The sequence below is a fragment of the Stieleria varia genome (genome assembly GCF_038443385.1).
Lineage (GTDB): Bacteria > Planctomycetota > Planctomycetia > Pirellulales > Pirellulaceae > Stieleria > Stieleria varia.
Map to the genome: position 1 here is coordinate 6,920,269 of NZ_CP151726.1, position 57,671 is coordinate 6,977,939.

The following is a 57,671-nucleotide window of genomic DNA, read 5'->3' on the forward strand; positions in this document are numbered from 1 at the left end:
TGCCGTTGATCGCTGCCGGGCTGGTGGTTGGTTTTGCGACAGTCTATGGAATGTGGCATCGCACCCGCGTCGAATGGGCGGGGATTCTCAGTGAAGGTGTTTCGCCGTACCTGCTGGCAGTTGCAGGTTCCTTTGTGGTTATCGGGTTGATCGGTTCATTGTGGGTCGCCACGCCGATGGAGTTTTTGCGTGCGATCCCAGAGGTCCACTTGGTGGGCGACGGAACTCGAACGGAGACGCTCAGGATTCCACCGGCCAGCGAGTCGGCCGACGGTACTTTCTTCAAGCAAGACGTTCAGTACGACCTGACGCAGTTGGCCGAAGTCACCTTGCTGTCGGACCGTACGATCACGATCGGCGACGCGGCCGACCCCGCGGATTTCACCCGCCCGCCGACCAAAGTCCAAGCAGACGAGAAGCTGAGCTATCGATACGAAGATCGTGACACGCCTCCGCTGCCAGCCGATTCATCGAAGCTGTTCATCCAGAACCAGGAAGTCGACGAAGCCTTGGTGACGATGACCTTCCAGACCGTCCCACGCATCCCGCAAGCGGTCGCGTTTGTCTCGATTGCGGTCGGTTTCTTTTTGATGATCGCCGCTCTCGTTTCGTTTCGCCAAGCGGCGCCGCGGGTTTGGGCACTCGCCCTGTCGACGGCAAAGAACGAGATGGCTCAGATGCTTTACCTGATCCTGATGATCTTGGGCGTCGTCGGAGTGGTCGTGTTCTCGATCTATCCCTTCAATACGCTGGGCGATGACATTCGCATGTTCAAGGACAGCAGCGTGACCTTGATCATGGTGCTCGGCATGGGCTTGGCCGTTTGGAGCGCCGGGACATCGGTCAGCGACGAAATCGAGGGGCGAACGGCGCTGACGGTGTTGAGCAAACCGGTCAGCCGACGCTCATTCCTATTGGGCAAGTATGCCGGGATCATGATGTCGGTCTTGGTGCTCTTTGCCGTGATCTCCACGTTCATGTTGATCCTGATGTCGTACAAGCCGATCTATGACGCTCGTGAGAGTTCGCTCGGTACCCCGATGTGGCAACAGGGGTTTGAGGAAATCATGGCGACGCTGCCCATCTTGGGGCTGTACTTCATGCAGACGATGGTCATCGCAGCGATTGCCGTCGCTCTGGCCACCAGGGTGCCGCTGCTGGCCAATTTCATCACCTGCCTAGTGATTTACGTCATCGGCAACCTGACTCAGCCATTGGTCGCATCCAGCCAAGGCAACAACGAACTGGTGGCATTCGTCGGAAATTTGATCGCCGTCGTGGTGCCCAATTTGAACGTTTTCAACGTTCAAAGCGCCATGGATGCAGGAAATCAGGTGCCTATCATCTACGTCGCGGGAGCTTTCAACTATCTTGTATACTTTGCGATCGCTATCTGGATGCTAGCGATGCTCCTTTTCGAAGACCGAGACTTGGCGTAAGCCGGCTCTCGGCGTCCGGTGAACCGTCGGGACTCGGGGAATCGTGCGGTAACGGGGATTGAAGTAGCTTGAACCCACTCCGAATGTTGACGGCACCACGCAGAGAACCCGAAGCCTCGGGGGGGCTGCTTTTTTATGTCTGGGCGATGCTGGCCGGCTTGCTGGTCCCCGTCCTCGTCGTGATGGTCGGCCTGATCGCGTTGCAGTTAGAAAAAGGCGGCCTCAGCGAACCGCTCGCGCGACTGGGAACCCACCTTTGGATTCCCCTGCCGGTGTCCTTGACCGGCTCGCCGGCGATGGTCCAGTTGACGATGCTGGTTGGCGTGTCCCTCGCAATAGCGGTGCTCTTCTCTTTCGCCGTTTGGCAACATCGACGCACGGCAGACCGGCGGTCGCTACGGATCGTCAAATCGCTCCACAAACAGGTCCTGCGTCAGAGCCTGCGGAAAGCGGAAGTCGAAGGCGCCGCGGCGCAACGTTTTCACGCCGCGCACCTGATCGGTGAACACTTGCCCGAACTGCAACAAGGCTTGTCGTTCTGGTTCCGCGCCGTTCCTCGCAGCCTGCTGATGCTCATCGGATGCGTCGCACTCGCACTGATGGTCAACATTTGGCTCGCCGTCCTGGCCGTGATCAGCGCCGTGTTTCTGTGGCGGCTGTATCAGTGGGCTCACGGAGGTGACGAGCACGAACTCAATCAATGGGAAGTCCCCCGGGCACGTGACCGGATGGCGGAATTGGTCGGGCAAGCCCCCATGCTGGCTCGACTGCAAGCTCAAGGAGTCGCGGACCGCGCATTCGAGTCCGAGTTGGAGGCGTTGCATCGGCGCCTCGACGCGGAGGACGCGTGGCAGGGCCGAACTTGGCCTCTGCTATTCTTGGCGACATCGGTTGCCACCGCGATCCTCGTCTTAGGACTCGGAATCAATTTGCTCGATACCGATCAAGGCCTCAGTGTGCCGTCGGCGCTCGTGCTCGGTCTGGCTCTGACCGGTGCCGCAGTCGCCGCCGGTCGCTTGCTAGAACTGAGACGCAATCGCGGTGCCTATGCACAAGCCACCGACGCAGTTTACGCGTACCTGCAACGCAGCGATCAAATCTCACCCAGCGAGCAACGAGTGGGTTTTGCGGGAGTTCGCGAAGGCGTTGAGATCCATGACGTGACACTGGGCGATTCCCACGGCAGGCCCATCCTCAGCCACCTCACGCTGGATTTTACCAAACGCACCATGGTGTCGTTAGTCGGTACCGATGCGATCTCCACCCAAGCCCTGATGGAATTGCTGATGGGCTTTGGGCATCCGTCGGCAGGCCAAGTCTTGATTGACGGCATCAAGTTGCTGGAGATCCACCCGACCGCGTTGGCTAAGAACGTTATGTGGATCGAACCGTCGGGGCCGCTCTGGGACGCGACCGTGGATGAAAATCTGCGTGGCGGCGACGACCAGATCAACAACTCCGACCTCGTGGAAGCACTTGAATCCGTCGGGATTTACGAGCGGATTCAACGCTTGCCCGAGGGACTGAGCACCTACGTCACCGCGGGTGATTCCGCGCTTAGCGAAGAAACCACCTACGGGATCGGCATCGCCCGTGCGTTGCTACACAAACCACCGATCTTGCTGGTCAAAGAACCTCAGCCTCCGGCGGAGCACATCGCGAACGACGCATGCTTGGCCGCACTTCGAAAACTGGTCGATTCGGGAACCTTGGTCGTGATCCTGCCACGTCGATTGCAAACGTTGCGAGAATCCGATCGCGTGGTCTTGCTCAACGGAGCCAACGTGGTCGGCGAAGGCAAACACGCGCAGTTACTCAGCGATAGCGACCTTTATCGACACTTGAATTACCTGCTATTTAATCCCTATCGCCCCAAACGCACCCGCGGCATACCCTGACACCGCCCAGCGTTTACTAACACGACCATGCCACCCGTGACGCTCGCCAGCAGTTTCAGGTTGCCTCACTCAGCCGCATGAAGGCTCGGTGATACTTGGCCGCGCGAGTCAGATCATGTTCCGACAGCACGGGCATCTCCAACAGATTGGAGTTGTCACGAAGGTCGGCTAACTTGACCGCACGAGCGATCGGATTGGGTCTGATCCTGTCAATGTAGTCCTCGTAGCTGCTGCCATCGTCGTGCGTCAGCAACGCAAGTGCGGCGAGAATCTCGTCAGTGAATCCTTCCGATTTCAGTTGGTCCATCGACACAGAAGTATCCTCAACAACATCGTGCAGCACCGCCACGATTCTCTCGTTGTCGGATTCAACCGAAAACATCAACCTCAACGGATGCAGGACGTAAGGAGTTCCATCTCGACGCGTTTGACCACGGTGAGCCGTCACAGCGATTTCGATGGCACGTTGAAGATCACTCATTTGTTCTTCTCAGGGTTAAAGGGGGTAATGGTGGACTTCTCAAAAGTTGGGATTGACATGCAACTTCAACTGCCGGTTTTGTTCCTCCCTTCGGCGTAGGGAGAAACAGCAGTGAAGTCAATGAATCGATTCGGAGCGGAGCGATGACTCGGATTAAGATTAAGAATATGATTAGGATTAAGAATGTCGTGTTTAGCAAGCCGCTGAGCGGTATCCCTAGCCCGGATTATTCAGGTGACTCGCTACAGTCTTCGCAATACGTTTGCACGAAACGGTTTACGCGGATTGGCACGAAAACAGGCTGCGAATATCAGCCGCCACGCGATAGCGTCCGGTTCTCACGCCTGTAATCGGGAACCGGACGCTATCGCGTGCCGGCTAATGAATAATCCGGGCTAGCGCCTCGAAATATACGATCAATCGATGAACCCACTGCCATTGGACTGTGAAGCGTTCTTCCAGGATGACTTTCTGTCTACTGAGCAGGCGGATGCTCTTTTTGATGAGATCGTTTCCGGTTTTGACGTCACCAACAAACGGATTCCGATGCACGATGGAACAGAGTTCATCAACGAAACGGGTTCCTACCTTTTTGCCGATCGCGAACTGACGTCCTTTGACACGCTGCCGGCGGTATGGGGAGCCAGATCGCAGTGGACTCCATCACTTGAACAAGTGCGGGATCGAATCTTCAGTGAGACAAGGACATGCTTTCAAGTCGCTCGATGTGTTTACTACAGGGACGGCTCCGAAGGAATGGAGTTCCACTCTGATCCTCCTGCCTATGGATCCACTGCAAGAATTGCGTCGTTGAGCCTTGGTGCTGAGCGAGAATTTGTGTTCCGAAAGACAGCGGCTCCGGAAGAACAGTTTTCGGTTCGCCTTACCTCGGGCAGCCTGCTGTTGATGGGGGCGGGATGCCAGGAAACCTACGAGCACGGGCTGCCTCGTGACGACCGATGCCGAGAACCCCGACTGAACATCACTTTCAGGATGTACGGATTCGATGGATGATGTATCGGACAAAACCGACCGCCAACTGATGCGCCCTAGAATCACCTTTAAATCAAGATGACCAACGCAGAGCCGACACGCGAGATGATCGCGTTCTATGAACGACGCACCCGCGAACACATCGAACGGGTGCGGCGGTGTTTACGGGTGATGGCGTCAGTCACTGATTTTTCCGACGACCTCGAGGAGCGTGCGAGAACGCACGACGCGTCAAAGTTTGGCCCCGATGAACGAGACGCTTACATCTGGCTCACCGAGTTTCATCGATGTCGCGTCAGTGGGGAACCGTTTGAGTATCCCGAAGGAATGGAACAGCGTGTTCGGGCGGCGGTGGATCACCATGTTTCAACCAACCGCCATCACCCAGAGTTCCACTCGGACCCCAACAACATGACCGATGTCGACTTGATCGAAATGGTGTGCGACTGGACCGCGATGTCTCAAGAATTCGGTCAAGATGGAGGCAGCGCTCGAGGATGGGCAGATAAGACCATTGGTCAAAAATTCATGTTCTGCGATGAACGTCGCGATTTCATCTATCGCACGATTGACCAACTCGATGCCAACCTACCCCACTCACTGGATTGAGAATTGCGACGCACTGCAATCGACACAACACGTTCGCGCAAAACGGTTTCGCGTACTGGCACGTAAACAGTCTGCGTAGATCAGCCGCAACGCGATAGCGTCCGGTTCTCACACCTATAATGGGGAAACCGGACGCTATCGACGTGGGGAACATGAGGTTTATTGCTGACGTCTTTGATCACCCATCTGTATGGGGACTGAGTCGGGAAAGCGAAATTGGATCCCGCGAGGGATCGCAGAAGAACGAACCGGCGATGATCGCTGCGTTCTATCGCCGGCTACCGTCTGAGACCGCTTCACGGTCATATGCGGCAACAATTCTTTTCACGTTCCGAACGTCGAGCGACATTGTCGTTCGACTCTCCGATTCGAAAACGCGAATAACGTTTGCACTCTGGTGCAGAGATCGGTTCAGCTAAAAAAATCGCTCAGCCGCGAAAAGAATCCGGCGCGGACCTCTTCGGCTTCCGAAGTCGTCTTCTCAAAGAAAACCTCGAGCGCCTCGATCTCGCCACCATCCAACCAAGTTCCTCGGCATGTGGGGCAGGTGTCGACTAGGACTTGCGAACAGAAACCATGTTCACGCCGCTCCATCTCTCGACCACATTTTGGACACTGGATCGCAGGTTTGGAACGTGCAAACGCCATTTCGTAGGCGCTGCCGACAACATCGGGGAGCTGTTTGATTTCAGCGGAGTAGTCCTTTTCCCGCGCGTCTTCAATGCGTTGCAGTTCTTGCCAGTCAAGCCACATTCCGCTGCACTGGCTGCACTGATCGACTTCGATGTCGCCTTCGTATTTGGTAGCCGTCAATTCGGTTCCGTCATGTGGGCATTTCATCAGGCACTTGTCCAAAGAAGAGGTTAAAACGAATGATTGCGGCGGCATTCTACACTATCGAGTACTGATATTTGAAGCATCACGCATCGACGAAAAGCTTTTGCAAGTCACCCTGAAACACCGATGCCCTGAAAGGGCCCGGACATGAAAGCCCAGGGCACAGCGAAGCGACGCCCTGGGTTAAACAGTTGCATTCCCCCCCCTTCACCCTGAAACGGTGAGACAAGCACTACGCCAATAATTGGCCAGCTCAAACCTAAGCGAGTAGTTTCTCAATGACGTGACCATGGATATCGGTCAGGCGGAAGGGGCGACCGGCAAAGGTGAATGTCAGTTGTTCATGGTCGATGCCCAGCAGGTGCAGGATCGTGGCTTGAATGTCATGCACATGCACGCCGTCCTCCACCACGTGGAAACCAAGCTCATCCGTTTGGCCTAAGGTTTGTCCGCTGCGAATCCCGCCGCCCGCCATCCACATCGTGAACGCTTGCGGGTGATGGTCACGACCAAGCGAACGCCCCAACGCGGCACTGGATTCGACCATCGGTGTACGCCCGAACTCGCCACCCCAGACGACCAAGGTGTCGTCCAACATTCCCCGGCGTTTCAAGTCTTGGATCAGCGCCGCGCTGGCTTGATCGGTTTGACGGCACTGCCCCTGGACTCCCTTCTCCACTTGACTGTGGTGATCCCAGCCACTGTGATAGAGCTGAATGAAACGCACGCCACGCTCCGCCATGCGGCGAGCCAGCACGCAATTCTTTGCGAACGATCCTGCATCTTCGCGGTTGGTTCCGTACATCGCCAACGTCGCGTCGTCCTCGCCGGAGAAATCCATCAGCTCCGGCGCACGACTTTGCATCCGATAAGCCATCTCATACGACTCGATCCGCGACTGGACATCGGCCACGCCCAAGCGTTCTTGACGCCGTTGGTTCAAATCGGCGAGCAAGTCCAGCGTGCCGCGTTGCATCTGGTTGTCGATCCCGTTGGGATTAGCGACGTGCAAGATCGGATCGCCGCTGCTGCGAAAAGGCACACCCTGGTGTTGCCCCGGCAGGAACCCGGCCGACCACATCGCGGCACCACCGGAAAGGTTACCACCGCTGGAAAGAACGACGAATCCGGGCAGATCATCGGCTTCGCTGCCAATTCCGTAGCTCAACCACGCTCCCATCGCAGGTCGACCGGGAATGGGGCTGCCGGTATTGACGAAGATCTGCGCCGGAGCATGGTTGAACTGGTCGGTGTGTACGCCTCGGATGATCGCCAAGTCATCAACGACTTTGGCGAGGTGAGGCAGGACACTGGAAAGCTCCGCACCACATTGGCCGTGTTTTTCAAACCGGAACCTTGGCCCCAACACCGCCGCATCGGGTTGAATGAACGCGTAACGTTGGCCAGCGATGACCGACGGCGGAATCGGCTTTCCCTCCAACTCCGCCAGTTTGGGTTTGTGATCAAACAAGTCCAGCTGGCTGGGTGCACCGGCCATGAACAGATAAATCACGCGTTTGATTTTGGGCGGATGATGTAGCGCCGGGAGCTGCGCCCCAAGAATCATTTCGCCTGCGGTTGCGCGATGTCCTGTGAATCCCGATGCGGCGCCGCCGGCCAACAAAGTGGCCAGTGAAATCTTGCCCAGTCCGATCCCGCAGGTTTGAAACAACTGCCGTCGTGTGGTGGTTTGCAAATTCATGGTGTCGTGATCGCCTCGTCGGTGTTCATCAACGCCCGGGCCACGAGCGTCCAAGCGTTTTGGTGTTGCTGTTGCTGTTGGTAGAACTGAACGATGCGTTCGATCTCCCAGGGTTCGGGAGATCGTGTCATCAAACGCCGAAACATTCTTTCGACGATTTGTTCAGGAATCGGATTGGCGTTTTCGGATTTCAATTCTCGCTGAACCTTTTCGGCCAGCGCTGCGGCGATCTCGACGTACATTTCATCGTTGAGCAACGTCAAGGCTTGCAGGGGAGTCGTGCTGCGGTCGCGTCTCGCAACACAGTTTTCACCTGACGGGCCATCGAATGTGGAGAAGGCGGCAAACGGCGCGGTGCGTTTGCTGAACGTGTACAGCGACCGACGGTAACGATCGCCTCCTTTGCTGGTCGGCCAATTGGGATTGCCGTAAGCGATTTGCTGAACCGCAGCGGGCTGTGGCGGATAAACACTCGGCCCGCCCACTCGATGCGTCAACAAACCGGACGCGGCCAACATCGCGTCGCGAATCCGTTCGGCATCGTAACGCCGGTGGCTGAAAGTCGACAGCAATCGATTGTCGGGATCAGACGGAGGCGGCGTTCCAATTCGCTGTTGGTAGGTCGCCGACGTGACAATCATGCGGTGCAGACGCTTCAGTGACCATCCGCTGTCACGCAAATCGCGGTCGAGCCAATCAAGTAGTTCTTGATGCGAGGGCGATTCACTTTGGGTGCCAAAATCGCCAGCGGTGCGGACGATCCCGACGCCAAAGAACTCTCGCCATTGTCGATTGACAACGACACGACCGACCAACGGGTTGTCTTCGCTGACCAACCAGCGTGCGAGGTCCAACCGATCCTCGCATGCCGAATTTGACTCTTCATCGTCCGCGGTAAACATGACAGGCACTGCACCCGAGACGACTTCTTTCTCACTGAGATATTCGCCTCGGTGACGTCGACGTGTTTCGCGTTGATCTGCCGGTGATCGTTCTCGCATCACCAGCGTTCGCACCTCCGCGGGCAGTTGCTTCCGAAGCCTGTCCAGGGGCTCGCGAACGGATTTGGCGGCCTCGTTGTTGCGCAAGAAATGCAGCTGAAGTCTTTGTTCGGCATTGGAATCAGGTTGAGCGTTCGTCGCGAGTGACGATTCCAGCTCACTGGAGATCGGCAACGCCTGGCGTTGCCCCGATGCATCGGTCACGTCGACACGAAAGTGCCCCAGGGCGGCTACGAAATGGCGTTCAAAGAGAAGCTTCAGCGTCCAAGGTTTCGACGCGTCCAGTGGCTCGGCGAAATGAACCACCAGTCGATTCGCTTCGCCCGCTTTGCCAGCCGTCGACCATCCGGTGGAGTTGTCCGTGTCCAGTACATTTGCCGCGTCGGCTTTACCGCTGCCCACGCTGATGTTTCCGTAGCTGCTGCTGGCGAGATCCAAGGCGACTTCGTTGCCACTTTGCTCGATTGTCAATTTGCTGAGAAAGAAATCACCGCGCCGGCCTTCGTAATACGCCATGCCTGGGCCGCTGGCGGGCAGCGATTCATGCGGCAGGACTTCGATGCGAACAGCCGTCAACGGTTTGGCTTGATCCGAACCCGCGAAAGTCAGCTCGTATTCATCGCGTTTGGTGGCGTCGCCGGATGCGAGAATGGAACCCTGCGGCGTGACTCGCAGGTGAGGCATGGTGGATTTCATGTCGGTCGGCCGGACCGTTTGCCAATCGGTCGCGGACTCGATTTGAGTGGCTCGCCATGCGGCGTAATGATCACGGAGCGTTTGATGTTGCCGTGTGTCGCTTGCAAAAATTTCCGCCAGCAGCAATTGTTCTTGCGATGCGATTTGCGACTGAACCTGTTTTCGTTTTGCCGTGATCTCCGCTGAATCCGCGTCCAGCTCCGGTTCGTCCGCGTTGTCCATCAACGCCATCAACGCGTAATAGTCGGTGTGGGTGATCGGATCGTATTTGTGCGTGTGGCACTGGGCACAACCGGTGGTCAATCCCATCCAAACGGTTCCCGTGGTCGCGACTCGATCCACCATGGCATAGAAACGATACTCCAGCGGATCGATCCCGCCTTCTTCGTTCAGCATCGTGTTGCGGTGAAAACCGGTGGCGATGATTTGCTGTGTCGTTGCATCGCTGAGCATGTCACCGGCGAGTTGCTCAATGGAGAACTGATCGAATGGCATGTCTTGGTTGATCGCCGAGATCACCCAGTCACGGTAGGGCCACATCGTGCGCTCGCGGTCTTTCTCGTAGCCGTTGGTGTCGCTGTATCGCGCCAAGTCTAACCAAGGGCGAGTGAAACGCTCTGCGTATTCTTGGGTGGCCAGCAGGCGATCGACCAAACGCTCGTATGCATCCGGTGATTCGTCGCCTAGCAACCGGTCGACTTCATCGATCGACGGAGGCCGACCGATCAAGTCCATGCTGACGCGACGAATCAAAGCTTCCCTGGTCGCTGGCGCGGATGGCTGCAGACCGGAACGTTCAAGTTTCGCGAGCACAAATCGGTCAATCGGATTGCGACACCATGCTGCGTCGTCGACCTGCGGAACCGCCGGTTTGGTCGGTGCAACGAATGACCAATGTTGCTCGTACCGACCGCCTGCGGCAATCCAGCGTGTCAGGATGGCGACCTCGTCTTGAGTCAGCGGCGCGTGCGAGTCCGCCGGTGGCATCCGCAAGTCCTCGTCATCGGTTGTGATCCGAACGATCATCTCGCTCTGGGATGCATCGCCCGGCACGACCGCTTGATAACCACCCAAGTCAGCTCGCGAACCCGACTCGATGTCGAGCCTCAAGTCCGCTTCGCGTGCGTCCGCGTCCGGGCCGTGACAAGTGATGCAACGTTTGGCCAAGATGGGACGCACGTCGCGGTTGAAATTGACATCGGCATCCGACGAGACCGCGGTGCCGTCCGAGGCATTGACAGGACGCACCGTGATCAACCAAATGAAAAGTAGAGCCAGGGCGGGTAGTTGGCGAGGGGGGAATCCCATGTGCGGCAAATCTCCTTGTGGGGCGGGACTCCCATTCTAACCGATTTGGAGAAGTTTTCCCTTCACAAGTTGTCGCAGCGAGACAGCCCCCCACTCAGCACGCTTTTCATCGGCTAAAAACGTTACCGCGTCGAACCAGGGCGGCCGCTCTCGTCGCTGTCGTCAAGTTCACTGGCGCTGGGGTTACTGTCCTTGGGTAGGACACCTTGGTCCTCGTCAGCCGACGGGAACGTTTGGGACGTGAACGTTTGGGACGTGAACGTTTGGGACGTGAACGTTTGGGACGGGGGCGCTTGATAGGGGTTCCCGCTTTCGGTCACCCGTTTCTCGTCCGCAGATTTTTCGGGATCGTCATCAAACTCCAGCAGCGTCTCTCGGTGCTCCTTGGCGTGCATTGCTTCAATCGCACCGCCGTAGATTTCGTGGCTGACCAGAGCAATCATCCCGCCCAACAGGGGCAGCACGTAATAAAGACATCGAAAGATCAGCACGGAGGCGAGCGCCGAATCGCCAACGGAGCCTTTGAGCAGCGTCAACAGGACCAACTCCAGCACGCCCAGGCCGCCGGGGACCTGTGTCATCATCGAGACTCCGATGCCGAGCAAGTAAGCCGCAAACACGAGCGAAAACGGAGCGGTCGCGTCGGCCGGTAACACCAAATACAACGCCGTCGCAGAAATCAGCAGATCGACCGCAGCAACCGAAGCTTGAGCGGCCATCAATCCCGGTTCGGGCAACCTCAAATGCAGTTCGCCGATCGGCCACGGCTTTCGCCACACAAAACACAGCACGGTGTAAGTGATCGCGAGTCCCAGCAGCACAAAGCCGATCGTCTGCGAACCGAATGGCAGGGTCAAATTGGGTGGCAAAGGAACGGGAACCCACACTAAGACCATCGCGCCCAGAAAAATCCATCCGCTCCAAAAGGTCAGACCGACCACGGCGATCAGTTGGATGATTTGTGCAGGCGACAGCCCCCAACTCGAATAGAGTCGAAACCGGATCGGGGCCCCCGCCAAGAAGGTTCCCAGGTTATTGCCGAGTGAAAAACCGGCAAATGACACCAACGCAACTCGCCCCAAAGCCAACGAACGGGCCATGTAACGCAACGCCAACAAGTCGTACGCGATCAGGAGCCCATAGTTCAGGGCGATCAGAAACGCCGCGATCAGGATTTGAGTGATCGGCACACCGGTGATTCCGGCGACAAAATCATCCCATGTGATCGAGTTCGCTTCTCGGATCAGTAGTCGGATCGCCAACACGAACAGCACAATGGCCAATGCCGGACCGGCGAGCTTGCGGAGACGCTTTTTTGCCAAGGAAACTCGCCACTGGATCGGGGATTCAACATCGTGTGGAACCCAAAGCGGTTCCACGGTCATTGGCTCGTCATTGTCGATCGACCACGCTCAATAACAAGCCCTAACAGCGGGGAGCCCACTTATCGTCAGGGGCGCTCAGCAAGGAATCCGCCTACCACCTGCCAAAACCGGCGTTTGGACAATATCATCTCCCTGACAATTTCTTTCGATACGCTCCGAGCGAAAAAGACGACCGATGAAAACTGTGCGACACGAATTGGTGGTATTGGGTGGTGGACCGGCGGGATACGTGGCCGCGATCCGAGCAGGGCAACTGGGCATCGACGTCGCCTGCATCGACGAAAATCCCCGTTTCGGCGGCACTTGCCTGCGAGTCGGCTGCATCCCCAGCAAAGCACTGCTGGAATCGAGCCATCTGTACGAGGAAGCCAACCATCGGCTCGCCGAGCACGGCGTCAACGTTTCCGGAGTCAAGCTCGACTTGGCCAAAATGATGGATCGCAAGAATGAGATCGTCAGCACGCTCACCGGCGGCATCGACATGCTTTTCAAAAAGAAAAACGTGACGGCGTATCGAGGCCGTGGCAAGCTGCGAGACGTGGAATCGATCATCGTCGATGGCGACGAACCCATGCTGGTGCAAGCCGACCGGATTTTGATCTGCTCGGGCAGCGTCCCCGCGAGCTTGCCCACGGTCGAGGAAGACAACGATCGCATCGGCAACAGCACCACGGCCCTGTCATTTCCCGATGTGCCCGAGCGGTTGGTGGTCATCGGCGGCGGCTACATCGGCTTGGAATTGGGCAGCGTCTGGAACCGCTTGGGCAGCCAAGTCATTGTGCTGGAGGCCTTTGATCGTATCCTGCCAGGCATCGACCACGAGATCGGACAGCTCGCCCACCGCGCCCTGAAAAAACAAGGCCTTGAGTTTCACACCAACACATTCGTCGCATCGGCCAAACGCGATGGCGATCAATGCGTGGTCGAAATCAAAGACGGTGATCCGATCCGCTGCGACCGCGTCCTGCTGGCCACCGGTCGTCGCCCGGCAACGGAGAACCTGGGGCTTGAAGCCATCGGGCTGGAAACCAACCGCCAAGGATTCATTCCCGTCAACGAAGACTTTGAGACGTCCGTTGAAAACGTCTACGCGATCGGCGACTGCATCGGCGGGGCAATGCTGGCTCACAAAGCGATGGAGGAAGGCATCGTGTGCGTCGAGCGGATGGCCGGCATGGGCAGCCACATCAACTACGACGTCATCCCCGCGGTTGTCTACACACACCCCGAAATCGCCATGGTCGGCAAAACCGAGGACCAGCTCAAAGAAGCCGGGGTGGACTACAAAAAGGGCACCTGCCCCTACGGAGCAAACGGTCGTGCTCGCACGTTGGGCGAACCCGATGGCCGAGTCAAAATCCTCGCGGACGCCAAAACGGACCGCGTCTTGGGAGTTCACATCATCGGCGCCCGCGCGGGTGATTTGATCGCCGAAGCCGCGGCGGCGATGGAGTTCGGTGCCAGCAGCGAAGACATCGCGAGAACCTGTCACGCTCACCCCACGCTGTCGGAAGCCCTTCACGAAGCAGCCTTGGACGTCGAAAAACGGGCGATTCACACCGTCTGAATCGGCGTGGGAAAGCGTTCGGGCATCAGCCGTATCGCATGCAGGAAAGTTTCCAGCGGGTTAGACTGATTTCGCGGGAATGCATTGAGATTGCTTGAAAATGTCGTGGGCTGATCACTCCCTGCCCGACAATTCCCTGAAATGTTCGGCCAGCAGCGGCCGTTTCAAGCAACGCGTTGATTCGTTCCCAAAACACTCGCCCGGCTCCTCTCCTCCCAAGGCATACCGATGGTTGTTCGCCCCGCTTCGCTAGCCATGATCTTTCTCGTAGCCCTTTCGTGGCTCAGTTCTGTGACTCATTCGGCAGCGGATGAACCCGCTGCTGACGCAACACCGCAATCCAGCATTCGCCACTCGTTCTTCGTCGCCGGTCCAGATTTTACGGGCATCATCGGCGAAGACGGCTCCAAGGAATGGGACTCCGGTCGCGGCGGCGCACGTGACGGTTGGGTCTTGCCCACAGGCAACGTCCTGATCGCCTGGAGCGATGTGGTCAAAGAATTCACGCCCGGCAAGACCGTGGTTTGGGAATACAAGCTAGATCCGACCAACAAAGAAATCGGAACCGTGCAGCGACTCAAATCCGGCATGACGCTCGTCACCGAACTCGGCTCCAACCCGCGACTGATGGAGATTGATTCCGACGGCAAAATCCAAGTCGAATTCCCGCTCCAACCAGAGACCGATAACGCGCACATGCAAACGCGTATGGCCAGGAAACTTGACAACGGTAACTACCTCGTACCACACCTGCTGGCCTTCAAAGTCAAGGAGTACACGCCAGAGGGCAAGGTCGTCAAGGAATTCGCGACCGATGCCGAAGACTTGGGCGGCCGCGAAGCAAAGAATTGGCCCTTCACCGCCATCCGATTGGAAAACGGTAACACCCTGATTTGCTTGACCAACGGCAACAAGGTCATCGAAGTCGACGCGGAAGGTAACGTGGTTTGGAAAGTTTCCAACGAAGACCTGCCGGGCAACCCGATCGACGACGCCTGCGGCGGTCAACGCTTGCCCAATGGCAACACCGTCATCACCGCCTATCACGCAAAGAAAGGCGTCAAGCTGATGGAGGTCACCCCGGAGAAAGAACTCGTGTGGACTTACGAAGGCCCCAACCGAGTTCACCACTTCCAAATCCTGACCACCAACGGCCTACCCCTGATCGGCGATCCGCTGAAGTGATGACGCACCGCTCTGCGTGACCCGCAGCCGAAGGAGAACGCTGCGGGGCAATCACTCAGGTTCGAGAACCGTGTACTCAAACGTCTTCGTCGACGCGGTACATTTCTCGCCAGGGAAGCTGGATGCCGCCGTCGATCGTTACCGTGCTGCCAGTGATGTATTCGTTCTCGGGATTACACAAAAAGACGACGCCGCGACCGATCTCTTCGGGCTTGCCCAGTCGGCCCCAAGGCAACTTGGCACCTTCGCGTTGCAGCGTTTCCTCGGTAAAGAACTTTCGTTCGCCGGGGGTGTCCGTCCAACCGGGATGGATCAGGTTGCAGCGGATGCGATACTGCGCCAGCTCGCAAGCGGCTGTCTTGGCCATCTGATCGTTCGCCGCCTTGGCCATGTTGTACGCCATCGCGCCCGGGATCGCCATGTGAGCGTGCGGGCTGCTGATCACCACGATGTTTCCGCCATTGCCAGCGTCCACCATCTTCTGTGCACCCGCACGCACCAAATGAAACGCGCCCCACATGCTGACATCGATCGTCTTGCGAAACTCGTCCAAATCCGATTCTAGCATCAAGTGGCGATCACTGTACGCCGCATTGCTGACCACGATATCGAGACCGCCAAGCAACGATACGGACTCATTGATCAATCGTTCCACATCGGCTTGCACCGCCATGTCGGCGGCGACCTTGAATGCCTTGACGCCGAACTTCTCGCATTCGCCGATCACCTCGTCAGCCTGCCCCGCATGGCTTCGATAATTGATCACGACATCCGCGCCGGCCTTTGCCAACTCGATCGCGATCCCTCGTCCAATTCCCAGCGATGAACCACTGATCACCGCGCGTTTGCCTTGCAAGCTACTCATCGAAACTCTTTCTCTCCATCATCATGGGGTGCCAACTCACTCCGCCGGCGTCCGTTGGTGTCGTCAGCGTGGCAGAAGCCTAACCGCTGGGGGGAAAAAAATGTAGAAGCCGTAGCGGGTGCCCGGCGAACTTCTTTCGTTTCCGTCGCAAAACGCCATCGCCCTGGCCGCTTGCCGCGAAACACGGTGATTCCGCCGTGCCGGGGCCGTTTGACCCGTAGCCGAAGGCGTAGGAGACGCCACCAACCGGATTGCCCCGCAGAATTGATCGCCGATTCCGCCTGCGCCTTCGGTTGGACTGCTCAAAGTTTGGTGTTGTTTCTTTTTGGGTTTGCGCAAGCTTATGTCCCTACTGCCGGCGCAGCTGGTGGCCCCCAGTGAGCCTCAGGCGCTAGCCGTGGGCCTGAGGCGGATTGTGGTGCCAGCCCAGGCTAGCGCCTGAGGCTCACTTTGATCGCGATGCATGGAACAAAAACATGGACTGAAAAAACAATGTCAACACCAAACTTTGAGCAGTCCAGTGTATGTCCCTACTGCCGGCGCAGCTGGTGGCCCCCAGTGAGCCTCAGGCGCTAGCCGTGGGCCTGAGGCGGATTGTGGTGCCGGCCCACGGCTAGCGCCTGAGGCTCACTTTGATCGCGATGCATGGAACAAAAACATGGACTGAAAAACAATGTCAACACCAAACTTTGAGCAGTCCAGTGTATGTCCCTTCTGCCGGCGCAGCTGGTGGCCCCCAGTGAGCCTCAGGCGCTAGCCGTGGGCCTGAGGCGGATTGTGGTGCCGGCCCACGGCTAGCGTCTGAGGCTCACTTTGATCGCGATGCATGGAACAAAAACATGGACTGAAAAAACAATGTCAACACCAAACTTTGAGCAGTCCAGTGTATGTCCCTACTGCCGGCGCAGCTGGTGGCCCCCAGTGAGCCTCAGGCGCTAGCCGTGGGCCTGAGGCGGATTGTGGTGCCGGCCCACGGCTAGCGCCTGAGGCTCACTTTGATCGCGATGCATGGAACAAAAACATGGACTGAAAAAACAATGTCAACAACAAACTTTGAGCAGTCCAGTGTATGTCCCTACTGCCGGCGCAGCTGGTGGCCCCCAGTGAGCCTCAGGCGCTAGCCGTGGGCCTGAGGCGGATTGTGGTGCCGGCCCACGGCTAGCGCCTGAGGCTCACTTTGATCGCGATGCATGGAACAAAAACATGGACTGAAAAAACAATGTCAACAACAAACTTTGAGCAGTCCAGTCTTCGGCTGCGGGTCAAACAGGCAGCAGAGCCACGAAACTCGGCAATCCCGTGCTACCCATGTCTCAAAAAGCAACGAAACCACCACATGTTGCAAGATATTGCCCAGTCTTTGCAAGAATTTCACTATCAGGTGATTGATTTCTGTCACATCGTGAGAGAAGATTGTCGGCGAGGTTCAGTTTAGGAAGAATGAGTAAAGTTTGTTGAGCATCCCCATCTCGACCGACGTTCGACGTGACCGGCTACGTCAAATGGTTCAAACCCAAGGATTTGCGTCCCTGGGAGAACTTGCTGCGTCGCTGGGTGTCAGCGATTCGACGATCCGCCGCGACCTGGAGCAGTTGGAGTCGGCTGGAGAAGCGAAGCGGACGCACGGCGGGGTATTTTGGACAGGCGACACCTCCACGATTCGGGCTTTTGAGAACCGAACGGACGAAATGTGGCCGGCCAAAGCGGCGATCGGAGTCGCCGCAGCAAACTTGATCGACGACCGAGACACGATCCTTTTGGATGGCGGCAGCACGACTTACGAGCTGGCGAGGAATCTCGTCGGACGGCCCCTACAAGTCGTCACCAACAGTCTGCCGATCGCGCACTTGCTCAGCAACAGCGCATCGATCGACTTGGTGATGATCGGTGGATGCGTCCACGGTCGAACCGCGGTGACGATCGGCCCGCTCGCCGATTCGATGTTGCGGAGCCTGAATGTCGGCAAAGCGTTCTTGTCGGTCGCCGGCATCACATCGCGTGGTTACTTCAACAGCGACTTGATGCTCGTGGAAAGCGAGAAGGCGATGTTGGCGTCGGCAGACCAAACCTTTGTGGTCACCGACCACTCCAAATTCGGCAAGGTCAGCTTGTCACGATTGTGCGGACTGGATCAGGTCAGCACCGTCATCACCGACTCGGACTTGGATTCGTGTTGGAAAACAAAGTTGGAGCAAGCAGGGGTCAACCTAGTATTGGCTGCTGTCGCGGCGACGCAGCAGGGGGACTCCGATTCGGCAATGGAAGATTGAAACAAGGCGTAGCCTGACCACAACAGCCAAGTCTGAAACGGCTGTTTCCTCATCACAAAACCATGTCAGTATTTTCTGACCACTGAAAAACATAGAACATGAGCACAGCATCGATCGATCGACAGACCATAGAAGCAATGGTCCGCAATGCGTTGCGACAATCGGCATCACCGGCACCAAGAACACGCTCGGGAAATCCGCCCGGCTGGGTGAACGGGAAACCCAATCTACGTGTCAGCATCTCTGCTCGCCACGTGCACTTGACCGATGAGCATGTCGAGATCCTGTTCGGACCGGGCGCAAAACTGGAACCCGAGAAAGATCTCTACCAAGACGGCTTTTACGCAGCCAAACAAACGGTGATGGTCGTCGGTCCGCGTCGACGAATGCTGCCCAGTGTTCGCGTCCTCGGCCCCACCCGGCCTGCCAGCCAAGTCGAACTGGCGTTCACGGACTCCATCTCGCTCGGGATCGACGCCCCTGTGCGACACAGCGGCAAGATCGACGGCACGCCCGGTTGCGTATTGGTCGGGCCCGTCGGCAGCGTGCAGCTTCACCAAGGTGTGATTCGCGCCGCCCGACACGTGCACTTGAACGATGCCGACGCAGAATTCTACGGCGTCCAAAACGGCGACATGATGCAACTCAAGATCGTCAGTCACGAATGCACAACAATCTTTGACGACGTTTTGGTTCGTCAAGATTCCGCGGCAAAGCTGGAAGTGCACATCGACACCGACGAAGGCAACGCGTGCCATTTGGATGCGGCAAGCGAAGTTCAGTTGCTGAAGATTTCCAGCGGATGTGCTTGCAAGCACTGAGCGATTCCATCCAATTCGCACAATTGTTTCCGATGGCACTCGATCCCGTTCTCGTTACTCAAACCAATCTTACTCTCCCCCCTGTTTCTATTGAGGCAAGTTTCTAATGGCAAAGATAAGTGAAGCACTCGGCATGATCGAGACCAAAGGGTTTGTCTCCTTGGTCGAAGCCTGTGATGCAATGATGAAGGCAGCCAATGTTCAATTCATCGGCTGGGACAACATCGGTGGCGGCTTGGTCAGCGCGTTCGTCAGCGGCGATGTCGCTGCAGTGAAAGCGGCTACGGACGCAGGCGCTGCGGCAGCCGGACGCGTCGGTGAAGTCGTCAGCGTGCAAGTGATCCCACGTCCGCACGACGACTTGGCCAAGATCCTCAAGGCCGGCGCGCCAGCGAAGAAGTAATTCGCTTCGTTCCCAACACTTTTTGAACAACAACACACAACTTTAGAAGAGCACTCCCATGAATGATGCAATCGGTTTGATTGAAACCAAAGGCCTGCTGGCGTTGATCGAAGCAACCGACGCGATGGCAAAATCCGCCAACGTCGAAATCACCAAACGCGTAGACATCGGTGGCGGTTTGGTCACGACCATTGTCAGCGGTGACGTCGGCAGCGTTCGCGCAGCGGTCGAAGCCGGAGCCAACGCAGCCGCAGCAGCCGGTGAATTGGTCAGCAGCCACGTGATCCCACGTCCCGCAGAGGGTTTGGCAAAGGCTTTTTTGTCCTAAGCCGTCAAGAACTTGCTGACGCAGATCTTGCCGCCGCGACCGCATCGGCGCTCACGCCCTCGGCGGTCTCACACGGCAAAGCTGCCCCCCCAGCAAGTCTTGACCAAACGATTCGTTCTCGACGCTTGCCGTTGTTTCCATCCTTTGAGGTTCCCGTGCTGATCCTTGTCGCCAATTTGGGCTCGACCAGCTTCAAATATCGCCTGTTCGAAATCTCCGACGATTGCAAAGTCGGCGACATTCACAACGCCCGGTGCTTGGCACGCGGTGGAGTGGAGCGAATCGGCGATGCACAGAGTCCTTGCAAGGTAGAGATCGGCGACTGGAAAGACGAGCGAACGCTCACGGTGCCCGATCACGGTGTTGCCGTCCAAGCTTGCTTGGACCAACTGACCGATCCGGATCACGGCGTTCTAAAAAGTGCAAGCGAAGTCGCGGCGATCGGTTTCAAAGCCGTTCACGGCGGACGAATCTCGGGCGTCTTCCGCGTGGACGATACCGTGCTCGATGCGATGGCGGAAATGAACGCCGCTGCACCGGCACACAACCCGCCGTACATCGCAGCGATGAAAACGTTGCAACAACGGTTTCCCGATCTACCGCTCGTCGCAGCCTTTGAAACGGACTTTCACCAGACCGTTCCTGCGGCTCGACGAGAATACGCGATCCCACGCCAGTGGGCAGACGAGTTTCATGTTCGCAAATGGGGATTTCATGGTGCCAGCCACCGCTACATCTCCGTTCGCAGCGCAGAACTCTTGCAACGTGACGACGCACGCGTGATCTCTTGTCACCTCGGTGGCAGCAGTTCTCTCACCGCGATCGACTCAGGCAAGAGCGTGATGACAACGATGGGCATGACGCCACAAACCGGTTTGCCGCAAAACAATCGGGTCGGCGATTTTGATCCGTTTGCCTTGCCGTTGATCATGCAACGAACCGGTTTGAGCCTGGAGGAGACGCTCGCGCAGTTGGCCAGCAAAGGTGGACTGTTGGGACTGAGCCAATCCAGTGGTGACATTCGCGACTTGCACGAGGGTGCCGCCCAGGGGAATGAAAGCTGCCAACTGGCACTGGACGTTTACGTTCAAGAAATCCGACGTCACATGGGCGGCATGATGGTCGCCCTGGGACGCGTCGACGCGATCGTGTTCACCGGTGGAATCGGCGAAAACGACGATGCAATCCGCTCGGCCGTTTGCAGCGGCTTGGAAGGATTTGGCATTGATGTCGACACGGCAGCCAACGGTTCGGGCAAAGGTGAGTTTGCTTTTCATTCGCCAGAGTCACGTACGGCGTTGTGGGTGATCCCGACGAATGAGGAAGTGATCGTGGCCAGTCAATGTGTCCAAGTCCTTCAGCAGGACGGAGCAAACTAAATGTTTATCGCCAGAGTCACAGGATCGGTCGTCAGCAGCACCAAGGTGTCTTCGATGACCGGACACAAGTTGATGGTCGTTGAGCCGTATCGGCTTGAGGAAAAGAAACGCAAGAGCCTGGTCACCACGGGACGTACCTTCATCGCCGTCGACACTCTCGGCGCCGGCGAGAATGACTACGTGTTGGTGGTCCAAGGCAGCAGTGCACGACTGACGCCGGAAACCAAAGAGTTGCCGATCGACGCGATGATCATCGGCATTGTGGATCAAGTCCACATCGACAAAGCGAGCGTGTACGCCCGCAAAGACGAAAAGTAAGTCCCTAAAGATCTCCCACTCATAGCGACGCGTTCCCAAACGCTGAATCCAATATGCAATTCGACGAAAACCTCATTCGCAATGTGGTCGCACAGGTGCTGGCGGAAGTCGGCCCGATGCCGCCTGGACTGAACGCGACACCAGCGATCCCGGGTGGACGACACGGCATTTTCTACGATGCCGACTCCGCCGTCGCCGCCGCCCGCGCTGCATTCGAACAGCTCCGTGAGCGAAGCTTGGAGGATCGCAAGCAGATCATCAGCATCATTCGACGCATTTCGATCGAGCAATGCGAAGAACTCGGACTGATGGAGATGGCCGAAACGCAAATCGGTCGCCCCGAGCACAAGATCGAAAAGCTTCGCACCTTGGGTGAACAGTCACCTGGCGTCGAGTTCCTCGAAACCAAAGCGTTCAGTGGCGACCACGGTCTGGCCATCATCGAACGTGCACCGTTCGGCGTCATCGGCGCGATCACTCCCGTCACTCACTCATTGCCCACGATCACGGGCAACGCGGTCAGCATGATCGCCGGTGGCAACACCGTCGTGGTCAACCCGCACCCATCGGGCAAGAAGGTTGCTGCGGAAGGCGTCCGACGATTCAACGAAGCAATCTCTCGTGAGATGGGCATCGACAACCTGATCTGCGTGATCGCCGAGCCGACTCTGGAAAGCGCCGACGCGTTGTTCAAGAACCGCAATGTCGCACTGATTTGTGTCACCGGCGGTCCCGCCGTCGCACGCGCGGCACTCAACAGTGGCAAACGAGCCATCGTCGCCGGACCGGGTAACCCACCCGTTGTCGTCGACGAAACCGCCGACCTCGACCTGGCCGCTCGATGCATCATCCAAGGTGCTGCCTACGATAACAACCTGCTCTGCATCGCCGAGAAAGAAGTCTTCGTCGTCGAGTCGGTTTTCGATCAAATGATGGCCGCGATGCGAAACGCGGGCGCGTTGGAGCTCAACGCACAACAGATTGCGACGCTGACATCCAAGGCGATTGTCAAGGTCGGCGACGACCAGCACGATGCGGCGTGCAAAGATTACATCGGCAAAGACGCAAGTTTTCTGGCCCAGGCAGCCGGCGTGGTCGCACCCGCCGGTACCGAACTTGTCTTTGGCGAAACCGATGAGCACCATCCGTTCGTAAGCGTCGAACAGATGATGCCCTTCGTTCCTTTTGTCCGCGCCCGCGACGTCGACCATGCGATTGCATTGGCCAAAAAGTACGAGCACGGCTTCCGTCACACCGCGATCATTCACTCTCGCAACGTCCGCAACATGACCAAGATGGGACGCGAAATGGACGTCACGCTGTACGTCAAAAACGGTCCCTGCATGGCATCACTCGGCTTGGGTGGCGAAGGCTACCTGTCGTTCTCGATCGCAGGTCCGACCGGCGAAGGCGTCACGACGCCCACGACGTTCACCCGTGAACGTCGCTGCAGCATGATCGACGAACTCCGCGTCGTCTGATTCCAAGCCAGTCCATCGTCCACGAAAACGAACCATGCAACCCGCCCGCGTCCTGGGATCGACCAACGCCACTGTCCGACACGAAAGTTTCGTCGGCCAGCGGCTGGTCATTATCCAACCGCTGGGCGTCAATGACAGCCCCGACGGACCACCGCTGATCGCCTTGGACGCCGTGGGTTGTCGCAAAGCAGACCGGGTGATGATCACTAGCGACGGTAGCTACGCCCACATCACCACCAAGCACGACAAAACACCTGCCCGATGGACCGTCATCGGCATCATCGACAACTGAATCATGATTTCCCCGCATCCCCAGCCACCTAGCGCACTGGACCGGCAACACATTGCCGCCGTCGTGCGTGAAGTGATCGCGAGACTGCAGGGACAAATCAGCACGTCAAACGACGACAACCATTCACGCGTGATCACAGAGTCCGTTGTTTCGGTCTCAACCCTGGACGAACTGCCGAAGAAAACGACGAGGGTGCTGATCTCGCAACGAGCGATCGTGACCCCCGCGGCCAAGGAACATGCCAAAGCCAACGGCATTGCCATCGAACGATCCGGGACACAGTCAGCGATCCAACCAACACAATCGACAACCGCCAACCACTCCAGCGAAAACATTCACGACACCGATCGCCCCGAACGCCTCGACGCAATCCTGCGACAGTTGCAACTTCGCGGCGTTGCCTTGTGCCCGCAAACTCGAGTCGTCTGCACGGATCACCCGGCTGCAGAAGTCCACCGGCGATGCGTTGCGGGCGATCGTGCGGTGATGATCGGCTCGATCGCAGATGTCAGGCGGTTCGGTAGCGAATGGAATCCGAATGTTTGGGTGCTGGACATGAACAAAATGAATTTGATCACCGCTGTCAACGCGATCGCGATGATCGGAAAGTAGGCTTCCCATGAGAATTGCACGCACGATCGGAACGGTCACGCTGTCACGCTCGCATCCGGCACTTGCCGCTGCGAAATTGCGTTGCATCGAGATGCTCGATTCGATCGACCGAGTTGATGAGCAACCGCTCGGCGGCGACACCGTCGTCGCATGGGACCTGTGCAGCACGGGCCTGGGAGACTTGGTCGCCGTCGCGGAAGGCCCCGAGTCGGCGCAGCCATTCCGCCCGGACATCAAACCACTGGACGCAACCATCGTCGCACTGCTGGACAACATCGAACTTTAAAAGGTGTCAGAACTTTAAAAGGTGTCAGGTACCTTTTTCGTCGAATAACCACATACATAACGATCCAAGACACACCCCCTTCGGAGAGATCCCATGCAAAATATTCACAAGATCAAGCAAGACATGTGCGACATCGGGCGTCGTATTTACAACCGACAATTCGCCGCGGCCAATGACGGAAACATCACCGTGCGTGTCAGCGACAACGAAGTGCTCTGCACGCCGACGTTGCACTGCAAGGGTTTCTTGACTCCGGACGACATTTCGATGATCGACATGACGGGCAAGCAGATCTCTGGTCGCAAGAAACGCTCCAGCGAAGCCTTGCTGCACCTGGAAATCTACAAGCAACGTCAAGACATCCGCAGCGTTGTGCACTGCCACCCGCCGCACGCCACCGCGTTTGCGATCGCTCGCGAACCCATTCCACAGTGCATCCTGCCGGAGGTCGAAGTCTTCCTGGGTGATGTGCCGATCACGAAGTACGAAACACCCGGCGGACAAGCGTTCGCAGATACAATCATCCCATTCGTCAGCAAGACGAACATCATGATCTTGGCCAACCACGGTACCGTCAGCTACGGCGAAACCGTCGAACAAGCCTATTGGTGGACCGAGATCCTGGATTCTTATTGCCGCATGCTGATGCTGGCCAAGCAACTGGGCAACGTGTCGTACTTGAGTCAGCAGAAATCACAAGAGCTGTTGGACCTCAAGGATCAGTGGGGATACAAGGATCCACGCAACACACCTGAGTACCAAGACTGTGACATCTGCGCCAACGATATCTTCCGCGATTCGTGGGCCAATAGCGGCGTCGAGCGACGTGCATTCGAAGCGCCTCCTGCCGCGAAACCAACCGCGAAACCAGCGGTGTCGCCCGCGTCCAGCTCCGGAATCAATGAAGAGCAATTGGTCAAGCTGATCACCGACGAAGTCATGCGTCAGATGAAAGCGTGAGTCGGCGAGTCCATCCGCCTCATCTCTCTTTAAGCACACAAATTCAAATCCTCGGTCTTACATCATGAAAGTTTCCATCATCGGCGGCGGCGGCCTGGTCGGCTCCTGCGCCGCATTTGCATTGCAGTGCGGCGGCATCGCCCGTGAAATCGCTCTTCTGGACGTCAACCAAGAACTCGCAGTCGGCCAAGCGTTGGACTTGCAACACGGCGGCCCCAGCGTCGCTGATCAGACCATCTCCGGTGGCGGATACGAGCACATCCCATCCTCCGACGTGATCTGCATCACCGCGGGACTTCGCCGCAAACCGGACGAAAGCCGACTGGACTTGATCAACCGTAACACGGATTTGTTCTTGCAAATCCTCAGCGATGTCAAAGCCGCCGGCCCCAAATCGTCGGCGATCGTTCTGGTCGTCAGCAACCCCGTCGACATTTTGACTTACGTTGCGGCACAAAAACTTGGCTTGCCGTGCAACCAAGTCATCGGGCTGGGCACGCAACTGGACACGATCCGTTTTTGTTCGCTGATCGCCGAGCAGTTGAACTCACCTCCGACTCAGACAAGTGCGTTGATCTTGGGTGAGCACGGTGAGTCGATGGTGCCGATCTGGAGCAGTGCGACGATCGCCGGACTGCCGCTGGACAAGTATCCCGGTTGGTCACCGACGCTTGCGACTCAGTTGTTCACACGAACCCGTGGCAGCGGAGCGGAAGTCATCAAACGCAAAGGCGGGGCGGGATTCGCTGTGGGTATCGCAATTCGCGATGTGATCGAAGCGATCATCTTGGATCGTCGCTGCGTGCTGCCCGTCAGCAGCATTCAAAGCGGCTGCTACGGCATTCGTGACGTCGCTCTTTCGGTCCCGACTGTCGTCGGACGCACCGGCGTGGTCGACCGAATGGAAATCGATCTATGGCCGAAAGAGGTCCAAGGCATGCGAGCCAGCGGAGCGGCCCTGAAGAAAACCCTCGACGTGGTGCTGAGCCGAATCGGCTAAGGGCTGGGCTTCTCAAAACTGTTTGACCCGCAGCCGAAGGCGCAGGTGACACAACCAACCGGATCACACCGCAGTGTCAAACGCAGCGAAATCACACGATTTCGCAGGAAGTGGCATCAGGTCCCCAGCAGCTCAACGTCTCTACGAGCAAGACACCACCAAACGCCGTGAGCCGCGACGCGTCAGCGGCCGGGTCTTGCGTTGGGCTGCGGAAAGGTTGGTGTTGTGGCATTTCCGGCTTGCACAAGTTTTCTGTCACTTCCCCCCAAGTTCTTTGGGGGAAGTGACAGTGGACAAGCAATGGATCGCCGATGCCCTGAAAGGGCCTGGACATGAAAGCCCGGGGCACAGCGAAGCGACGCCCCGGGTTCAATGGTTGCTGTCCCCGTTTCACCCTGAAAGGGGTGAGACAATCACGCCGCTTAGGCACCCTCGATGATCCGCACATCTGTGATGCTGAGACGACTGGCTGATGAGTGCAGCATGTAACGCCCTTTCAGGGCTGAGAGTAACCCTCAGTCATAATCATCCCCGGGGCGTCGCTTCGCTATGCCCCGGGCTGTCTTGTTTTGTCCCTTCGGGACGCAAGTTCGCTCGGGCCGAATCTCAAGATCCGTAGAGACTACTGCGTCGGGCTTCACATCGTTTGCCCCGCAGCCGAAGGCGCAGGAGACACAACCAGACGGTTTACACCGTAGTGCCAAACGCAGCGGAATCCGCGGTAAGTGGCATCAAGTCCTCAGTAGCTCAACGTGTCAAAACGTTTGACACTACCAAACGCCGTGAGCCGCGACGCGTCAGCGGCCGGGTCTTTCTCCCATCGAGCATCCGTTTCAGTGCGCAAAACCCGTGGCCTGACGGCCAGCGACTCAGGGCGTATGACACCACCGAACGCTATGCAACACGGTCACTTGATGACGATCGTGTGCCAGCTCTTATCTTGCCACTCATCATCTTCGATTCGAGGATCGCCGATGTAATCTTTCAAAACAGCCGACTCGCCATCATCAGCTAGCTCATAGACAAACGGGTCCCCATCGGTGGTCAGCAGATCAGCCGTTGAAGTTCCAGCGTCCCACAGCTCGCCCAAGTTCGTCGGCAAACGTCCCTCACGCGTCTGATACTGCTTGATCGCGATCGCCGTCAGCACGCGTCGTTTGGCTCGCTGGTGTTTGTAAAGGGCTTCCGCAAACGAGGAGAAACTCGGGCGGATCATGTTCAGCACCACGGATTCATCTGAAACCGGCAACTGCAAAAGCGTGTCCAAACTCCGACTTCGTTGCTTCGCCGCACCTCGGTCATCACTGTACAGATCCACTAGTCTACTGACGCTTTCAACGTGACTGACCGTGCCTGCCCCACGCAGATCGGCAAGTTGATTCATTAGTTCAAAATGCGATTTGATGAAGCTCGGGGCTGTCGAAATCAGACCTCTGGGGACATCTGCCGTGAACACGTCGGATAGTTCCTCAATCACCGCCAACTCGATTCTCAGTTCGTCAAGAACGGTTTGTCGCCATCGATCGCCAACATCATCATTCGCACGGATGATTTCGGCGACCTGCGCTAACTCTTCATCCGACCAGAAATCGTGTTGCAACGTTTCCTCGACCATTTTGAATTGCGTATCCACGCAACTGATTTGCAGGAGATCGCAAATGATCAAGTGGAGTGTCGCGTGCTGTTCGTTGAAAACATCGAATCGTCGAAGCGTCTGCAGAGCTCGTGTCGTGTCATCTTGATGAAAGGCATCAATCAAATCGGCCTGCAGTAGACGTGCGAGGTTTCGGCTTTGCTCAAACTCGGGCAACAGAGTGCTGATGCCATTGAATTCGATCGGCAGCCAGATCGGCTTGCTCGACTCGGCTCGCAGTTCATCGAGTTCCGCCAATACCGGAGCAGCCTGGTTGGCGATTTCCGCACAAGCTTCCTTGGCATCGTCGATACCCAAATGATTGTCGGCAGCAGTCGATGCTTCCACGATTGCGAAAGCTGGCGATTTCACAATCGCTGTCGCCGAATCCAAGATGCGTTTCCAGCGTGCTGTTTGATCCATGGACGATTCGCTGTCCATTCGCTGAGTGAACCATTGGTTGATGGAGACATCAGATCCGTCGGTGTATTGCAGGCGAGCGGCACGCACTTGGCTGGCTCCCACCATCCAACTCATGATCGCGACCATGATGACGATCAGCAGCCCGACGATCGGCAGCGCAACGATTGCCAAGTATCGCAGGTCGGATCCGGAAAGCCGCGACGTTGGGCGTTGATCTGTTTGCTGGTTCATTGTTCGTCCTGCGTTTTGGTGGGTTTTGAATCCGACTCATGTGCTTGGCCGCGTAGCATTTCGACCTCGCGTTCCCATTGCTGCCCCCAGAAAACGGCAGGCAATTGGTCACTATCCACACGCACGCGATTGATTGCAGGTTTTTTTGCGAGTCGATCGGAATAGGGCCCCGCCGCAAAATCACTGCCGGGAGACGTGACCAATGAATGAAAACGCTCTTTCAAAACGGTATCGTTGGGGTGATCAAGAATCGAAAGGGCCGTTTCGACGATGGCGTCCATCTGATGTGGTAGCTGTCGCTTGTAAACGAATCTGGGTGAACTCGCTAAAGACCTCGAGGCAAGGTCCAAAAGTAGTCCAGGCAGCACATCCGGCACCTGCGTCCTGCGCCAAGTCATCAGGACTGCTCGACGACGCAGCGCGTTGCGATCGGCAATGGTTGGAAACGACTGGATCACTTTCCTAATCGGCCCGCGGTCTCGAAACGCCGTGAGTTGGTCATCCGACACGGCGTCAGCGAGGACGATCTCAAGACGATCTGCCCGCTCCTGATCGATCCATCGCTCACTGCGTCGCGTTGCAGAGAGAATCTGTGCTGTGGCAACCAGCCAAGGGGCATATTGCTCAAAAGCCTCTGCCTTCTTTCCCTCGTTCGCTTGGTCGAACCGTACTCGCTGATATTGAATCGCTCGCAACCATCGTGCCAGCGTCTCGGCGGGCAGCAACGCCGCTTGGCCGGGAAAGTCATTGAGTGCTTTCAGTGCGGGCATGAACTCCACTGGTGTCCGTTCTTGTCTCTCGAGAAAGTGCGTGATGACTTCGTGCGTCAACTCGTCGATGGCCCCCATCTTGGTCACGTTGAGTACGAAAGGATTGTCATCTGAAGCGGTTCGCCTGCGGAGGCTTTCGGCTTCACGCATCAGCGATTGTTTAGTGCTCGCAGCCATCGACGGAGAGTTCAAAAGAATCATCCCAACGGGAACGCATGGAATGAAGATCATCAGCAACAGGACACCTCCGCTGATGCACCAGTTCTTCCAACGTTCCCGTGAATCGATGTACCGCGGCATCATGATCCAAGTGGCAATCAGTGGCAGGGTCATGATCAAGCCGATCAACCAAAGCGGTGCGGCCCATTGAAACACCGCGATCGACAACCATACGAAAAACAGGAAGGATGCAACGGGAGCAAGTACCATCGCAATGATCAGCGCCGGCGAGACTTGAGAGATCCAGGTCGAGATCGAGTAAATGCCAAGCACATAAAGTCCGAAGATCGGCAAGCTCAATTGCGGGAAAGGATGAGTGCCGCCCTGCGAGCTGAGACTGATGACCGCGTATCCCAGCACCACGGTCGTCGCGAGGGCAAACGGCACCGCATTCCGGGCGATCCAAATTCGTGTCGGCGAAATCCCACGTTCGGCCAAAAAACGGACCTTCTCAGGCGCGCCATCAAACTTGAACACTCCCACAGAGAGCCACGACAGAGCGACGGGAACCAACAGCAGTGAGATCACGACGAGAAAGCGAGCGAAAGGGGCCAAACGACCAAAAGCAACTTCGAAATGCGTAAGCCACAGCAGTACCAACCATCCGATGATGAATATCCCAGACAACATCGCTAACACGCCTCGATTGCCGTGAATCGATTGATGAATCATTGATGCGATCTGAGTGCGGAAAACAGGAACGCTGACCGTTGATGTCGAAGGCCGAATTGCTTCGGCCATCTGAGAAAGTCGGATACTGGGCGCCTGCTGAGGAGACAGGGCAGCAAGTGCCGCTCGATATCCCATGTATCCGACAACAACGCTCAGGACGCTGCTGAATCCGTATTTGACCAAGAGCCACATGCCATCAGAAAGTGTGGCGTTTAATCGAGCACCGAAGACATTTCCCACAATTGCGATGCAGACCAGTGGCAGACACGCTAGTGGGACGATTGCGATCACGGATGCGAATTGATTGCGGATTCGCCAGGAGGTGTAGAAACCACACAGCAAGACGTAGATCGAGTGCAGTACGAAGATCCATGGATCAATGGAGGTAAACGGATCGTGAAAACTGCGAAGGGAAGCAGTACTCTGGGGATTCAGCATCGTTAGCCGAGTCAAGTAAAGCAGCAGGATCGTGATGCACCACATCACTGCCAGCCCGGCGACTCCGGCAATGAGCTTTGTGAGAATCAATCGCTTCGGGCTGATCGGCAACAGCATCAACCAATCCAGCGTACGCGAGAACCTCTCGTTCCCAATCAACATTGGCCCCGCACCAATCGCGAACAAACCGGGAAAGAGATAGAAGACAATTTGGAAGTCATGTGTCAAATGGATATTGTCAACGGCCAGCAAAAACAGAATCCACGCCAACATCAATGCCGAGAGCATCAGCACCATGGGCAAGGTTTGCCGATACTCTTTCCACGCAAACCATGTGTTCGGCTTGGGAAGATTGCTTGATTCGTAGGTGGACAGACGTGCTGGTGCGATCGTTTGGCTCATGGTCGAAATTCGCGTGCGCGGTAGTTGGCTTCGTGGGCTTGGTTCGCTGGCAACGTCATCTAGACATTGTTTCGAAGGTCACTGTAGTGACAGGTTGGTGTTTTGTAGCTGGGCGTAAGGTTCGTGTTGACGCGGTTGGTGCTGCTCGTTTTCGACTCGGAGAGTCGAACGACAATTGTCGCTCGACTTTCCAAGTCGATAGCGTGCCCCGCCAAACGTATAGCCAATCCCAAACGTTGACCAACGCAGACAGCGTCCGCCCTCACATTCGCCTAAACGGCTACGCGAGACCTCCCCCAGGTTCCTTGATGGATGTGACTGGTGCGAGTTTTGGTTCAGAGCGTACGGTTTGTGTTTGTGCGGTTGGTGCTGCCCGTTTTCGACTCGGAGAGTCGAACGACAATGGTCGCTCGACTTTCCAAGTCGATAGCGTGCCCCGCCAAACGTATAGCCAATCCCAAACGTTGACCAACGCAGACAGCCCCCGCCCTCACATTCGCCCAAACGGCCAAACGCGACCTCCCCCAGGTTCCTTGATGGATGTGACTGGTGCGAGTTTTGGTTCAGAGCGTACGGTTTGTGTTTGTGCGATTGGTGCTGCTCGTTTTCGACTCGGAGAGTCGAACGACAATGGTCGCTCGACTTTCCAAGTCGATAGCGTGCCCCGCCAAACGTATAGCCAATCCCAAACGTTGACCGGCGCAGACAGCGCCCGCCCTCACATTCGCCCAAACGGCCAAACGCGACCTCCCCCAGGTTCCTTGATGGATGTGACTGGTGCGAGTCTTGGTTCAGGGCGTACGGTTTGTGTTTGTGCGGTTGGTGCTGCTCGTTTTCGACTCGGAGAGTCGAACGACAATGGTCGCTCGACTTTCCAAGTCGATAGCGTGTCCCCCTAAACGTTTCACCACTCCCATTCGTTGACCGGCGCAGACAGCCCCCTCCCTCGCATTCGCCTAAACGGCTTTGCTCGACCTCCCCCAAGTTCCTTGGGGGAGGTGACATTGTTGACAGTGAGCGTTTTCTCATCGATCAAACTCCATTTGAGTCAACAGGATTGCTGGTGCATGCCACGAAGATTTCTTCCAAGGTGGCGACGCGAGTTCGGACGGCGGTCACGCCCGGTTCGTTTTGCAGCGTCTGGATGATTTGCGGATCAAAGTTCTGCACAAACGATTGACGTTGCCGCCCCGACGTTTCCTCGCTGAGCACGACGAAAGGCTCACTTAATGGCGCGAGAGCTTTCAACGGATCGTCCACGTCGATCACCACTTGATGGATCGAGTCGCGGATCTCCGCCAGCGGTCCCATCAAACGGATCTTGCCGTGATGCAAGATCGCGATCGTGTCCGCCACCCGCTCGACTTCGCTGATCTGATGGCTCGATAAAAACACTGTGCGTCCCGTCGCCGCCCGATCGATCATGCTTTCGAGGAAATTGCGACGGACCTTGGGATCCAATCCCGATGTGGGCTCGTCGAGAATCAACAAAGAGGGATCATGGGACAGCGCGAGCGATAAAGCGACTTTGGCGCGTTGGCCCTTGCTCAAATGACGAATCTTTTGATCCAACGGCAACTCGTATCGACGAACCATCTCGTCATAACGAGGTTGAAACGATTCATCGTAGAACGATGCGGTGAATCCGCCGATTTGCCCCACCGTCATCCAGTCGTACAACGCGGGGTTGTCCGAGACGTATCCGATCTGGCGACGAACGCCCAGCGGATCGCGAGTCGGATCGATGCCGCAAACCGTGCACGATCCGGCGCTTGGTTTTTGAAAGCCAGTCAAGATACGAATCAACGTCGTCTTGCCGGCACCGTTTTCGCCAAGCAATGCGAACACCGTTCCGGGTTGGATCTCCAAATCAACACCGCGTAGCGCATCGCAGCGACGATAGTGCATCGCCAGTGCCTGCGTTGTGATCACCGGTTGGGTCAAAGACGACACGGACTCTGATTCACGCGATTCGGCGGAGAGGGTTTCGTTGGACATCGATCGATGGCTCGCTAGAAAAAAGAATCAGGAATGAGAATCGGACGTGAGATCACTTTCCGACGTGTCGGCTTTTGCGGTGCCCACAGCGGACCCGTTGCCGCTGGGAGAGGCGTGAACGTTGGGCGGGGTGTCCGCCAGACGCTGGAGATGCTCGTCAACGATCCCCTGGATCCGTTCTCGACTGAGCCCCGAATTCCAGGCTTCCGTCAGCGCCGTTCCGATGCTACCCCGCAACACCGCGACTCGTTCGTCCAAGCAAATGTCGACCGCGCTGGGGCAAACCACCATGCCGCGACCGCGAAGCGATTCGATGACGCCCTCGGACTGCAGCGTCGTGAACGCTCGGGCAACCGTGTTGGGATTGATCGCCAACTGGCCGCTGAGCGCTCGAACGCTGGGCAAAAGCTGCCCCGGCCTGAGCGTGCCCGCGGCAACGGCAAATTTCACCTGCCTGACAACTTGCAGGTAAATCGCGACATCGCTTTGCAGATCCAGAGTAAAGAACATCGAACCGCCCGAATGAAACCAGGTGACTTAGTGTGCTGGTTAGATAGTACACCGATTCGGGTTGGCGTCAAGAGAGGATTTCAGGAGTTTTTTGAAGCGACGTGCGGCGCAGCGACCGTTGGTCATGCTCGGGACGTGAAGTTTATTGCTGACGTCTTTGATTACCCATCTGTATGGGCACTGATTCGGGAGAGCGAAATTGGATCCCGCGAGGGATCGCAGAAGGTAGCCACGGGTCGCCGAAGGCGCACCCGTGGTATGCGACAACCATGTTGAATCGCCTCCGAAGGGTGTCGCAGACGTCTCGGAATCGGGGCTGCGACCGCCTCCGGGGTCGGTTCTCGTCAGACCGAATGAACCGGCGATGATCGCTGCGCTCTATCGCCGGCTACCGTCTGAGACCGCTTCACGGTCATAGGCAGCAACAATTCTTTTCACGTCCCGAGCATGGCCTACCTCACTCCGTACAACGAAAAACGCCCAGGCAATGAGAGTGCCTAGGCGTTTCGAGTTTCTGCTGACTTAAGCGACGTAGAGCTTACTGGTTGAATTGCTCGTCGATCGTTTCTTTCGCACCTCGTGATCCGAGTGCTCCCCAAAGTCCAAACGGGCTTTCCATCCCGCTGCGGACGTTCGGGTCATTCGCGTGGTCGCGTCCCGGTGCACAGGCGTCCGAATTTCCGGCTTCGATGCTGTCTGAGATAAAGATCACCGCACCGTCACCCATCAAGATGTGAGCTCCACCCTGGTGATAGCTGCCGGCAGCCATCAGGGGATCAGACATCGCATCGCCATCAAGGATGTTGGGACTGTTGGGAGGCAGGATCGTCTGGAAACTGGTCGTTGATGCACGGCCATCGGCCCAACGAGTACCGCGAGCATAGCTGTCTTGGTACAAGGTCAGACCGGTCGGCTGCAAGAATTGCGGACGATTCGGATCTCGAACAGCGTCAGCCAACGTCTTGGGAGTACACCAAGGATTGGGTCGCTGCCGTACGACCGTTGACTTGACTTGCAGGTCCCGACCGCAAGTTGGGATTTCACCAGCGGCAATCGTATTGGACAGGCCGTCTTGGATGTCGCGGAATTTCATTTCCGTTCGGTTCCAGAAAAAGCCTCGATTGGCGGCTTTGGCGCGGGTGATCATCCACGTTTCGGGAGTCGTCGTTACGCCGTTGCCGTTGCTGTGATAGACACCGATTTCGTTCTTCCCACCGAAACCTACGCGGTCAACGGCATCGCCGATACTGGCGGCATAGTTCGTTCGTCCGCCACCTTCCGGGCTGTCGAACGGATCGCTGGGGCAACGAAGCGTTGGGATCTCGGAAACCCAGGGTTCATAGTTGAACTGATTGCCGGTCGGCCCCATGGGTGGCCATACTCCGCCGGTCGAAGGGATCGCTGTAGCCGGGTCAACGGATACATTATTGGGATTCGAGATTTTTTCCCACAGCCCCTGCTGTTCCATGAAGGGCGTCAAGCCAACCAACCAGCTCAGGCGGCTGCGATTGCAGTCAAAATCAGCCGCCATGACTCCAGCCCTGTCAGTTCCGCCCATCTGAGCTGGCAAGTTTTTGTAGTTACTGTGGTAGTTCTGCAGCGCAAGCCCAATTTGCTTGAAATTGTTGCTGCAACTCATGCGGCGGGCTGCCTCACGAGCGGCTTGAACCGCAGGCAACAGCAGCCCCACCAGGATGCCAATGATGGCGATGACGACCAGCAGTTCCACCAAGGTGAACGCTGAACGCCGATTTGAAGAAAACATAAAAGGACCTCTAAGAAAAGAATCAATCGATCGGGTGCCGGCGAATTACAGGCGAACCGGCAAGCGTCTCCATTATTGGCCAACAAGGGGGTAGATGCAACTGTCGAATGAGGCAACGACCTGGATGTCCCTTGAATTCCAGTGTGATTGTCGATTTTCCCCCGTTTTGACGAACAATTTTGCCGCGAAAAAAACGCGGGGGGGCGTGGCCAGGTGGACACGGAGCAGGAAGGCTTGAAATGGAGCATCCTCTACGAGTGCATCGTCCAGTCTTAAAACGTGGGTTCGATGAATGAGCCTTTTTGGCGTTAGCCACGGTTCTCGCGACACAACCTTAAAACGTGGGTTCGATGAATGAGCCGTTTTGGCGTTAGCCACGGTTCTCGCGACACAACCGTGGCTAACGCTGGGCTGTCCAAAATTTGGCTTGACATGCAACTTCAATTGACCGGTTTTGTTCCTCAATTGGAAGATACGCCGAAGGCGTTGTTGTTGAACGCCTTCGGCGTAGTGGGAGAAAAGTTGCGCATGCCAATCCCCGTACAACCTCAACCTTTTGACAGCCCAGCACGAAGCGCAAGCGAGTGAATAAAACGCCGTGAATCACTCGCTCGCGCGTGGTGCTGGTATCAAAGCTCAACTCGCGATTTTGGCACTAGGTACAGTCCCGGTTGTAGAGATCGTGCAATAAAAAACGCCCCGGCACTTCTGCCAGGGCGTTTTCGTGATTCAGTGGCTCACTCAGAGCTGACGTTACTGATTCAACTGTTCGTCGATCGTTTCTTTTGCACCGCGTGATCCGAGTGCTCCCCAAAGTCCGTAGGGGCTTTCCATCCCGCTGCGAACGTTCGGGTCGTTGGCGTGGTCACGCGCCGGTGCGCAGGCGTCAGAATTTCCGGCTTCGATGCTGTCCGAGATGAAGATCACCGCACCGTCACCCATCAGGATATGAGCTCCACCTTGGTGATAGCTGCCAGCAGACATCAGAGGATCGGATCTCTCTGCGCCGTCAAGGATATTGGGGCTGTTGGGTGGCAGGATCGTTTGAAAGCTAGTCGTCGTCGCACGACCATCGGCCCAGCGGGTACCACGAGCATAGCTGTCTTGATACAAGGTCAATCCGGTTGGAAGCAGGAACTGCGGACGATTTGGGTCTCGAACCGAGTCCGCCTCCGTTTTGGGGGAGCACCCCGGATTGGCGCGATTCTGGACAACCGTCGATTTGACTTGCAGGTCGCGTCCGCAAGTGGGGATCTCACCAGCGGCGATCGTGTTGGACAATCCGTCTTGGATGTCGCGGAATTTCATTTCCGTTCGGTTCCAGAAGAAGCCTCGATTGGATGCCTTGGCACGAGTGATCATCCAAGTTTCAGGTGTGGTCACCAGGCTGGTTGGGCTGCTGTGGAAAACGCCAATCTGGTTCTTGCCACCGAAGCCGACACGGTCGACGCCATCTCCAAGGCTGGCAGCATAGTTCGTTCGCCCGCCACCTTCTGGACTGTCGAACGGATCGCTTGGGCAGCGAAGCGTTGGGATTTCAGATACCCAGGGAACGTAATTGAATTGGTTGCCGGTCGGTCCCATCGGTGGCCACGTTCCACCGGTGGAAGGAATCGCAGTTGCAGGGTCAACGGACTCGTTGTTGGGATTAGAAATCTTTTCCCAAAGTCCTTGTTGTTCCATGAATGGCGTCAAGCCAACCAGCCAACTCAGTCGTCGACGATTGCAATCGAAGTCCGGAGACATGGCACCCAGAGCGCTCGTTCCGCCCATCTGAGCAGGCAGATTTTTGTAGTTGCTGTGATAGTTTTGAATCGCAAGCCCGATTTGCTTGAAATTGTTGCTGCAGCTCATGCGTCGCGCTGCTTCACGAGCAGCTTGAACCGCAGGCAGCAAAAGCCCCACCAGGATGCCAATGATGGCGATGACGACGAGCAGTTCAACCAAAGTGAATGCCGAACGCCGATACGACTGCGTCATAAAAAATTGAACCTTCAAGAAAAGAAATGGAAAACCACAGCTAGGTTGCGGGCCGATCTGAGATAATTAGCCAGCACCAATCCCACATTATTAGACGCTAATGGGGAAATCCGCAACGATTAAACTCCTCCGGAATGTGAGAATACCGCGCGGTCCATAAGAATCATTCCACTTACGCCCCCAGTGTGAGATCACCAGCGGGCCCCCGGCAGATGATCATGGCCTTCTCCGGCAGATTAAACCAACGGCAGATGAATCTGCTCCCGACGTTGTGGACGAGGTCACGAGTCCCCTGCAGCGAAATACCATGCCGGGGACTCGTGACCTCGTCCACTACCAGTAAGCATTCTTCTGCCCCTCGCCTTGTCTCTGGATGTCAGAGTCTCAAGGTGTCAGACGCGCTGCGCCGTTGGCAAGTTCCCAACGTGTGGCAATAGATGCGTGTAGACGTCGACGCCCGATAGAATCTTGGGTACCGAAGGGCACTGCTGGGCAACGCTGGGCTGTTCAAAATTTGGCGTTGTCGCACTGTGGCGCTCCGCAAGTTTCTGTCACATCCCTCGGGCGCAGCTGGGAGGCAACCGTTGCGAATCACGGCACAAGACGTATGGCTTGTGTTTGGCGGATGGTGGTGTTCGTTTTCGACTTGGAAAATCGAACGACAATCGTCGCTCGACTTTCCAAGTCGATAGCGTGCCCCGCCAAGCGTTTTGCCGTTCCCAATCATTGACTTGCGCAGACAGGCCCCCCCCTCGCATTCGCCTAAACGGCTCTGCTCGACCTCCCCCAAGTTCCTTGGGGTAGGTGACAGTGGACAAGAAACGGCTCATGGAAAAACGCCGAAACATCAAGTCAACGCCAAATTTTGAACAGCCCAGCGTTAGGCCCGGCCGCTTACGCGTCACGGCTCACTTAGTGAGCAGTCTTATTCGGCTACGAGTCAAGCGTTGATCGCCTCAGATCAAGGATCGTTGGACTGAGCTGCGCTGGGTTTCGGGCCGGGAGTTTCACCGGGGAACTCCTGGTTGTCTGATTGGGCAGCTTCCGCATCAATTGCGGCTTGGTCGTTACCTGTGATGACCTTGGGCTCCGAGCTTCCTCCGCAACCCACAAACGTGGGTGCCAAAAGCATCAGGAATGCCAAGGTGTAAGCGAATCGAACCATGACGATAGCCTTGTTTCGGGGATGTGAGGGATTCAAACGAAAAACATTCTGACATCGATTGCTCAAAGGACCGCCCAATAAGGAAGTTCTCTGAATAATCAACGCCTTCATTATCCCGCAACCGGCGTTCAGTTCAACTGCCGCACGAATGTTCGCTGAGAATTGGCCGATGGTGCTTACCGATCGACGGTGCAGGGCTAACCGTGGACTGCTCAAAACTTTGGGGTTGACATTGTTTTTTCAGTCCATGTTTTTGTTCCATGCATCGCAATCAAAGTGAGCCTCAGGCGCTAGCCGTGGGCCGGCACCACAATCCGCCTCAGGCCCACGGCTAGCGCCTGAGGCTCACAGCCCCAGGTTCCCCGCTCTCCCCTGAGCCCAGTTTTGCAGTCCCTGCAGGCGTTGTTTGCCACGGATAAAGTAATCCTCGCCGAGCAAGGTCAAATGATCCTGAGACATCTGCGAAAACTTGGCTTCGCTTTTTTGTGTCCCCCGACCGACCAGCACGTCCGCGATGGCTTTGGCAATCCGCTGGTGGCCGACGATCGATGGATGAACGTGATCGATAAATTTTTCCGGATCGGAAATGCCATCGGGAAAGGGTTCGCGGCGTACATTCCATTGGTCCAAGATCTGATCCGTTTGAATAAGCGGCACGTTGTACTTCGCAGCAAGCGATCGCACCGACTCCATGATCGGGGTCGTCGCACGCAACGGACAGACATCGAAGTCTCGCGCCGCCGTCAGGTATTCGCGCGCTTCCCGTGTCCGCCCGAGATCCAATGACAACCGACCGGCGATGAAGTGTGCACCGGCATGCTGCGGATCCAACTTGATGCAACGAAGGCATGCCGCGATCCTGTCATCCGAAGTCCGCATCGCGTCGGTCGCCACTTGCCAGTGAGTTTCAAACGCATCTTGGTCGACCTCGTCGAAATCAGCGTTGGTAACTTTGATCGGCGGCGTCCCCACCAGATCACTTGCCGGCACACACAACACCAGCGAAACGTCTTGCGCGATCACTTTGTCGATCATTCGTTGCAACGTCACATGGAACTGCTGCTCCACTGCTTGCCGCCATTGCGGATCACGCTGGTACGACTCAAGTCCACCTGCATGATCCAGTCTTGTGTCGACCTCCGACGGCATCTCGGATTGCACTGTGGTCTTTGGGGGCGATGAGGCGAATCGCTGTTGTAGCCAACGTACGGTGTGCAGTCGGCGACCGAGTTTTGTCGCCCAGGTTTGCGTCGCGTTCATGGCCCGGAGCGATGCGTAAGTGCGGTCTTCGAGGAATTCGTTGTGACCTGTGTACAACACGATCACATCGGGCTGATGCAGTAAGACTTCGTCGAGAATCTTTTCCACGCGATAACTCGCATAAGAGACACCACCCAAGTTGACGATCTCGTCGCGAGAGTGATCGGCCGATTCTGAACCACGCGCGGCCAGTTCCAGTTTCAGCCAAGCAGGAAACGCGGTCTCGTGCGCGTACGGTCGGCCTTGAACGGTCGAGCCACCCAGTGCAAAGATCCTACGCGTGCCGGGCGCTTTCTCGATCGGAAATGCAGCGGGGCGAAAAAAGTTGTAGCGTTCTTGGGAGACCTCCCATTGTCCCGCCGGATCGTTTCGCACCAACAAAGATGGCATCGAAAAGATCTCTGAGGTCGGGTCGGCGTCGATGGCAGAATCCAGCTCGACCGACGCGCCCCCCGTCATCCTGAGCGACACCTCCGCGACAATCAATGGCAGCACACCCAAACAAATCGCCAGCGGCGCGAACCACCAGCGGCGTTTGACGCTCGCTGACGTGTCGCTGCTGGATTCGCTGCTGGATTCGCTGCTGGACTGCTCAAAGTTTGTTGTTGACATTGTTTTTTCAGTCCATGTTTTTGTTCCATGCATCGCAATCAAAGTGAGCCTCAGGCGCTAGCCGTGGGCCGGCACCACAATCCGCCTCAGGCCCACGGCTAGCGTCTGAGGCTCACTGGGGGCCACCAGCTGCGCCGGCAGTAGGGACATAAACCAGCGCAAACCCAAAAAGACGCAACCCCAACGTTTTGACAGTCCGGGCTTGCGCCTCCCAGGTTTGCACGTGAGGTTGCTTTGCCCGGTCTGTGACGTCACGATCCTCGCATTGTCACGCGAAACACTTTGCCGCAAACACATCCACAGAAAAAGAGAACAGAGCACCCGTGTCTGACAAAGTTTACTTGACCGGTTACCGCGGAACCGGCAAATCGGCCGTCGGCCGACGGCTTGCCCAGTGTCTGGGCGGTGATTGGATCGACTTGGATGATTTCATCGTCGAGCGGGCGGGTGAAACGATTCGTGAAATCTTCGCTGCCGGAGGAGAATCAGCGTTTCGAGACTGGGAGACGCGGTGCTTGGAACTGGTATCCAAACAATCTCAGGAAAAAAAAACGGAAAGTTCCGTCCGGGCAACACAAGTCATCTCGCTCGGCGGCGGAGCGATCTTGAGGGAACACAATCGAACCCTGATCGCCAGCAGCGGCCCCTGTATTTGGCTCGACGCGACCGCGGCGACATTGGCCAAACGCATCGGCGCCGATGCCGGCACTGCGGCGGCACGGCCTGCCTTGACCGATTTGAGCCCCGAAGACGAAATCGCCGAACTGTTGCGTGTCCGGCGACCGCTCTATCAGCAGGCTGCCGATGTTCGCATCGACACCGAAGGAAAAACGATCGAGCAAGTGCTTCAAGAAGCTGTCACGTGGCTCCGCTCAAGATAGCAAATCAACCGCCAGAGGCAGAGATCGGCGGGGAACGGAGAAACAAGCCAGATCCGGGGTTTTTCTCAACGCCCGTCTCGCTGTAAGCTCTGAGGCAATCTCATCGCACTCGCAATGACCAAAACCAACTAGAAGGATTCCCACCTGTGTTTGTCGCTGCATCAACTGAATGCTGGCCCCAACTGGAATTGCAGGAAGCAATTGAGTTGTTGTCTGACTTGGAGTTCACCGCGATCGAAATCGCGATTCATGAATCAGGAAAAATCAAACCCAGTGAACTGCTCCAGGATCCCGACCGCGCCATCCAGATGCTGAGGCACACGCATCGGCTGGACATCTCCGGCTACAGCGTCCAAATCGATCCCGGCCCCGACCATTACGACATGTTTTTGTCGATGTGCCGAATCGCCAAGGCCACCAAAGTCGTGACGCTGACGGTGCCATCGGCGGAACTGGGCACGCCGTTCAACGAGGAAGTCGAGCATTTGCAAAAGCTCGTCGAGCTGGGCGAGAGCGAAGGCGTCCGCGTATCGGTGAAGTGCCAACTGGGTTGCTTGAGCGAAGACCCCGATACCCTGATGGTGCTGTGCAACAACGTCGACGGCTTGGGCATCACGCTGGACCCAAGCGTCTACGTGGCCGGCCCGGCAAAGAACAAGAGTCTGGACAAGATCCTCAAGTTCGTCTGTAACGTGCACTTGCGCGACACGCGTCCCGATGCATTCCAAGTCAGCGTGGGACAGGGCGAAGTCGACTATGGAAAACTGGTCACGCAACTGGAGCGAGACAAGTACACCCGCGCGTTGACCGTTCACATGTCGCCGCTGGAAGACCTGGATCATCGCGTGGAGCTTCGCAAATTACGCCGCTTGCTCGAAACACTTGTGTGACCAATATCCCCCCGGACGAATGCAGCGACGGTCCGACGGACTTTCAATTTCACCCCCAGCGGCTCCAAGTGATCTTGGGCCAGCATGTTTCAAAATCCGCCCGATCACCAACTCGATCACCAACTCGATCACCGGCCCCAACTCCTGCTCGATCACCGCTGAGCCCTGGGCTGGCATACGGTAGGCATCGAGGCCCCGCTCGCATGCAATCGCGGATGGCCGCCGTGCTGGTGGCCCTGTATCAATCACGCCAACCAGATCACGCCGGTCGATGGGTAATCCCGCTGACGCTCAGGCCGCCGACGATGGTCCATCACGGAGGCCAAATCAGCTTGCCGGGCGGCCGGATCGAGCCGGGCGAAACTCCGCAGCAAGCAGCCGAGCGGGAGTATTTGGAGGAATTAGGGCTGCCGCCCCTGACGCAACAATGGCTGGGAACGCTGTCGACCCAGTACGTTTTTGGCAGTGACCACTTGGTTCAACCGCAAGTTGCGATCCTGAAAACGCCCGAATCGGATTGGAGGCCGAACCCGTTAGAGGTCGCCCAGGTCATGGAAGTGCCGTTGGCAGCTTTGGTCAACCGCGAAAACAGAAAAACCATTCGACGCAGACGCAGAGTCCGAGCCGTGTCGACGCAAAACGAACCCGTAAACACCGTTTTGGGATTTCATTTCTCGATCCCGGTCATTTCCGTCGGACCCCATCGGATTTGGGGTGCAACGGCGATGATCCTGGACGAATTGGCCCAATGTTTGCTTCAATGTCAAGCCGATTAGGTTTGCGTGGTTTCCGGTGCCAAATTGACATCAGGCACCGCACTCCTACAATTCACGAGAGATTACGGCAGACATCGACGTTTTAGTGAGCCGACAGCGCTAGCGGGCTGTTGATTTAGTGAGCCGCGACGCGTAAGCGGCCGGGCCTACCGCATTGCCCGGTGCCTTACGGCCCACGGCTCAACCTTGCGTTCCCAATTTCGATTAAATCAACAGGCCACTAGCCGCGGGCTTTATGGTGACGACCCAACCCCGTTCAATGCCCGTGGCTAGCGCCATCGGCTCACAGCAAATCCGTCACGCACCAAATCGACATCCTCGGCTGTAATTACCACATAATCTCCCGATATCGATTTTCAAACCAACTTGGCCACCGCAACTGAGCACCGGCCATTCCCACCTGTTCCCGAGCGAAGGAAGAACGCAATGGCCTCAGATGCCGTGAAAGAATTTACCGACGACAACTTTGACGCCGAAGTCCTGCAGTCAGACGGCGCGGTGCTGGTCGATTTCTGGGCACCCTGGTGCGGACCTTGCCGCCAGATCGCTCCCATGATCGATGAATTGGCTGGCGAGAATCCGTCTGCCAAGATCGGCAAGTTGAACATCGACGACAACCCTGGCGTGGCGCAACAGTTCGGCATCAGCAGCATCCCGACGCTGCTGTTGTTCAAGAACGGCGAAGTCACCGAGAGCTTCGTCGGCGTCCGCCCCAAGGCGGCCCTGCAAGAAGCCCTGGACTCGGCCGCCGTCTGATCAGCGACCCCGCTCAGCCAACCAACGAAAAACGCCGACCTCGCGTCGGCGTTTTTTATGCGCCACATGCTGTCGGCGAACGGGAAACGAGTCACTCCTGTGTGTCAGTTACAATGACTCTCCCCTAATCGCCCCACCTTGACCGGAGAAACTCATGAGTCAGCCGTTTCCACGTCGTGTCGCACTCAAAACCGATGAAGATGTCCGCGCTGACCGGACCACTTGGCGAAAAAGACAACCACGACATCGAACTGTACATCCAGAAAGACAGCGACTGGAAATCACTTGGCATCGCGACGTTGGACGGCGACGCATGGACGGCAACCTTTCGCATCCCCAACTGGGACGAAAAAACCGAAACGCCCTACATGCTGGTCTATCGAGAGACTCACCCCAGCGGCGTGGTCACCGAATCGATCTGGACGGGCAAGGTCAAAGCCAACCCAACGGGACGACCTCTGCGTCTGGGCGCGTTAACTTGCCAAAACGACTACGCGTTTCCGTACGAACCGGTTGCAAACAACTTGGTCAAACTTGATCCGGACATGTTGTACTTCTCCGGCGACCAACTCTACGAAGGACACGGCGGATACGGCATCATCCGTGAGCCGGCCGACCGCGCGATCTTGAACTACCTCCGCAAGTACTATCAGTTCGGCTGGGCGTTTCGCGAAGCGATGCAGGATCGACCGACTCTGTGCTTGCCCGACGACCACGATGTCTTTCAAGGAAACATTTGGGGCGAAGGCGGTAAGCCGATGGACATCAAGACCGGCGGTGCGTCGTCCAACGGCGGCTACATCGAGCCGGCTCGCATGGTCAACGCGGTCCACAAAACCAACTGCGCCCACCATCCCGACTTTGCCGATCCCAATCCCGTCCTCCAAGACATCAGCGTTTACTACGGAGACATGGTTTACGGCGACGTTAGCTTTGCCATCATCGCTGATCGACAGTTCAAGAGTGGTCCGCAGATGGTGGACACCGGCAGCGGACGTGCCGACCACCTCACCGATCGCGATATCGATCCGTATAAACTCGACAAGCCGGGTTTGATTCTGTTGGGCGAACGTCAAGAAGAATTCTTGCGTCAATGGGCGTCCGACTGGCGAGGCCACACGATGAAGGTCTTATTGAGTCAAACCGTTTTCGCCGGTGTGGCAACCCATCACGGTGGCTACAACGGATACCTTGTCGCCGACCTCGACTCGGGCGGCTGGCCGCAGACACCACGCAACCATGCGATCCGAATCGTGCGCCCCGCCATGCCCCTGCACATCAATGGCGATCAACACTTGACCTCACTGACTCAGTACGGCGTCGACAAACAACGCGATTCCAATTGGTCGTTTTGCACACCGGCGATCGCCGCCGGGTATCCTCGCTGGTGGCGACCAGACGAAGTCGGCATGCCGCACGAGCATCGCCCGAAACACGGACTGCCCCACACGGGTGAATACCTCGATGGGCTGGGCAACAAAGTTTACGTGTACGCGGTGGGCAACCCCGAAGTCGGCACCGCAAAGAATCGATACGACAAGGCCCACCAAAAGGGCAGCGGCTTTGGCTTGGTGACGATCGACACAGACGCCAAAACGTACACGCTGGACGCCTTTCGATTCTTGGTCGATCCCACCGACGGCAAGCCTGAGAACCAGTTTCCCGGCTGGCCCGTGACGATCCACCAAAAAGAAAACGCAGGCGAAAACGTGATCCGGTGACGAAAGTCCGCGCGTCCCCAAGCCGGTACACCAGCAGAACCATGTGTCGCCTGGATCGGGTTATACTGCTGTGCTTTCTCTCTCCACCCTTCCTGAAACCATCCCACCTCGATCCCCATTCATCATGAAAACACCAAGACTCCTTTCCATCACGCTCGCTCTCACACTGATGGCGTCGTTCGCCGCCGCCGAAGCACCCACGGGCTCCACCGAAATCTTCAACGGCACTGACCTGCAAGGCTGGACCGCACGTCCACACTTCAGCCCCGTCAAACTCGCGGAGATGCCGGAGGACGAACGCAACGCTCAAGTCGAAAAATGGATGGACGAAGCCAACCAGCATTGGACGGTCGAAAATGGAGAGCTCGTCAATGACGGAAAAGGTCCCTACCTGACAACAGCCAAGGACTACGGCGACTATGAATTGGTCCTGGAGTACAAAACCGTGGCCAAGGCGGACAGCGGCATCTACCTCAAAGCGACACCGCAAGTTCAGATTTGGGACTCGACTGACGAAGGCAAGTTCAACTTGGGCGCCGACAAAGGCAGCGGCGGACTTTGGAACAACAGCGCCGGCGCACCAGGCAAAGACCCCATCGTTCTGGCCGATAAACCATTTGGCGAGTGGAACAAGTTTCGCATCTTGCAAGTCGGTGCCAGAACCTCGGTTTGGCTCAATGACAAAATGGTCGTCGATCATGCGATCATGGAAAACTACTGGGACCGCGCGGCTCCCCTGTTCGCATCCGGCCCGATCGAGTTGCAAACCCACGGCGGAGAAATCCGCTGGCGCAACATTGCGATTCGCGAACTGACGCCCGAACAAGCCAACGAGGTGCTCAGCAGCCACAACAACTCTGGATTCAACAGCCTGTTCAACGGCAATGACTTGAGCGGATGGCAAGGTGCCAACGAGAATTACGAAGTCGTCGAGGGCGCGATCCAGTGCAAAGAGGGCAAGGGCGGCACGCTGTTGACCGACGGCGAATACAAGGACTTTGTCGCTCGCGTCGAGTTCATGTTGCCACCCGGCGGCAACAATGGACTGGCCATTCGCGCGCCTCTCAACGGCGACCCTGCTTATGTGGCAATGTGCGAACTACAAGTGCTCGATTCGGAACACCCCAAGTATGCAAAGCTGGACGCTCGCCAGTACCACGGCAGTGCGTACGGCATGGCCGCTGCCCACCGAGGATTCCTGCGTGAAACCGGTCAATGGAATTTCCAAGAGGTCACGGTGCGAGGCAGCACCATCAAAGTCGAACTCAACGGCAACGTGATCTTGGACACGGATCTTTCCAAGATCACCGAGTACATGGCCGACAAGAAGCATCCCGGCAAAGACAACGCCCAAGGTCACTTTGGGTTCGCAGGTCATGGAGACGCCGTCCGCTTCCGCAACGTCAGTATCAAACCGCTGTAGGTTGTTCGCTGGCGGTGCCTCGTCTGCGCACATCAGCCGCGCGATAGAGAGTGTCCCGCTTAGCAAGGTCGTGTTAACAAGCGTTCGATGGTGTCATACGCCCTGAGCCGCTGGCCGTAAGGCCACGGGTGTTGGCACCTGACGGTTACCGTGTTCGTTGTGCCAGATACCCGGCCGCTGACGCGTCACGGCTTACTAAGTCAACAACCCGCGAGCGTCTGAGGCTCACTTGGATTGCAACGCGATCAGCAGCAACCGCCGCCGTCGCAACAATCACTCTCACCAAGCACCGTCTGCTTGTAGTCGCGGCCCTTGGTCACTCGCGGTGATCGCAATTCAACGCCGCCGCTGCATTCAAACGGCTCCGCTTCCTCAGGGGCGATGGCCACCCGGGGTTCGACGGGGATAAAGAACTCGCTGTACGGTTCCTTGGTCAGTAGATGGAATGTCTTGCGACAAACCGCCGTTCGAACGCCGCGATGGAAGGTATGTCCCAGTTCATCTGTCACACTGCAAAACGGTCCCCGATAAATCACCGCTTCATTATGTTCAAAACACGGACCGTCCTTGCCCTTGTACGCGATCACGGTCGCCGATCGAAACTCGATGCCTTGAACGGTCTGCCACGGCTGGGCCTGCAAGACCGGCATTTCGATGCCGTGGAATCCGGCACGCTGAAACGCTTCGATGAACTCGTTCTCCAAGAACGCTCCCGACAGACAACCACTCCAAAGTTCCGCGTCCTGCTGCATGTGCTCGGGCACCGGCTCATCGCAAACGATGTCGCTGATCACGGCTCGCCCGCCCGGACGCAGGACACGATAGATTTCGGCAAACAGTTTTTCTTTCTCCGTCGGATCAACAAGGTTCAAGACACAGTTGCTGACCACCACATCGATGGAGTCCGTCGGGATCATCGGCGCGGTACTGCGCAGCTCCGTTACAAACGCTTCCATGGCTTGTAGTGACGATTCATCGCTCACCGGGTTTTCTTTCAAGTACTCGTCCAACCGATCGCGATCGATCTGCAAGTCTTGGATCTTTCCTTTGTGAAAACGAACATTGTCGTACCCGATCGCCTCGGCTACCACCGGCTGGCTTTCACGCGCCAATTGCAGCATCGCGTCGTTCATGTCGACTCCGATGACGCGTCCCGTTTCGCCGACGACCTGCGCCGCGATGAAACAGATCTTGCCGCCACCGCTGCCGAGATCCAACACCGTTTCCCCGGAACGAACATACTTGGAGGGATCACCGCAGCCGTAATCCCGATCGATGACTTCCTGCGGAATGACCGCCAAGTACTGGCGATCATAGTCCACCGGACAGCACAACTCTGGCTCACGCTGGCCAGCAGCAGCAGCGTATCGATCACGGACAGCGGATTCGGTGTTCAACGTGCCTGACATACTTTCCTCACGACGATAAAAACGAATGAATGATGGATGATGTGGCGATCAAGTCAGCGCGCCGCCGCAACTGCTGCCGGCTCCCGCTGTGCAACCATAGCAATGGTCGGCCACGGCGATGGGGCGGTCGATAAAGTCTTGCAGGTTGTCGATCGACCAAACCGTCGGCTGATCGGCCTGACCAGCAATCGGCATCTGCAGCATTTGATTGAAGTCACAATCATAGAGCTTTCCGTCCCACCCGATCGACACGAGAGATCGGCACATCACGGAATCAGCAGCCGCCGGATTGTGGTTGTCGGCCAACAATCGCATGTAATCATCCAACTTGCCGAGTTTCGACAGAAACTTGGCGTAGCGTTTGATCGGAATGTTGGTGATCGTCAGCAAGCGATCGAACTGAATGCCGAATCGATCCTGCAACTGTGCTTTGTAATCCGATTCCAGCTTGGCTTGGTCGGGCGGCAATGACGGTCCCGTGGGATTGAACACGAGATCCAGTCGCAACCCCGTTCCGGCTTGAGCGTACCCCAAAGCGTTGAGCGTCTGTAACGCTTGAATGCTGCGTCCAAATACGCCCTGTCCTCGTTGTCCGTCGACGTTGTCTTCCAAATAACACGGCAATGAAGCAACCACGTCGACTTGATGTTCGGCCAAAAACGGGGCAACCCATTCGTAGCTCGGTTCGCTAATGATGGTCAGGTTGCATCGATCGATGACGCGAAGCCCCGCGTCTCGAAATGTCTTGACCAGACGGCGAAAACTCTCGTTCATTTCGGGTGCGCCGCCGGTCAAATCGATCGTCTGCAGCGTCCGGCAGCCGGCGACCAACTCGACGATCCTCTCAGCCGTCTCGCGGTCCATGTTCTCGCGTTTTTTCGTCGGGCCGGCTTCGACGTGACAATGCGTGCAAGTCTGATTGCACAGTTTGCCCAAGTTGACTTGCAAGTCCGTCAGTGTATGACGCACCATCGGGCTGCCATCGCGTAGCACACGTTGAGAGAATGGTTCAATGATTCCGGTCGGCAGGCCCGCATCGATGACAGGCAGCAAAGTGGACATGTCTCGCAATTACACCCAATAGTGGTCCGAACTCCAGATGAGGCGTTTCCGCCCCAGATGCGCATCGCAGGCTCTCAGTTGTAACGTGGTTCCCATTCAATGAGCAACCTCCGGCACGATCCGCCAAATCCGTCATGGACTTCGCCCAAACTCCCCGCAGAGTTCTGTCACCTCTCCCGGCGCAGGAGACTGCTGATTGAATCGTGTTGCGTTATCACTGTGAGCCGATGGCGCTAGCCACGGGCCGGCACCACAATCCGCCTCAGGCCCACGGCTAGCGCCTGAGGCTCACTGGGGCCACCAGCTGCGCCGGCAGTAGGGACATAAACTTGCGCAAACCCAAAAAGAAACAACACTAAACTTTGAGCAGTCCAGTCGAACGACAATCGTCGCTCGACTTTCCAAGTCGATAGCGTGCCCCGCCAAACGTTTTGCCAATCACAAACCTGACTTGCGCAAACAAGCCCCATCCCTCGCGGTGGACGAGAAATGGCTCCAAGAATAACGCCGAAACATCAAGCCACTCCCGTTCTCAAGCAGCACGCGCGCAACCCGTAACCAATTCAGCGACACCTCCGGGCGTTCAAGTTGCTAAACTGCATCGATAGCCTAGCTTTGCCCCCTGCCAAACGCCTCACCCATCCATTCCGTTGAACCGTTTTCTCGTTCCTTTCTTGCTTTTGACCATCGCGATCAAGGTGGCTGCGGTCCTCGCTCAAGGTCCATCGCCGATCGATGGCGATGCGTTGGGCTACTGGAACCTTAGTTCCCGCGTGTTGCAGGGTGATTGGCTGATGATGGGCGAACCGATCGCTTATCGGACTCCGGTTTATCCGTGGATGTTGGCCGCGATTCGATGGGTTTCACCGTGGCCCCTGCCAACGTTGATCGCTTTGCAAGGCGTGCTGTACATGGCCACGGTGTGTATCACGGCACAGTTGGGCGAGACGATCACCGGACAACCGCGGGCCAAACCGATCGTTTTGTTGTTTTCCCTGCCGATGCTTTCCGCGATCACGTTCGCGGCCACCATGCTGACGGAGACACTGTTCATCTTTCTGTTGATGCTGCATCTGTTGTCTGTCGTTTGTTACTCAGAGCATCCGACGCGATGGCGTGCCTTGTTGGTGGCGGCAAGTTTTGCGGTGTTGCTGCTGACACGTCCCATCGTGATCTTGATGTGGGTCGCTGACGTGGTTTTCATCGTGGTCATGCTTTGGCCTCGCAAGGGTTCGCCTCATCGAAGCTCGCAACCGACAACCGGAATCGACGGCGCGTCCGCTCCGCGGTCTCGGCTTGGGCTTTTTGGACACTTCGCGATCGCTGCGTTGACGATGATGTTACTGCTCAGCCCTTGGTTGATTCGAAATCAGCGACTTTTCGGAAAACCGATGCTCACCGAGTTCGTCGGACGCAACCTCTGGATCGTAACCTTCCAAGATGGCAGCGGCGCGGGATTACCACTGCCTGACAGCACCGAGAGCGAAACCCTGCTTGATTGCTTGGTCGAGCATTCCGAGTCAACAGATACTTCGGTCCCCGATCAATGGCGTCTGACTTGGTCGGTCTCCGATGCCCTGGTGGACTCTGGGATGAGCGATCCAGAGGCGGATCGCTTGATGCGATCGGTGGCCAAGCAGGCAGTGAAAACATCGCCGGTAGTCTTTGCCCAAAAAGCCGTCCGCCGCGTCGTCAATTTTTGGCGAACCGCTGCGACCGATCTGCCGCCGCAAGGAGACGATCCGGGGCAAGTCCCACAACTAACGACATGGGATGCCCAGTGGTCTTTCGTCGATGCCGCGCTCGCTCGACGCTGGAGTCGGTGGGTGTGGGGCAATTCGATTTTGTTGTTTGCAATGATCATGTCGGTTGGCATTTTGATTTGGAAACGCCCCACTCGCTGGCACGGCGTTTGGCTTGCAGCGGTGCTGCTGTATTTTTGCCTGGTGACCGGGATTTTAGAGATTCCAGCCTACCGATACCGGATCGTCGTCGAACCTTTGGTGCTGTTGGTGTGTAGCATGGCAGTGACAACGCTGCTGACTCGCGATGCCGATCACACTGCCTCCTCCGCTACTCACCCAGTCGACCCCGCGACGGAAACCGAATGAATCAGCCCGCCGACTCGGACACGCCCATCGAGCTGACGGTCGTGATGCCGTGCCTGAACGAAGCCGACACCGTGGCCACGTGCGTCGAAAAAGCTGTCACGGCGATGCGTGACGCGGGGATCAACGGCGAAGTCGTCGTGGCGGACAACGGCAGCACGGACGGGTCGCAAGAACTCGCGATCGCTCAAGGTGCCCGGATCGTCGACGTCTCAGAACGCGGTTACGGTGCGGCCCTGATGCACGGCATCGAAAGCGCCAAAGGACGCTTTGTGTTGATGGGCGATGCCGATGACAGCTATGACTTTCTGGAAATCCCCAAATTCATTCAGCCGCTCCGCAGCGGCAGCGATCTGGTCCAAGGTTGCCGGTTGCCCCGCGGAGGCGGGCGTGTGATGCCCGGTGCGATGCCTTTCCTGCATCGCTGGTTCGGCAATCCCGTGTTGTCTTGGCTGGTGCGTCTGATGTTTCGCATCCCGATCAACGATGTCTACTGTGGCATGCGTGGTTTCACACGAGACCTCTACGATCGTCTGGATTTGCGTTCACCGGGCATGGAGTTTGCAACGGAGATGATCATCAAGAGCGGTCTACATGGCGCATCGATGAGCCAAGTACCGATCACGCTGCATCCCGATGGGCGACACCAACACGGCCCCCACCTCAGGACGTTTCGTGACGGCTGGCGAACGCTGCGATTGTTCTTGGTGTTCAGTCCCAAGTGGACGTTCTTTCGCCCCGGACTCATACTGCTTGCCATTGCCATGTTGGGCTACGCATTGGCGATCCCCCAAGTACGAGTGTTCGGCGCGGCGCTCGACGTACACACCTTGCTCATCGCCAGTCTGCTGGCGCTGTTGGGGTGGCAATGCATGTTGTTGGCCGCACTGACGCGAATCTTTGCAGGCCGCGAAGGCATGATGCCGCTGTACGAAAGACTGGAACGAATCACGGTCGAGCGTGGATTGGTGTTCGGCCTGTTGGCGATGGCCGCCGGTATCGCCTGCGTGGGCCTTGTGGTGCTGAAGTGGTGGAAAGCCGGATTCGGACCGTTGGACTATCCCGTCACCATGCGGATCGTCGTCCCCGGTGTCACTCTGATTGCCATCGGATTTCAAACCATCATGGCGGCGTTGATGGGCGGCGCTCTGAAAATGCAGAAAAGTCGAAAGGAGTCATCGTGAGCGACAACCCACAGATCATCAAACATGTTGCCGAAGGCCAAATGTGTTGTGACCCCGAGTGGGAAGCAGCGTACAAGCGTTTTGAGACGCCCGAGGAAGAAATCCAAAAATTCAAGTCGCGTCTGACACGCTTCGGCTTTCCCTCCCTGCCGAAGGATTCTCGCATCGCGGAAATCTTCTGCGGCCGTGGCGGCGGCCTGGTCGCCCTTGAGCAAATGGGATTCACCCATGTGGAAGGCGTCGACCTTTCGGACACCCTGCTCGCTGAATACCGCGGCCCCGCGACGCTGCACTTGGCCGACTGCCTAGACCTGCCGCTGGAGGAGAACGCGTACGACATCGTGATCGTGCAAGGCGGCCTGCATCATTTGCCCAAGATCCCCGACGATTTGGAAAAGTGCCTGGCCGGCGTTCGAAGCATTCTAAAACCCGACGAAGGACGTTTTTACATTATCGAACCCTGGCGCACGCCGTTTCTCACCTTCGTTCATCTCGTCGTCGAACAGCCGTTGATGCGCAGGATCTACGCCAAAGGTGACGCATTGGCCGCGATGACGGACAGGGAACGCGTGACCTATGAACAATGGCTCGCCGCACCCGATGTGATCTTGCGAAGTCTGTCAAAATACTTTCAAGCCGAATCCATCGAACGTCGCTGGGGCAAACTCGCCTACATCGGCCGCCCCATCTGACGCATAACGCGCCGACGGCAGTCTCGTCTCTTACATGCTGTCTCACAACAGAGGTCGCCACCACGTAGCCGCGTCTCTCCGAGACGCTAACCCAGCGAGCGCAGCGCGGAGTCACCCCATGCGTCCTCGGCAAGCAAACAGAACCTAGCCCGGATCATTCACGCGACCCACAACAGTCTTCACAACACATTACCACGAAACAGCTCGCACCCACTGGCACGAAAAACGCCTACCCAAATCAGCCGCCACGCGATAGAGAGCGTCCCGCTAAGGTCGATGAATCGTCGACAATATACCGGCTCGACGCGCAAGTGAGTGACTGGAGGTGCGTTTGAAAAAATCATGGCTCCCCTCTCCCCCAAATCCTGGCGAGCCTAAGCGAGCTAGGATTTGGGGGAGAGGGGCTGGGGGTGAGGGGCAATGCGTATTGGCAAGAATGCTTGCCGAAGCGTAGGTTTAACCCGCGCCCGAAGGGTAGGCAGCTCATCGTTTAACGCCAAGCCGCAGGCGTCAGCGAATCCGCCCGCACCACCACGTAGCATCGTCTCTCCGAGACGCTAACCCAACGAGCAAAGCGAGCAGTCCCCCCATGCGTCCTCGGCAAGCAAACAGACCACTCGCCCGGATCATTCACGCGCCCCACAACAGTCTTCACAACACATTTGCGTGAAACAGCTAGCACCCACTGGCACGAAAAACGCCTACCCAAATCAGCCGCCACGCGATAGCGTCCGGTTCTCACGCCTACCCAAATCAGCCGCCACGCGATAGCGTCCGGTTCTCACGCCTACCCAAATCAGCCGCCACGCGATAGCGTCCGGTTCTCACGCCTGCCCAAATCAGCCGCCACGCGAGAGCGTCCCGTTCTCAAGCCAATTCTCAGAAACCCCGCGTCATCCAGCACGTCGACTCTTCGTCTGACATCACAACGACGCTACACGGCCTGCGTTGCCACCACCAAGGCAACCTCCCTCTTGCATCAACCGATCGATCGGACTTTGCAAGCGGCCATCAAATCCCACGTCGACATGCACATACTTCATCGTCGTTTCAATGTCTTTGTGCCCCATCAGCTTTTGCACCGTGGCCAAATCCGTCCCGTCCTCGACCAGATGCGTCGCGAAACTGTGACGAAGTGAGTGCGGCACCCCGTTCTTTGTAATCCCGGCCGCTTTCTGCGCCGCTTTCAAAGCATTGGCAAACTGCTCCTCGCTGATATGGTGCCGCCAAACCTGACCACTGCGTTTGTCTCGACTGCGCTGACGAGAAGGAAAGACCCATTTCCAACCCAGTTCCTTGCACGCATTGGGATACTTGCGACCCAATGCGTACGGCAAATACACCTGCTCAAATCCGTCGGCAACGTCCCTGTGATGCATGCGCTCCGCTGTTTCAATCTGACGCTTCAATTCCGCAATCGCCTGCTCCGGCAAAAACGTCACTCGATCCTTCTCCCCTTTACCATCACGCACCACGATGTGCTTGGCGTCAAAGCAAATGTCCTTGATCCGCAGCCGACGGCACTCCTTGTGCCGAAGTCCCGACCCGTACATCAACAAGAACATCAAGCGGTGTATGCCGGTCAATTGATCCAACAGCTTTCCGATTTCTTCACGGCTGAACCAAACCGGCAACGTCTCAGGACGCTTCACTCTTACTGCGTCAATGAACCCCAAACGTTTTCCCAAAATGCACTGATACAGAAACAGAATCCCCGACTGCGCTTGCGTTTGAGTGCTCGCGGACACTTGATCGCGTGTTGCCAGGGCTGTTAGGAAGGTGGCAATGTCGAGTTCATTGAACTGCTCCAACTTCTCCGAACCGACGTGCGTCATGAATCGCTTGACCCAACGCACGTAGGCCCTCTCCGTCGCCATTGCATAGTGCAGGACTCGTATTTCACCCCGCATGGTTTGGATCAAGAGCGGCTCAGAGCGATTGACGTTCCCCCGCAATCGAGCAAGTTCCTCGGCGGTTGGTGGTGCGTCCAATTCGATATTTCTCTCTCGCTTTCCCAGCCGTGCCAGTGTCGCCACGATGTCTGACAGGTCAGGCTCAGATCGCTTCAATACCAGATCCCGATAGCACTCAAGTGCCCGGACCGCTTGCCAACGCTGCCATGCCGGGGCACCGCTGGCAAGCAAAGCTTTGGAAAAGCGGATCACGGAGCCCCGATTGACCGCCAACTCACCATCAAGCCCTTTTCGCAAAGTCAACGAATATCGCCTCACCCACCTGGGGAACCAAGTCTTGTCATTTTCCCCAAATTGTGCTGAAAGCAAAACCTCTTTTTCAAATTGAAGAACCGTCATGCTGACCCTATAAATTTAGATGGAGCGAAACGAGAGAAGGAAACTGGACGCAAGTCCCCCAATTCGGCGCGGCAGCCGAACCGAAGACACGCCGCGAGTAGGGTGATCTTAATGCATATCACTCAACTTGACGAGACGAGCGTTCTCAGGTATTATCCGCTACTTGAGTAGTTGATATTACCCGAAATCCAAATATATCACTGGGTGAGTAGGGTTTAACTTAGTAGTTCTGTCGTTACAGTGCTCGATTGTCGCGTGTCGATGTAGCGATCGACCACTCGAATGAGTTGGCAGATCTTGTGGCCGACAGCATGTTGTTGGCTTCGGCAATGCGTCCTCTCGCCGAACTGTTGCGCGTGAAATGGAGTGCGGTCGACCGGATGTTCGAGTCATCTGTTGCCATTGGAACACGTGTGACGGTCCGGCCTCAGCATTCGACTTCGGCCACATCGTCGGTGGGACAAAATCAGGAGCGAAACCAGGGCTCGAATTGCAGTGCGGTCCGAGCATGCGATACAATCCAATGGTCGCATCCCAGCGGTACGGTGCCGCCTCGGAAGACGACAGAACCATGCGTTGGACCGAAGCGACGCATCGGGCGGATGAACATGGAAACCACAATGGCGTCGCTCGGTCAACGCCGCCGATCAGCGCGGCTAGCGTTCGAGTACAGCGTGGAGGCAGAGACGGAGCGGAGTTCTCAATTGCCCCACGGTCGAGTTGAACGAGTACAATGGCATGGAGCGACGCTGGTTCCAACCGTCGCTCCTTGTACCGCGATGATCAATGTCGATGCACCCAAGCCGCGGGTGTTGTCGTTACGTACCACAAGAGACCACCGCCGCGGCTGGGTGATCTCTGCGTTCTGTCGTTACAGTGCTCGATCGTCGCGTATCGATGTAGTGATCGACCAGTCGAATGAGTTGGCAGATCTTGGGGCCGACAGCATGTTGTTGACTTCGGCAATGCGTCCTCTCGCCGAACTGTTGTGCATGAGATCGTGTGCTGGCGATCCAGGACTCGTATCATCATCTGTTGCCATTGGAACACGTGTGACGGTCCGGCCTCGGCATTCGACTTCGGCCACATCGTCGGCGGGACGAAATCAGGAGCGAAGCCAGGGCTCGAATTGCAGTGCGGTCTGAACATGCGATACAATCCAATGGTCGCATCCCGGCGGTACGGTGCCGCCTCGGAAGACGACAGAACCATGCGTTGGACCGAAGCGACGCATCGGGCGGATGAACATGGAAACCACAATGGCGTCGCTCGGTCAACGCCGCCGTTCTGTCGTTACAGTGCTCAATGGATGCGCTACGATGCTGTGATCGGAGCATCGAAAGAGTTGGACGACGTTGGGGTCGACAACGGCATGTTGACTTCGGCAGCGCGATCTCTCGTTGATCGGATTCGCGACGATCGAAGCGCGATCGAACCAGTGCTCAAGCCATTGTTGCCATTGGAACGCGTGTGACGGTCCGGCTTCGGCATTCGACTCCGGTCACATCGTCGACGGGACAAAATCAGGAGCGAAATCCAGGACTCGATTTGCAGTGTGGTCCTTGAAGGCGATACAATCCGACTGTCGCATCCCGGCGGTGCGATGCCGCCACGGAAGACGACAGAACAAACGGATGCACGGCAGGACTCAAGGCGCCGTTACGCAATGGTCACCTTCCCGTTCGTCCGCCGTGATCCTGGACGTTACCCGACAGAGTGATGTTTGAATCTGACTCATCGCTAGACGACGAACTGACGCGGTACGTCCTGGACCACTACGGTCGATACTGCACCGAGCCAGAGGACTTGGCGTTACGCGTACTAAACATGCGACTCAAAGCGGAGCATGCACAAAACCCAGTAATTCAACGGAAGCTTTCGGATTTTCGTGGGCTGGAACTTACGTCCGAAGCACAGGACCTAGTAGCTGCCGGACGTATTCCGACCCGGCTTGCAATTCGTGAACGTTTGCTTCGAGACCACGCGGACGATATCTTCCTGAACTACTGCGCTGAATGCTCTGCCCTATGTCGGACGCCAACTGCTAGGATGTGTGTGTCGTGCGGTCACTCGTGGCACGATCAAAACAGCGGGTAACCATCGCGTGAACCGGAGAACGCGAGCTGAGCGTTTTGGCCGTTAGAGACTTTTTCGCGCGTTCCCGGTTACGCGTACCGTTCTGTCGTCGTAGCGCTCGATCGTCGCGTCGCAATGTTGAGATCTACGCCTCGAAAGAGTTGGATGATCTTGGGGCCGACAACAG

The 57,671-nt window shown here is 56.9% G+C and carries 48 protein-coding genes (1 of these 48 running past the window's edge); 29 read left to right on the forward strand and 19 right to left on the reverse strand.

The genetic code is table 11. The features are described 5' to 3' along the window. Both Pla52nx_RS23200 and Pla52nx_RS23205 read left to right on the forward strand, forming a co-directional pair. A protein-coding gene (locus Pla52nx_RS23200; protein ID WP_231742754.1) for an ABC transporter permease crosses the window boundary here: on the forward strand, positions 1 to 1,439 show its 3' portion. The gene continues 355 nt to the left of window position 1, outside the view; the window shows 1,439 of its 1,794 coding nt (coding positions 356-1,794); its start codon lies beyond the left edge, outside the window; it ends in the stop codon at positions 1,437 to 1,439. 68 nt (positions 1,440 to 1,507) lie between these two features. Beyond that, positions 1,508 to 3,337: an ATP-binding cassette domain-containing protein gene (locus Pla52nx_RS23205; RefSeq protein ID WP_231742755.1), complete on the forward strand. Its 1,830-nt coding sequence runs from the start codon at positions 1,508 to 1,510 to the stop codon at positions 3,335 to 3,337. Positions 3,338 to 3,392: 55 nt separating this feature from the next. On the opposite strand, the gene Pla52nx_RS23210 is transcribed toward Pla52nx_RS23205, so the two are convergent. Then, positions 3,393 to 3,818, reverse strand: a complete 426-nt coding sequence (locus Pla52nx_RS23210) for an HD domain-containing protein (RefSeq protein ID WP_146523282.1) — start codon at positions 3,816 to 3,818, stop codon at positions 3,393 to 3,395. A gap of 423 nt (positions 3,819 to 4,241) precedes the next feature. Here Pla52nx_RS23210 and Pla52nx_RS23215 point away from each other — a divergent pair, with 423 nt between their 5' ends. Next, complete coding sequence (locus Pla52nx_RS23215) at positions 4,242 to 4,832, forward strand: alpha-ketoglutarate-dependent dioxygenase AlkB (protein ID WP_146523283.1); 591 nt, start codon at positions 4,242 to 4,244, stop codon at positions 4,830 to 4,832. A gap of 57 nt (positions 4,833 to 4,889) precedes the next feature. Continuing rightward, positions 4,890 to 5,420 (forward strand): DUF5662 family protein, encoded by a 531-nt coding sequence (locus tag Pla52nx_RS23220; protein WP_146523284.1) that lies wholly within the window; start codon positions 4,890 to 4,892, stop codon positions 5,418 to 5,420. 411 nt (positions 5,421 to 5,831) lie between these two features. On the opposite strand, the gene Pla52nx_RS23225 is transcribed toward Pla52nx_RS23220, so the two are convergent. From Pla52nx_RS23225 to Pla52nx_RS23240, 4 genes are all read right to left on the reverse strand, one after another. Then, complete coding sequence (locus Pla52nx_RS23225; RefSeq protein WP_197455078.1) at positions 5,832 to 6,260, reverse strand: zf-TFIIB domain-containing protein; 429 nt, start codon at positions 6,258 to 6,260, stop codon at positions 5,832 to 5,834. A 256-nt stretch (positions 6,261 to 6,516) separates the two neighbouring features. Further along, positions 6,517 to 7,959, reverse strand: coding sequence for a DUF1501 domain-containing protein (locus tag Pla52nx_RS23230; RefSeq protein WP_146523286.1), 1,443 nt, complete (start codon positions 7,957 to 7,959; stop codon positions 6,517 to 6,519). Continuing rightward, entirely contained in the window at positions 7,956 to 10,964 is a 3,009-nt protein-coding gene (locus Pla52nx_RS23235; protein WP_146523287.1) for a PSD1 and planctomycete cytochrome C domain-containing protein, read from the reverse strand. Before Pla52nx_RS23235 ends, Pla52nx_RS23230 begins: the two co-directional genes overlap by 4 nt. A 122-nt stretch (positions 10,965 to 11,086) precedes the next feature. Continuing rightward, a complete protein-coding gene (locus tag Pla52nx_RS23240; protein WP_231742757.1) occupies positions 11,087 to 12,349 on the reverse strand; it encodes a UPF0104 family protein in 1,263 nt (420 codons plus the stop codon). Between the two features lie 175 nt (positions 12,350 to 12,524). Between Pla52nx_RS23240 and lpdA the strand changes: the two genes are divergently transcribed. Beyond that, positions 12,525 to 13,916, forward strand: coding sequence for a dihydrolipoyl dehydrogenase (lpdA, locus tag Pla52nx_RS23245; RefSeq protein WP_146523288.1), 1,392 nt, complete (start codon positions 12,525 to 12,527; stop codon positions 13,914 to 13,916). A 228-nt stretch (positions 13,917 to 14,144) separates the two neighbouring features. Next, positions 14,145 to 15,101: a hypothetical protein gene (locus Pla52nx_RS23250; RefSeq protein ID WP_146523289.1), complete on the forward strand. Its 957-nt coding sequence runs from the start codon at positions 14,145 to 14,147 to the stop codon at positions 15,099 to 15,101. 76 nt (positions 15,102 to 15,177) lie between these two features. On the opposite strand, the gene Pla52nx_RS23255 is transcribed toward Pla52nx_RS23250, so the two are convergent. Continuing rightward, complete coding sequence (locus Pla52nx_RS23255) at positions 15,178 to 15,966, reverse strand: SDR family NAD(P)-dependent oxidoreductase (RefSeq protein ID WP_146523290.1); 789 nt, start codon at positions 15,964 to 15,966, stop codon at positions 15,178 to 15,180. Positions 15,967 to 17,432: 1,466 nt separating this feature from the next. Between Pla52nx_RS23255 and Pla52nx_RS23260 the strand changes: the two genes are divergently transcribed. The 12 genes from Pla52nx_RS23260 (at position 17,433) to Pla52nx_RS23315 (ending at position 26,116) form a co-directional block, all read left to right on the forward strand. Next, positions 17,433 to 18,236 carry a DeoR/GlpR family DNA-binding transcription regulator gene (locus Pla52nx_RS23260; protein WP_146523324.1) on the forward strand — a complete coding sequence of 268 codons (804 nt, stop codon included), beginning with the start codon at positions 17,433 to 17,435 and terminating at the stop codon, positions 18,234 to 18,236. A gap of 98 nt (positions 18,237 to 18,334) precedes the next feature. Then, positions 18,335 to 19,057: a phosphate propanoyltransferase gene (locus Pla52nx_RS23265; RefSeq protein ID WP_146523260.1), complete on the forward strand. Its 723-nt coding sequence runs from the start codon at positions 18,335 to 18,337 to the stop codon at positions 19,055 to 19,057. A 106-nt stretch (positions 19,058 to 19,163) separates the two neighbouring features. Further along, positions 19,164 to 19,460, forward strand: a complete 297-nt coding sequence (locus Pla52nx_RS23270; protein WP_146523261.1) for a BMC domain-containing protein — start codon at positions 19,164 to 19,166, stop codon at positions 19,458 to 19,460. A gap of 58 nt (positions 19,461 to 19,518) precedes the next feature. Continuing rightward, complete coding sequence (locus tag Pla52nx_RS23275; protein ID WP_146523262.1) at positions 19,519 to 19,788, forward strand: BMC domain-containing protein; 270 nt, start codon at positions 19,519 to 19,521, stop codon at positions 19,786 to 19,788. Positions 19,789 to 19,943: 155 nt separating this feature from the next. Further along, positions 19,944 to 21,167: an acetate/propionate family kinase gene (locus tag Pla52nx_RS23280; protein ID WP_146523263.1), complete on the forward strand. Its 1,224-nt coding sequence runs from the start codon at positions 19,944 to 19,946 to the stop codon at positions 21,165 to 21,167. Further along, complete coding sequence (locus Pla52nx_RS23285; RefSeq protein WP_146523264.1) at positions 21,168 to 21,485, forward strand: EutN/CcmL family microcompartment protein; 318 nt, start codon at positions 21,168 to 21,170, stop codon at positions 21,483 to 21,485. Between the two features lie 53 nt (positions 21,486 to 21,538). Next, the gene (locus tag Pla52nx_RS23290) at positions 21,539 to 22,966 is read left to right on the forward strand and encodes an aldehyde dehydrogenase family protein (protein ID WP_146523265.1); all 1,428 of its coding nucleotides are present in this window, start codon (positions 21,539 to 21,541) and stop codon (positions 22,964 to 22,966) included. Between the two features lie 34 nt (positions 22,967 to 23,000). Beyond that, positions 23,001 to 23,258: a EutN/CcmL family microcompartment protein gene (locus Pla52nx_RS23295; protein WP_146523266.1), complete on the forward strand. Its 258-nt coding sequence runs from the start codon at positions 23,001 to 23,003 to the stop codon at positions 23,256 to 23,258. 3 nt (positions 23,259 to 23,261) lie between these two features. After that, positions 23,262 to 23,870, forward strand: a complete 609-nt coding sequence (locus Pla52nx_RS23300; RefSeq protein ID WP_146523267.1) for a hypothetical protein — start codon at positions 23,262 to 23,264, stop codon at positions 23,868 to 23,870. Between the two features lie 7 nt (positions 23,871 to 23,877). Then, on the forward strand, positions 23,878 to 24,156 hold the full coding sequence (locus Pla52nx_RS23305; RefSeq protein ID WP_146523268.1) for a EutN/CcmL family microcompartment protein: 279 nt from the start codon (positions 23,878 to 23,880) through the stop codon (positions 24,154 to 24,156). Positions 24,157 to 24,249: 93 nt separating this feature from the next. Further along, complete coding sequence (locus Pla52nx_RS23310) at positions 24,250 to 25,116, forward strand: class II aldolase/adducin family protein (protein ID WP_146523269.1); 867 nt, start codon at positions 24,250 to 24,252, stop codon at positions 25,114 to 25,116. A gap of 64 nt (positions 25,117 to 25,180) precedes the next feature. Next, a complete protein-coding gene (locus Pla52nx_RS23315) occupies positions 25,181 to 26,116 on the forward strand; it encodes a lactate/malate dehydrogenase family protein (RefSeq protein ID WP_146523270.1) in 936 nt (311 codons plus the stop codon). Positions 26,117 to 27,023: 907 nt separating this feature from the next. Here the strand turns inward: Pla52nx_RS23315 and Pla52nx_RS23320 are convergent. The 8 genes from Pla52nx_RS23320 to Pla52nx_RS23355 all read right to left on the reverse strand — a co-directional run bounded on the left by Pla52nx_RS23320 (position 27,024) and on the right by Pla52nx_RS23355 (position 40,194). Then, entirely contained in the window at positions 27,024 to 28,403 is a 1,380-nt protein-coding gene (locus tag Pla52nx_RS23320) for a hypothetical protein (RefSeq protein ID WP_146523271.1), read from the reverse strand. Then, the gene (locus Pla52nx_RS23325; protein WP_146523272.1) at positions 28,400 to 30,904 is read right to left on the reverse strand and encodes a hypothetical protein; all 2,505 of its coding nucleotides are present in this window, start codon (positions 30,902 to 30,904) and stop codon (positions 28,400 to 28,402) included. Before Pla52nx_RS23325 ends, Pla52nx_RS23320 begins: the two co-directional genes overlap by 4 nt. 1,032 nt (positions 30,905 to 31,936) lie before the next feature. Beyond that, positions 31,937 to 32,902, reverse strand: coding sequence for an ABC transporter ATP-binding protein (locus Pla52nx_RS23330; protein WP_146523780.1), 966 nt, complete (start codon positions 32,900 to 32,902; stop codon positions 31,937 to 31,939). A 27-nt stretch (positions 32,903 to 32,929) separates the two neighbouring features. Further along, on the reverse strand, positions 32,930 to 33,412 hold the full coding sequence (locus Pla52nx_RS23335; RefSeq protein ID WP_146523779.1) for a GntR family transcriptional regulator: 483 nt from the start codon (positions 33,410 to 33,412) through the stop codon (positions 32,930 to 32,932). A gap of 538 nt (positions 33,413 to 33,950) precedes the next feature. After that, the gene (locus Pla52nx_RS23340; RefSeq protein ID WP_146523778.1) at positions 33,951 to 35,177 is read right to left on the reverse strand and encodes a DUF1559 domain-containing protein; all 1,227 of its coding nucleotides are present in this window, start codon (positions 35,175 to 35,177) and stop codon (positions 33,951 to 33,953) included. A gap of 753 nt (positions 35,178 to 35,930) precedes the next feature. Continuing rightward, positions 35,931 to 37,157, reverse strand: a complete 1,227-nt coding sequence (locus Pla52nx_RS23345; protein ID WP_146523777.1) for a DUF1559 domain-containing protein — start codon at positions 37,155 to 37,157, stop codon at positions 35,931 to 35,933. Between the two features lie 961 nt (positions 37,158 to 38,118). Next, positions 38,119 to 38,322, reverse strand: coding sequence for a hypothetical protein (locus Pla52nx_RS23350; protein ID WP_146523776.1), 204 nt, complete (start codon positions 38,320 to 38,322; stop codon positions 38,119 to 38,121). A 345-nt stretch (positions 38,323 to 38,667) separates the two neighbouring features. Next, entirely contained in the window at positions 38,668 to 40,194 is a 1,527-nt protein-coding gene (locus tag Pla52nx_RS23355) for an SGNH/GDSL hydrolase family protein (protein WP_342190228.1), read from the reverse strand. A gap of 323 nt (positions 40,195 to 40,517) precedes the next feature. Between Pla52nx_RS23355 and Pla52nx_RS23360 the strand changes: the two genes are divergently transcribed. From Pla52nx_RS23360 to Pla52nx_RS23385, 6 genes are all read left to right on the forward strand, one after another. Then, positions 40,518 to 41,075: a shikimate kinase gene (locus Pla52nx_RS23360; RefSeq protein ID WP_197455163.1), complete on the forward strand. Its 558-nt coding sequence runs from the start codon at positions 40,518 to 40,520 to the stop codon at positions 41,073 to 41,075. Positions 41,076 to 41,221: 146 nt separating this feature from the next. Further along, positions 41,222 to 41,965 (forward strand): sugar phosphate isomerase/epimerase family protein, encoded by a 744-nt coding sequence (locus Pla52nx_RS23365; protein WP_146523774.1) that lies wholly within the window; start codon positions 41,222 to 41,224, stop codon positions 41,963 to 41,965. A 203-nt stretch (positions 41,966 to 42,168) separates the two neighbouring features. Further along, positions 42,169 to 42,741, forward strand: coding sequence for an NUDIX hydrolase (locus Pla52nx_RS23370; protein WP_146523773.1), 573 nt, complete (start codon positions 42,169 to 42,171; stop codon positions 42,739 to 42,741). A gap of 426 nt (positions 42,742 to 43,167) precedes the next feature. Next, the gene (trxA, locus tag Pla52nx_RS23375; protein ID WP_146523772.1) at positions 43,168 to 43,497 is read left to right on the forward strand and encodes a thioredoxin; all 330 of its coding nucleotides are present in this window, start codon (positions 43,168 to 43,170) and stop codon (positions 43,495 to 43,497) included. 194 nt (positions 43,498 to 43,691) lie between these two features. Continuing rightward, positions 43,692 to 45,218: an alkaline phosphatase D family protein gene (locus Pla52nx_RS23380; protein ID WP_146523782.1), complete on the forward strand. Its 1,527-nt coding sequence runs from the start codon at positions 43,692 to 43,694 to the stop codon at positions 45,216 to 45,218. A gap of 124 nt (positions 45,219 to 45,342) precedes the next feature. Beyond that, positions 45,343 to 46,641, forward strand: a complete 1,299-nt coding sequence (locus Pla52nx_RS23385) for a 3-keto-disaccharide hydrolase (RefSeq protein ID WP_146523771.1) — start codon at positions 45,343 to 45,345, stop codon at positions 46,639 to 46,641. A gap of 245 nt (positions 46,642 to 46,886) precedes the next feature. On the opposite strand, the gene Pla52nx_RS23390 is transcribed toward Pla52nx_RS23385, so the two are convergent. Continuing rightward, positions 46,887 to 48,050 carry a methyltransferase domain-containing protein gene (locus tag Pla52nx_RS23390; protein ID WP_146523770.1) on the reverse strand — a complete coding sequence of 388 codons (1,164 nt, stop codon included), beginning with the start codon at positions 48,048 to 48,050 and terminating at the stop codon, positions 46,887 to 46,889. A 48-nt stretch (positions 48,051 to 48,098) separates the two neighbouring features. After that, positions 48,099 to 49,112, reverse strand: a complete 1,014-nt coding sequence (gene arsS, locus Pla52nx_RS23395; RefSeq protein WP_146523769.1) for an arsenosugar biosynthesis radical SAM (seleno)protein ArsS — start codon at positions 49,110 to 49,112, stop codon at positions 48,099 to 48,101. Positions 49,113 to 49,762: 650 nt separating this feature from the next. Here arsS and Pla52nx_RS23400 point away from each other — a divergent pair. The 3 genes from Pla52nx_RS23400 to Pla52nx_RS23410 are packed head-to-tail and all read left to right on the forward strand — an operon-like array spanning position 49,763 to position 53,096. Then, positions 49,763 to 51,223, forward strand: a complete 1,461-nt coding sequence (locus tag Pla52nx_RS23400; protein WP_146523768.1) for an ArnT family glycosyltransferase — start codon at positions 49,763 to 49,765, stop codon at positions 51,221 to 51,223. Next, the gene (locus tag Pla52nx_RS23405) at positions 51,220 to 52,404 is read left to right on the forward strand and encodes a glycosyltransferase family 2 protein (RefSeq protein WP_146523767.1); all 1,185 of its coding nucleotides are present in this window, start codon (positions 51,220 to 51,222) and stop codon (positions 52,402 to 52,404) included. The genes Pla52nx_RS23400 and Pla52nx_RS23405 overlap by 4 nt, the downstream gene beginning before the upstream one ends. Then, entirely contained in the window at positions 52,401 to 53,096 is a 696-nt protein-coding gene (locus Pla52nx_RS23410; protein ID WP_197455161.1) for a class I SAM-dependent methyltransferase, read from the forward strand. The genes Pla52nx_RS23405 and Pla52nx_RS23410 overlap by 4 nt, the downstream gene beginning before the upstream one ends. Positions 53,097 to 54,019: 923 nt before the next feature. Here the strand turns inward: Pla52nx_RS23410 and Pla52nx_RS23415 are convergent. Next, positions 54,020 to 55,408 carry an integron integrase gene (locus Pla52nx_RS23415; RefSeq protein WP_342190229.1) on the reverse strand — a complete coding sequence of 463 codons (1,389 nt, stop codon included), beginning with the start codon at positions 55,406 to 55,408 and terminating at the stop codon, positions 54,020 to 54,022. A 235-nt stretch (positions 55,409 to 55,643) separates the two neighbouring features. Then, entirely contained in the window at positions 55,644 to 55,811 is a 168-nt protein-coding gene (locus tag Pla52nx_RS23420; RefSeq protein ID WP_342190194.1) for a hypothetical protein, read from the reverse strand. A 105-nt stretch (positions 55,812 to 55,916) separates the two neighbouring features. Here Pla52nx_RS23420 and Pla52nx_RS23425 point away from each other — a divergent pair, with 105 nt between their 5' ends. Beyond that, entirely contained in the window at positions 55,917 to 56,132 is a 216-nt protein-coding gene (locus tag Pla52nx_RS23425) for a hypothetical protein (RefSeq protein WP_342190230.1), read from the forward strand. 147 nt (positions 56,133 to 56,279) lie between these two features. Here Pla52nx_RS23425 and Pla52nx_RS23430 read toward each other — a convergent pair whose 3' ends face one another. Further along, the gene (locus Pla52nx_RS23430; protein WP_342190191.1) at positions 56,280 to 56,450 is read right to left on the reverse strand and encodes a hypothetical protein; all 171 of its coding nucleotides are present in this window, start codon (positions 56,448 to 56,450) and stop codon (positions 56,280 to 56,282) included. Between the two features lie 105 nt (positions 56,451 to 56,555). On the opposite strand from Pla52nx_RS23430, the gene Pla52nx_RS23435 reads away from it, so the two are divergent. Then, positions 56,556 to 56,882, forward strand: a complete 327-nt coding sequence (locus tag Pla52nx_RS23435) for a hypothetical protein (protein WP_342190231.1) — start codon at positions 56,556 to 56,558, stop codon at positions 56,880 to 56,882. Positions 56,883 to 57,671 lie beyond the last annotated feature (789 nt).

What these genes read in the sequence shown, in the direction of transcription:
- Pla52nx_RS23210 (WP_146523282.1), bottom strand. Translation starts at nt 3,818, where the DNA reads ATGAGTGATCTTCAACGTGCCATCGAAATCGCTGTGACGGCTCACCGT.
- Pla52nx_RS23215 (WP_146523283.1), top strand. Translation starts at nt 4,242, where the DNA reads ATGAACCCACTGCCATTGGACTGTGAAGCGTTCTTCCAGGATGACTTT.
- Pla52nx_RS23220 (WP_146523284.1), top strand. Translation starts at nt 4,890, where the DNA reads ATGACCAACGCAGAGCCGACACGCGAGATGATCGCGTTCTATGAACGA.
- Pla52nx_RS23225 (WP_197455078.1), bottom strand. Translation starts at nt 6,260, where the DNA reads ATGAAATGCCCACATGACGGAACCGAATTGACGGCTACCAAATACGAA.
- Pla52nx_RS23230 (WP_146523286.1), bottom strand. Translation starts at nt 7,959, where the DNA reads ATGAATTTGCAAACCACCACACGACGGCAGTTGTTTCAAACCTGCGGG.
- Pla52nx_RS23235 (WP_146523287.1), bottom strand. Translation starts at nt 10,964, where the DNA reads ATGGGATTCCCCCCTCGCCAACTACCCGCCCTGGCTCTACTTTTCATT.
- Pla52nx_RS23240 (WP_231742757.1), bottom strand. Translation starts at nt 12,349, where the DNA reads ATGACCGTGGAACCGCTTTGGGTTCCACACGATGTTGAATCCCCGATC.
- lpdA (WP_146523288.1), top strand. Translation starts at nt 12,525, where the DNA reads ATGAAAACTGTGCGACACGAATTGGTGGTATTGGGTGGTGGACCGGCG.
- Pla52nx_RS23250 (WP_146523289.1), top strand. Translation starts at nt 14,145, where the DNA reads ATGGTTGTTCGCCCCGCTTCGCTAGCCATGATCTTTCTCGTAGCCCTT.
- Pla52nx_RS23255 (WP_146523290.1), bottom strand. Translation starts at nt 15,966, where the DNA reads ATGAGTAGCTTGCAAGGCAAACGCGCGGTGATCAGTGGTTCATCGCTG.
- Pla52nx_RS23265 (WP_146523260.1), top strand. Translation starts at nt 18,335, where the DNA reads ATGAGCACAGCATCGATCGATCGACAGACCATAGAAGCAATGGTCCGC.
- Pla52nx_RS23270 (WP_146523261.1), top strand. Translation starts at nt 19,164, where the DNA reads ATGGCAAAGATAAGTGAAGCACTCGGCATGATCGAGACCAAAGGGTTT.
- Pla52nx_RS23275 (WP_146523262.1), top strand. Translation starts at nt 19,519, where the DNA reads ATGAATGATGCAATCGGTTTGATTGAAACCAAAGGCCTGCTGGCGTTG.
- Pla52nx_RS23285 (WP_146523264.1), top strand. Translation starts at nt 21,168, where the DNA reads ATGTTTATCGCCAGAGTCACAGGATCGGTCGTCAGCAGCACCAAGGTG.
- Pla52nx_RS23290 (WP_146523265.1), top strand. Translation starts at nt 21,539, where the DNA reads ATGCAATTCGACGAAAACCTCATTCGCAATGTGGTCGCACAGGTGCTG.
- Pla52nx_RS23295 (WP_146523266.1), top strand. Translation starts at nt 23,001, where the DNA reads ATGCAACCCGCCCGCGTCCTGGGATCGACCAACGCCACTGTCCGACAC.
- Pla52nx_RS23300 (WP_146523267.1), top strand. Translation starts at nt 23,262, where the DNA reads ATGATTTCCCCGCATCCCCAGCCACCTAGCGCACTGGACCGGCAACAC.
- Pla52nx_RS23305 (WP_146523268.1), top strand. Translation starts at nt 23,878, where the DNA reads ATGAGAATTGCACGCACGATCGGAACGGTCACGCTGTCACGCTCGCAT.
- Pla52nx_RS23310 (WP_146523269.1), top strand. Translation starts at nt 24,250, where the DNA reads ATGCAAAATATTCACAAGATCAAGCAAGACATGTGCGACATCGGGCGT.
- Pla52nx_RS23315 (WP_146523270.1), top strand. Translation starts at nt 25,181, where the DNA reads ATGAAAGTTTCCATCATCGGCGGCGGCGGCCTGGTCGGCTCCTGCGCC.
- Pla52nx_RS23320 (WP_146523271.1), bottom strand. Translation starts at nt 28,403, where the DNA reads ATGAACCAGCAAACAGATCAACGCCCAACGTCGCGGCTTTCCGGATCC.
- Pla52nx_RS23325 (WP_146523272.1), bottom strand. Translation starts at nt 30,904, where the DNA reads ATGAGCCAAACGATCGCACCAGCACGTCTGTCCACCTACGAATCAAGC.
- Pla52nx_RS23330 (WP_146523780.1), bottom strand. Translation starts at nt 32,902, where the DNA reads ATGTCCAACGAAACCCTCTCCGCCGAATCGCGTGAATCAGAGTCCGTG.
- Pla52nx_RS23335 (WP_146523779.1), bottom strand. Translation starts at nt 33,412, where the DNA reads ATGTTCTTTACTCTGGATCTGCAAAGCGATGTCGCGATTTACCTGCAA.
- Pla52nx_RS23340 (WP_146523778.1), bottom strand. Translation starts at nt 35,177, where the DNA reads ATGTTTTCTTCAAATCGGCGTTCAGCGTTCACCTTGGTGGAACTGCTG.
- Pla52nx_RS23345 (WP_146523777.1), bottom strand. Translation starts at nt 37,157, where the DNA reads ATGACGCAGTCGTATCGGCGTTCGGCATTCACTTTGGTTGAACTGCTC.
- Pla52nx_RS23350 (WP_146523776.1), bottom strand. Translation starts at nt 38,322, where the DNA reads ATGGTTCGATTCGCTTACACCTTGGCATTCCTGATGCTTTTGGCACCC.
- Pla52nx_RS23355 (WP_342190228.1), bottom strand. Translation starts at nt 40,194, where the DNA reads ATGTCAACAACAAACTTTGAGCAGTCCAGCAGCGAATCCAGCAGCGAA.
- Pla52nx_RS23370 (WP_146523773.1), top strand. Translation starts at nt 42,169, where the DNA reads ATGCAATCGCGGATGGCCGCCGTGCTGGTGGCCCTGTATCAATCACGC.
- trxA (WP_146523772.1), top strand. Translation starts at nt 43,168, where the DNA reads ATGGCCTCAGATGCCGTGAAAGAATTTACCGACGACAACTTTGACGCC.
- Pla52nx_RS23380 (WP_146523782.1), top strand. Translation starts at nt 43,692, where the DNA reads ATGAAGATGTCCGCGCTGACCGGACCACTTGGCGAAAAAGACAACCAC.
- Pla52nx_RS23385 (WP_146523771.1), top strand. Translation starts at nt 45,343, where the DNA reads ATGAAAACACCAAGACTCCTTTCCATCACGCTCGCTCTCACACTGATG.
- Pla52nx_RS23390 (WP_146523770.1), bottom strand. Translation starts at nt 48,050, where the DNA reads ATGTCAGGCACGTTGAACACCGAATCCGCTGTCCGTGATCGATACGCT.
- arsS (WP_146523769.1), bottom strand. Translation starts at nt 49,112, where the DNA reads ATGTCCACTTTGCTGCCTGTCATCGATGCGGGCCTGCCGACCGGAATC.
- Pla52nx_RS23405 (WP_146523767.1), top strand. Translation starts at nt 51,220, where the DNA reads ATGAATCAGCCCGCCGACTCGGACACGCCCATCGAGCTGACGGTCGTG.
- Pla52nx_RS23415 (WP_342190229.1), bottom strand. Translation starts at nt 55,408, where the DNA reads ATGACGGTTCTTCAATTTGAAAAAGAGGTTTTGCTTTCAGCACAATTT.
- Pla52nx_RS23420 (WP_342190194.1), bottom strand. Translation starts at nt 55,811, where the DNA reads ATGGCAACAGATGACTCGAACATCCGGTCGACCGCACTCCATTTCACG.
- Pla52nx_RS23425 (WP_342190230.1), top strand. Translation starts at nt 55,917, where the DNA reads ATGCGATACAATCCAATGGTCGCATCCCAGCGGTACGGTGCCGCCTCG.
- Pla52nx_RS23430 (WP_342190191.1), bottom strand. Translation starts at nt 56,450, where the DNA reads ATGGCAACAGATGATGATACGAGTCCTGGATCGCCAGCACACGATCTC.
- Pla52nx_RS23435 (WP_342190231.1), top strand. Translation starts at nt 56,556, where the DNA reads ATGCGATACAATCCAATGGTCGCATCCCGGCGGTACGGTGCCGCCTCG.